At 44.2% G+C, this 57,671-nt stretch carries 55 protein-coding genes (1 of these 55 running past the window's edge); 40 read left to right on the top strand and 15 right to left on the bottom strand.

Annotated features, from left to right (window positions below; all coding sequences use genetic code 11):
- Positions 1–548: the 3' portion of a thiol:disulfide interchange protein DsbA/DsbL gene (locus tag KP803_RS20480; protein ID WP_248010701.1), read on the top strand. It extends 52 nt beyond the left edge of the window; 548 of the gene's 600 nt are visible here — the last part of the coding sequence; the start codon falls outside the window, past its left edge; the stop codon is at positions 546–548.
- Between the two features lie 138 nt (positions 549–686).
- On the top strand, positions 687–1,643 hold the full coding sequence (locus KP803_RS20475; protein ID WP_248010700.1) for a DUF2860 domain-containing protein: 957 nt from the start codon (positions 687–689) through the stop codon (positions 1,641–1,643).
- An 8-nt stretch (positions 1,644–1,651) separates the two neighbouring features.
- Here the strand turns inward: KP803_RS20475 and KP803_RS20470 are convergent, their stop codons facing one another.
- On the bottom strand, positions 1,652–3,175 hold the full coding sequence (locus KP803_RS20470; protein WP_248010699.1) for a YifB family Mg chelatase-like AAA ATPase: 1,524 nt from the start codon (positions 3,173–3,175) through the stop codon (positions 1,652–1,654).
- A 473-nt stretch (positions 3,176–3,648) separates the two neighbouring features.
- Between KP803_RS20470 and ilvG the strand changes: the two genes are divergently transcribed.
- From ilvG to acuI, 6 genes are all read left to right on the top strand, one after another.
- The gene (gene ilvG / locus KP803_RS20465) at positions 3,649–5,295 is read left to right on the top strand and encodes an acetolactate synthase 2 catalytic subunit (RefSeq protein ID WP_248010698.1); all 1,647 of its coding nucleotides are present in this window, start codon (positions 3,649–3,651) and stop codon (positions 5,293–5,295) included.
- 13 nt (positions 5,296–5,308) lie between these two features.
- Entirely contained in the window at positions 5,309–5,593 is a 285-nt protein-coding gene (gene ilvM, locus KP803_RS20460; protein ID WP_248010697.1) for an acetolactate synthase 2 small subunit, read from the top strand.
- 12 nt (positions 5,594–5,605) lie between these two features.
- Entirely contained in the window at positions 5,606–6,559 is a 954-nt protein-coding gene (locus KP803_RS20455) for a branched-chain amino acid transaminase (RefSeq protein WP_248010696.1), read from the top strand.
- A 17-nt stretch (positions 6,560–6,576) separates the two neighbouring features.
- Complete coding sequence (gene ilvD / locus KP803_RS20450; RefSeq protein ID WP_248010695.1) at positions 6,577–8,433, top strand: dihydroxy-acid dehydratase; 1,857 nt, start codon at positions 6,577–6,579, stop codon at positions 8,431–8,433.
- 3 nt (positions 8,434–8,436) lie between these two features.
- Positions 8,437–9,984 (top strand): threonine ammonia-lyase, biosynthetic, encoded by a 1,548-nt coding sequence (ilvA, locus tag KP803_RS20445; RefSeq protein ID WP_248010694.1) that lies wholly within the window; start codon positions 8,437–8,439, stop codon positions 9,982–9,984.
- Between the two features lie 167 nt (positions 9,985–10,151).
- Positions 10,152–11,132 (top strand): acrylyl-CoA reductase (NADPH), encoded by a 981-nt coding sequence (gene acuI / locus KP803_RS20440; protein ID WP_248010693.1) that lies wholly within the window; start codon positions 10,152–10,154, stop codon positions 11,130–11,132.
- A 133-nt stretch (positions 11,133–11,265) separates the two neighbouring features.
- Here the strand turns inward: acuI and KP803_RS20435 are convergent, their stop codons facing one another.
- Both KP803_RS20435 and KP803_RS20430 read right to left on the bottom strand, forming a co-directional pair.
- Positions 11,266–12,210 carry a LysR family transcriptional regulator gene (locus KP803_RS20435; protein ID WP_248010692.1) on the bottom strand — a complete coding sequence of 315 codons (945 nt, stop codon included), beginning with the start codon at positions 12,208–12,210 and terminating at the stop codon, positions 11,266–11,268.
- 165 nt (positions 12,211–12,375) lie between these two features.
- Entirely contained in the window at positions 12,376–12,561 is a 186-nt protein-coding gene (locus KP803_RS20430) for a hypothetical protein (protein ID WP_248010691.1), read from the bottom strand.
- Between the two features lie 152 nt (positions 12,562–12,713).
- On the opposite strand from KP803_RS20430, the gene tusA reads away from it, so the two are divergent.
- Positions 12,714–12,962, top strand: a complete 249-nt coding sequence (gene tusA, locus KP803_RS20425; RefSeq protein WP_248010690.1) for a sulfurtransferase TusA — start codon at positions 12,714–12,716, stop codon at positions 12,960–12,962.
- 106 nt (positions 12,963–13,068) lie between these two features.
- On the opposite strand, the gene KP803_RS20420 is transcribed toward tusA, so the two are convergent.
- Both KP803_RS20420 and KP803_RS20415 read right to left on the bottom strand, forming a co-directional pair.
- Positions 13,069–13,332 (bottom strand): hypothetical protein, encoded by a 264-nt coding sequence (locus KP803_RS20420; RefSeq protein ID WP_248010689.1) that lies wholly within the window; start codon positions 13,330–13,332, stop codon positions 13,069–13,071.
- Positions 13,333–13,496: 164 nt separating this feature from the next.
- Complete coding sequence (locus tag KP803_RS20415; protein ID WP_248010688.1) at positions 13,497–14,051, bottom strand: TMEM165/GDT1 family protein; 555 nt, start codon at positions 14,049–14,051, stop codon at positions 13,497–13,499.
- A 442-nt stretch (positions 14,052–14,493) separates the two neighbouring features.
- Here KP803_RS20415 and glyQ point away from each other — a divergent pair, with 442 nt between their 5' ends.
- The 3 genes from glyQ (at position 14,494) to KP803_RS20400 (ending at position 18,967) form a co-directional block, all read left to right on the top strand.
- On the top strand, positions 14,494–15,423 hold the full coding sequence (glyQ, locus tag KP803_RS20410; protein ID WP_102405545.1) for a glycine--tRNA ligase subunit alpha: 930 nt from the start codon (positions 14,494–14,496) through the stop codon (positions 15,421–15,423).
- A 2-nt stretch (positions 15,424–15,425) separates the two neighbouring features.
- A complete protein-coding gene (gene glyS, locus KP803_RS20405; RefSeq protein WP_248010687.1) occupies positions 15,426–17,492 on the top strand; it encodes a glycine--tRNA ligase subunit beta in 2,067 nt (688 codons plus the stop codon).
- 224 nt (positions 17,493–17,716) lie between these two features.
- Positions 17,717–18,967 carry a valine--pyruvate transaminase gene (locus tag KP803_RS20400; protein ID WP_248010686.1) on the top strand — a complete coding sequence of 417 codons (1,251 nt, stop codon included), beginning with the start codon at positions 17,717–17,719 and terminating at the stop codon, positions 18,965–18,967.
- A 42-nt stretch (positions 18,968–19,009) separates the two neighbouring features.
- On the opposite strand, the gene KP803_RS20395 is transcribed toward KP803_RS20400, so the two are convergent.
- The 6 genes from KP803_RS20395 to dnaA form a co-directional block, all read right to left on the bottom strand.
- Positions 19,010–19,402 (bottom strand): hypothetical protein, encoded by a 393-nt coding sequence (locus tag KP803_RS20395; protein WP_248010685.1) that lies wholly within the window; start codon positions 19,400–19,402, stop codon positions 19,010–19,012.
- 174 nt (positions 19,403–19,576) lie between these two features.
- Entirely contained in the window at positions 19,577–20,011 is a 435-nt protein-coding gene (locus tag KP803_RS20390) for an Hsp20 family protein (protein WP_248010684.1), read from the bottom strand.
- A gap of 470 nt (positions 20,012–20,481) precedes the next feature.
- Positions 20,482–22,899 carry a DNA topoisomerase (ATP-hydrolyzing) subunit B gene (gene gyrB, locus KP803_RS20385; RefSeq protein ID WP_248010683.1) on the bottom strand — a complete coding sequence of 806 codons (2,418 nt, stop codon included), beginning with the start codon at positions 22,897–22,899 and terminating at the stop codon, positions 20,482–20,484.
- An 18-nt stretch (positions 22,900–22,917) separates the two neighbouring features.
- Complete coding sequence (gene recF / locus KP803_RS20380; protein ID WP_248010682.1) at positions 22,918–23,997, bottom strand: DNA replication/repair protein RecF; 1,080 nt, start codon at positions 23,995–23,997, stop codon at positions 22,918–22,920.
- Positions 23,998–24,012: 15 nt separating this feature from the next.
- On the bottom strand, positions 24,013–25,113 hold the full coding sequence (dnaN, locus tag KP803_RS20375; RefSeq protein ID WP_248010681.1) for a DNA polymerase III subunit beta: 1,101 nt from the start codon (positions 25,111–25,113) through the stop codon (positions 24,013–24,015).
- Positions 25,114–25,199: 86 nt separating this feature from the next.
- Entirely contained in the window at positions 25,200–26,606 is a 1,407-nt protein-coding gene (gene dnaA / locus KP803_RS20370) for a chromosomal replication initiator protein DnaA (protein WP_248010680.1), read from the bottom strand.
- A 367-nt stretch (positions 26,607–26,973) separates the two neighbouring features.
- Between dnaA and KP803_RS20365 the strand changes: the two genes are divergently transcribed.
- The 23 genes from KP803_RS20365 to glmU all read left to right on the top strand — a co-directional run bounded on the left by KP803_RS20365 (position 26,974) and on the right by glmU (position 47,160).
- Entirely contained in the window at positions 26,974–27,720 is a 747-nt protein-coding gene (locus KP803_RS20365; protein WP_248010679.1) for an amino acid ABC transporter substrate-binding protein, read from the top strand.
- Positions 27,721–27,845: 125 nt separating this feature from the next.
- Positions 27,846–28,517, top strand: coding sequence for an amino acid ABC transporter permease (locus KP803_RS20360; RefSeq protein ID WP_248010678.1), 672 nt, complete (start codon positions 27,846–27,848; stop codon positions 28,515–28,517).
- On the top strand, positions 28,514–29,251 hold the full coding sequence (locus KP803_RS20355) for an amino acid ABC transporter ATP-binding protein (RefSeq protein WP_248010677.1): 738 nt from the start codon (positions 28,514–28,516) through the stop codon (positions 29,249–29,251). Before KP803_RS20360 ends, KP803_RS20355 begins: the two co-directional genes overlap by 4 nt.
- Positions 29,252–29,479: 228 nt before the next feature.
- Positions 29,480–29,614: a 50S ribosomal protein L34 gene (gene rpmH, locus KP803_RS20350; protein ID WP_004735800.1), complete on the top strand. Its 135-nt coding sequence runs from the start codon at positions 29,480–29,482 to the stop codon at positions 29,612–29,614.
- A 45-nt stretch (positions 29,615–29,659) separates the two neighbouring features.
- Positions 29,660–29,983, top strand: coding sequence for a ribonuclease P protein component (gene rnpA / locus KP803_RS20345; RefSeq protein WP_248010721.1), 324 nt, complete (start codon positions 29,660–29,662; stop codon positions 29,981–29,983).
- Positions 29,950–30,207, top strand: a complete 258-nt coding sequence (gene yidD, locus KP803_RS20340; protein WP_248010676.1) for a membrane protein insertion efficiency factor YidD — start codon at positions 29,950–29,952, stop codon at positions 30,205–30,207. The genes rnpA and yidD overlap by 34 nt, the downstream gene beginning before the upstream one ends.
- A gap of 2 nt (positions 30,208–30,209) precedes the next feature.
- Positions 30,210–31,832 (top strand): membrane protein insertase YidC, encoded by a 1,623-nt coding sequence (gene yidC, locus KP803_RS20335; RefSeq protein ID WP_248010675.1) that lies wholly within the window; start codon positions 30,210–30,212, stop codon positions 31,830–31,832.
- A gap of 157 nt (positions 31,833–31,989) precedes the next feature.
- A complete protein-coding gene (mnmE, locus tag KP803_RS20330) occupies positions 31,990–33,351 on the top strand; it encodes a tRNA uridine-5-carboxymethylaminomethyl(34) synthesis GTPase MnmE (RefSeq protein ID WP_248010674.1) in 1,362 nt (453 codons plus the stop codon).
- A 36-nt stretch (positions 33,352–33,387) separates the two neighbouring features.
- A complete protein-coding gene (mioC, locus tag KP803_RS20325) occupies positions 33,388–33,825 on the top strand; it encodes an FMN-binding protein MioC (protein ID WP_248010673.1) in 438 nt (145 codons plus the stop codon).
- Positions 33,826–34,308: 483 nt separating this feature from the next.
- Positions 34,309–36,204, top strand: coding sequence for a tRNA uridine-5-carboxymethylaminomethyl(34) synthesis enzyme MnmG (gene mnmG / locus KP803_RS20320; RefSeq protein ID WP_248010672.1), 1,896 nt, complete (start codon positions 34,309–34,311; stop codon positions 36,202–36,204).
- Complete coding sequence (gene rsmG / locus KP803_RS20315) at positions 36,204–36,836, top strand: 16S rRNA (guanine(527)-N(7))-methyltransferase RsmG (protein WP_248010671.1); 633 nt, start codon at positions 36,204–36,206, stop codon at positions 36,834–36,836. The genes mnmG and rsmG overlap by 1 nt, the downstream gene beginning before the upstream one ends.
- A gap of 14 nt (positions 36,837–36,850) precedes the next feature.
- Positions 36,851–37,624 carry a ParA family protein gene (locus tag KP803_RS20310; protein WP_248010670.1) on the top strand — a complete coding sequence of 258 codons (774 nt, stop codon included), beginning with the start codon at positions 36,851–36,853 and terminating at the stop codon, positions 37,622–37,624.
- 25 nt (positions 37,625–37,649) lie between these two features.
- Positions 37,650–38,555, top strand: a complete 906-nt coding sequence (locus KP803_RS20305) for a ParB/RepB/Spo0J family partition protein (protein ID WP_248010669.1) — start codon at positions 37,650–37,652, stop codon at positions 38,553–38,555.
- A gap of 149 nt (positions 38,556–38,704) precedes the next feature.
- A complete protein-coding gene (locus KP803_RS20300; RefSeq protein WP_248010668.1) occupies positions 38,705–39,109 on the top strand; it encodes an ATP synthase subunit I in 405 nt (134 codons plus the stop codon).
- Entirely contained in the window at positions 39,102–39,926 is an 825-nt protein-coding gene (atpB, locus tag KP803_RS20295) for a F0F1 ATP synthase subunit A (RefSeq protein WP_248010667.1), read from the top strand. The genes KP803_RS20300 and atpB overlap by 8 nt, the downstream gene beginning before the upstream one ends.
- Positions 39,927–39,995: 69 nt before the next feature.
- Positions 39,996–40,214: a F0F1 ATP synthase subunit C gene (gene atpE / locus KP803_RS20290; RefSeq protein ID WP_017034377.1), complete on the top strand. Its 219-nt coding sequence runs from the start codon at positions 39,996–39,998 to the stop codon at positions 40,212–40,214.
- A 72-nt stretch (positions 40,215–40,286) separates the two neighbouring features.
- Positions 40,287–40,757, top strand: a complete 471-nt coding sequence (gene atpF, locus KP803_RS20285) for a F0F1 ATP synthase subunit B (protein ID WP_248010666.1) — start codon at positions 40,287–40,289, stop codon at positions 40,755–40,757.
- Positions 40,758–40,771: 14 nt separating this feature from the next.
- Positions 40,772–41,302, top strand: coding sequence for a F0F1 ATP synthase subunit delta (locus KP803_RS20280; RefSeq protein WP_248010665.1), 531 nt, complete (start codon positions 40,772–40,774; stop codon positions 41,300–41,302).
- Between the two features lie 17 nt (positions 41,303–41,319).
- Complete coding sequence (gene atpA / locus KP803_RS20275; RefSeq protein ID WP_248010664.1) at positions 41,320–42,861, top strand: F0F1 ATP synthase subunit alpha; 1,542 nt, start codon at positions 41,320–41,322, stop codon at positions 42,859–42,861.
- 35 nt (positions 42,862–42,896) lie between these two features.
- Positions 42,897–43,763, top strand: a complete 867-nt coding sequence (gene atpG / locus KP803_RS20270; protein ID WP_248010663.1) for a F0F1 ATP synthase subunit gamma — start codon at positions 42,897–42,899, stop codon at positions 43,761–43,763.
- Between the two features lie 30 nt (positions 43,764–43,793).
- Entirely contained in the window at positions 43,794–45,197 is a 1,404-nt protein-coding gene (gene atpD / locus KP803_RS20265; RefSeq protein ID WP_248010662.1) for a F0F1 ATP synthase subunit beta, read from the top strand.
- Between the two features lie 21 nt (positions 45,198–45,218).
- The gene (locus tag KP803_RS20260) at positions 45,219–45,650 is read left to right on the top strand and encodes a F0F1 ATP synthase subunit epsilon (RefSeq protein ID WP_248010661.1); all 432 of its coding nucleotides are present in this window, start codon (positions 45,219–45,221) and stop codon (positions 45,648–45,650) included.
- 145 nt (positions 45,651–45,795) lie between these two features.
- Complete coding sequence (glmU, locus tag KP803_RS20255; protein ID WP_248010660.1) at positions 45,796–47,160, top strand: bifunctional UDP-N-acetylglucosamine diphosphorylase/glucosamine-1-phosphate N-acetyltransferase GlmU; 1,365 nt, start codon at positions 45,796–45,798, stop codon at positions 47,158–47,160.
- A gap of 95 nt (positions 47,161–47,255) precedes the next feature.
- On the opposite strand, the gene KP803_RS20250 is transcribed toward glmU, so the two are convergent.
- Positions 47,256–47,999: an amino acid ABC transporter permease gene (locus KP803_RS20250; protein ID WP_248010659.1), complete on the bottom strand. Its 744-nt coding sequence runs from the start codon at positions 47,997–47,999 to the stop codon at positions 47,256–47,258.
- A 93-nt stretch (positions 48,000–48,092) separates the two neighbouring features.
- Here KP803_RS20250 and KP803_RS20245 point away from each other — a divergent pair, with 93 nt between their 5' ends.
- Positions 48,093–48,869 carry a transporter substrate-binding domain-containing protein gene (locus KP803_RS20245; protein ID WP_248010658.1) on the top strand — a complete coding sequence of 259 codons (777 nt, stop codon included), beginning with the start codon at positions 48,093–48,095 and terminating at the stop codon, positions 48,867–48,869.
- 73 nt (positions 48,870–48,942) lie between these two features.
- Here the strand turns inward: KP803_RS20245 and punC are convergent, their stop codons facing one another.
- On the bottom strand, positions 48,943–50,145 hold the full coding sequence (punC, locus tag KP803_RS20240; RefSeq protein ID WP_248010657.1) for a purine nucleoside transporter PunC: 1,203 nt from the start codon (positions 50,143–50,145) through the stop codon (positions 48,943–48,945).
- Between the two features lie 177 nt (positions 50,146–50,322).
- Between punC and punR the strand changes: the two genes are divergently transcribed.
- Entirely contained in the window at positions 50,323–51,225 is a 903-nt protein-coding gene (punR, locus tag KP803_RS20235) for a DNA-binding transcriptional activator PunR (RefSeq protein WP_248010656.1), read from the top strand.
- Between the two features lie 110 nt (positions 51,226–51,335).
- On the opposite strand, the gene fadA is transcribed toward punR, so the two are convergent.
- Both fadA and fadB read right to left on the bottom strand, forming a co-directional pair.
- Complete coding sequence (gene fadA / locus KP803_RS20230) at positions 51,336–52,499, bottom strand: acetyl-CoA C-acyltransferase FadA (protein ID WP_248010655.1); 1,164 nt, start codon at positions 52,497–52,499, stop codon at positions 51,336–51,338.
- A gap of 26 nt (positions 52,500–52,525) precedes the next feature.
- Positions 52,526–54,697 carry a fatty acid oxidation complex subunit alpha FadB gene (fadB, locus tag KP803_RS20225; protein WP_248010654.1) on the bottom strand — a complete coding sequence of 724 codons (2,172 nt, stop codon included), beginning with the start codon at positions 54,695–54,697 and terminating at the stop codon, positions 52,526–52,528.
- Between the two features lie 228 nt (positions 54,698–54,925).
- On the opposite strand from fadB, the gene KP803_RS20220 reads away from it, so the two are divergent.
- Genes KP803_RS20220 through hemG form a run of 3 tightly spaced genes read left to right on the top strand, consistent with a single transcriptional unit; the run spans position 54,926 to position 57,578 of the window.
- The gene (locus KP803_RS20220) at positions 54,926–55,546 is read left to right on the top strand and encodes a YigZ family protein (protein WP_248010653.1); all 621 of its coding nucleotides are present in this window, start codon (positions 54,926–54,928) and stop codon (positions 55,544–55,546) included.
- A gap of 38 nt (positions 55,547–55,584) precedes the next feature.
- Positions 55,585–57,042: a TrkH family potassium uptake protein gene (locus KP803_RS20215; protein ID WP_248010652.1), complete on the top strand. Its 1,458-nt coding sequence runs from the start codon at positions 55,585–55,587 to the stop codon at positions 57,040–57,042.
- Between the two features lie 11 nt (positions 57,043–57,053).
- Positions 57,054–57,578 (top strand): menaquinone-dependent protoporphyrinogen IX dehydrogenase, encoded by a 525-nt coding sequence (hemG, locus tag KP803_RS20210; protein WP_248010651.1) that lies wholly within the window; start codon positions 57,054–57,056, stop codon positions 57,576–57,578.
- Positions 57,579–57,671 lie beyond the last annotated feature (93 nt).

Here is a 57,671-nt window from a genome sequence, read left to right as displayed (position 1 = left end):
ACGCAGCACAATTTGAAGAAGGAAAGCACTATAAGGTTCTAGATTTAGAGCCATCAAAAAAACCTGTTGTGACTGAGTTCTTCTCTTTCTACTGCCCACACTGTAACTCTCTTGAGCCGGTTATTGAACAGCTAAAAGAGCAGCTCCCTGAAGGCGCGAAACTGCAGAAAAGCCACGTCTCTTTCATGGGTGGGTCAATGGGGCTTCCTGTCAGCAAAGCCTACGCAACGATGGTGGCACTAAAAGTAGAAGATAAAATGGTGCCAGTTTTGTTTAATCGCATTCACAACATGGGCCAGCCACCTAAAAATGAAGAAGCATTGCGCCAGATGTTCTTAGATGAAGGTATTGATGCTAAGAAATATGATGCGGCCTACAACGGCTTTGCCGTGGACTCTATGGTTCGCCGCTTTGATAAGCAGTTCCAAGACAGTGGCCTAACTGGCGTACCTGCTGTTGTTGTCAATAATCGTTATCTTGTTCAAGGGCAATCTATTAAAACTACCACTGAATACTTTGCCTTGGTGAACTACTTACTCACCAAATAAAAAACGATTTAAAAACGAATATCAAGGGAACACAACGGTGTTCCCTTTTTCTTATCTCTTTTTTCTTACAATTAGTCTTATTTTTCAATAATTCATACCGTATAGTAATGCCTCATAGTTAAGGAAATGGAGATCCTTATGAAAGCTCGCTATTCGTTACTTATTGCTCTACTTTCATCGACGTCTTGTTACGCAAAGCTTGGGGCTGGCAATGGCTTTAGCGGTGAAATATCTCTCAACAGTGTCTATGTCACCCAAGAATCAAACTTGAGTACCGATGCGGATGCTAATCTAGCCAACTTAGGTCAGCCCTCTCAGACTACAGACTCATTTATTGTGGCTCCGCTAGGGAATATCGCTTATACCTTTGGACAATCGAATCAACAGGTCTATTTTGGTACGACTCGCGATGATATTGCCGTCGGTACGCTGGCGGTTCAGTTGGGCTACAAGTATCAATTTTCTTCAAAAATGACCATTGATATCGCTTACCTTCCTACCGTGATGTCAGGAAGCGTTTGGCAAAATCCATACGATACTGAGAGCACTCGCCAAGAGACCGATGTGGACGGAAACGCCTATCGTTTAAAGCTTTCCAATATCGCTGGCAGCTTATTTTCTGTTGATATGGCTTACGGGGATAAAGAGATAGAACAAGACAGTTTGCAAGGTTCCGATCTCGCTCGTGACGCTGACACTTACTTTATAAAAGGGCAAGTACGCCTACCATTAAGCCGTGCAACGATGCTTGCTCCAGCAATATCCTACACAAAGCAGGAAGCTGAAGGCAGCGCGAGCAGTTTTGAACGCTATCGTGGTGAACTTAGTGTGTTTCAATTTCTAGGTGCACATCAAATCGCATTAACCGCCTCTTATTCACAGACAGATTATGAAGCAGAAAGCACACGATTTAGCGGCCAAACCCGTTCAGACAACGGGCTTTCCTTATTCGCCGCCTACGAATACGTCGACTTTCTTGGGTATAAGAATTGGTCTTTAATCTCATTTCTAGGCTATGACCAGTCAGATGCGAATATCGACTTTTACGATGAATCACAAACTATCGTCTCACTGGGTATTAATTACCAATTCTAATCCTAGCTTTATACCGCTTGTAGCGTGAGCTGCTTTAACAGTCGATCCATAGCCCGATAGCCAAGTGCCTCCGCAATATGAGGTTTGGCTATCTGTTCGGCTCCTTCCAAGTCAGCGATGGTTCGCGCCACTTTAATAATACGGTGGTATGCACGAATAGAGAGTCCTAGTCGATGCAAAGCCGTTTCTAAAAACTGAGCATCCACCTTTTCTAGCGGACAGTATCGTTCTACCTCTCGGCTGCCAAGTAGTGCGTTTACAACACCACTTCTTTGTAGCATGCGATCTCGAGCCACCTCTACACGCTGTTTGACAACACTCGTAGGCTCTCCTCTATCGCCACCTTCCGCCAACACACCTTTCGGAAGAACTGGGATTTCTATCGACATATCAAAGCGGTCCAACAGTGGCCCTGACAGGCGATTCAAATAACGTAGGATAATTTGAGGATTAGTTCGTGTATGGCTGCCTTCGTAGTACCCAGTTGGGCTAGGATTCAGTGCTCCAACTAATTGAAATCGAGCTGGAAAACGGGTTTTACCTTGTGCTCGAGAGATAATAATCTCACCTGACTCTAGTGGCTCTCTTAATGAATCCAATACCTTACGTTCAAATTCAGGCATTTCATCAAGAAACAGTAACCCATTATGAGCTAGGGATATCTCGCCCGGCCTAGGAATAGAACCTCCTCCCACCAACGCTGCCATGGAACTAGAGTGATGTGGTGAACGAAAAGGTCTTAGCTTCCAGTTATCTTCATTGATCTCCTGCTGCGTTAATGAAGCCACCGACGCCGTTTCCATCGCTTCCGTTTCAGTCATTTCTGGTAATAAATCGCATAATCGAGAGGCTAACATGGTCTTTCCGGTTCCAGGCGGACCGAGAAACAGTAAGTTATGATTTCCCGCAGCCGCAATTTCTAACGCTCGTTTTCCTTGCTGTTGGCCAATAATATCTTGAAGATCACGGGTTAACTTACGTTCACTGAATTTTGCCTTGGTTTGAAACAGTGCCAATGGTTGTTGACCACACAGCTCTGCACACACCTCTAACAGGCTCTGTGCTGATTTATGACTCTCTTTACCGACCAAAGCAGCCTGATCACCATTACTATGTGGAACGATTAAGCTTCGATTCGAACAATTCGCTGCTAGCGCGGCGGGAAGAACGCCTTTCACTCTTCGAAGTTCACCTGAAAGAGCCAACTCACCTATAAACTCTCGCTGAGATAATTTATCGATTGGGATTTGATCAGACGCCGCCAATATTCCCAAAGCAATAGGTAAATCAAACCGCCCTCCCTCTTTGGGAAGATCGGCGGGTGCTAGGTTGACGGTAATACGTTTGGCTGGAAATTCGAAACGTGAGTTGATGATCGCACTTCGAACTCTGTCTTTTGCTTCTTTAACGGTGGTTTCAGGTAGGCCAACTAAACTAAACCCCGGTAAACCATTACTGATATGAACCTCGACCGTGACCTCGGGCGCTTCAACTCCAACACTTGCACGACTATTAACAATGGCTAAGCCCATTTTATCTTCCCTGATATCAGCTATTCACAACCATTATTGAATGGCTATTTATTGAGTAAGGATGTTATATAACGTGCCCGTATGCTGAGATAATGTGAAAAAAGAATGAGTTTTTGCTTGTCATTTAACGGAATTGTATGTTACCACTAGGTACGCAAACGAAATTGTTCAATATTTAATAGAATTTAAGACAAAAAGAAAGAAGATGAACTTCAAAGCCCGCATCAACACTCTGGTACTCCTTATTATCGTGGTCATTATTGACACCACGCGGGGGCTAGTGGGCAGCAGATAACCACAAGATTTTAAAAACCCCCGCACTGAAAAGTCCGGGGGTTTTTTTACAACTAATTAGACTGAAGCTCATCCTGATTGACTTAGCTTCAACAAAGAAAAACTAAGCAATCAGATATGACAGGAAGAATGGGAGCGCACATGATGTGCAAAAATGAATACAAAAAGGGAGGCATGTAATGACAGGTGCTGAATTAGTCGTTTCTGCTTTAACCCAGCAAGGAATTAAAACGGTATTTGGTTATCCAGGTGGCGCTATAATGCCAATCTACGATGCCTTATACGATGGTGGTGTTGAGCATATTCTCTGCCGACACGAACAAGGTGCGGCAATGGCTGCCATTGGCATGGCACGTGCTACTCAAGATGTTGCGGTTTGTATGGCAACCTCTGGACCGGGTGCCACCAACCTTGTGACAGGCCTTGCTGACGCCTTCCTCGATTCTATCCCAATGGTCGCTATCACAGGCCAAGTCGCAAGTTCACATATCGGAACCGATGCTTTCCAAGAGATGGATGTGATCGGTATGTCGTTGTCGTGTACGAAACACAGCTACCTTGTTACGGACATCAATGAGCTTGCACCAACGTTGGCAGAAGCTTTTGAAGTTGCAAAAACCGGTCGTCCTGGCCCTGTTATTGTTGATATCGCGAAAGATGTGCAGCTTGCACAAGCACCTGTTTCTGTTCTTCCTCCATTCACACCACCAGCAATCCCTGTTGCAAGCGTTGATGACATCGCTAAGGCGCAAGAGGTTCTATCACAAAGTACAAGACCTGTTCTTTATGTTGGTGGCGGTGTTCAACTGGCACATGCAACAGAAAGCGTGCGTGAATTCTTACGCATCAACCCTATGCCGTCCGTGAGCACACTAAAAGGTTTGGGTTCCGTAGAGCGTCACGACCCGCACTACTTAGGAATGCTGGGTATGCACGGCACAAAAGCGGCGAACCTTGTGGTCCAAGAGTGTGACTTATTATTCGTTGTCGGTGCACGATTTGATGACCGAGTGACGGGCAAGCTAGATACCTTTGCGCCTCATGCGAAAGTTATCCACCTTGATATTGATGCAGCTGAATTCAGCAAATTACGTACTGCTAATGCATCACTGCGCGGTGACATCAATGTGATTTTACCTCAGCTAGAGCTTACTCAAGATATTAACCCATGGGTTCAACACAGTGAGAGCCTACGTAAAGGGTTCAAGTGGCGCTATGATCACCCAGGTGACCTAATTTTCGCTCCATTACTACTAAAACAGCTGTCTGAAATGATGCCAGAAAACAGCATCATCTCGACCGATGTTGGCCAACACCAAATGTGGGCGGCTCAGCATATTCAGCCGCGTTCTCCACAAAACTTCATCACCTCTGCAGGTCTAGGCACCATGGGCTTTGGGCTTCCAGCCGCCATGGGAGCTTCGGTTGGCCGTCCTGACGACCAGTCTATCCTTATTTCGGGTGACGGTTCATTTATGATGAACATACAAGAGCTTGGTACATTAAAGCGTCGCCAGATTCCGGTAAAAATGGTGCTGCTGAACAACTCTCGTTTAGGCATGGTTCGCCAATGGCAATCTCTGTTCTTCGATGGTCGCCACAGTGAAACCATTTTGGATGACAACCCTGATTTCGTCATGCTAGCAAAAGCTTTTGATATTCCGGGTAAAACCATCACTAAAAAAGAAGAAGTTGAGCCTGCACTGAAAGAGATGCTAGAGAGTAAAACAGCTTATCTTCTACATGTACTTATTGATGAAGAAGAAAACGTATGGCCGCTAGTTCCACCTGGTGCGTCGAACAGCGAAATGCTAGAGAACACCTAGGGAGAACACAGCAATGGAAAGATATTTATTAGACATCAAAGCGGACGATAAACCAGTACTTCTTGAACGTGTACTAAGGGTCGTTCGTCACCGTGGCTTTGTGGTAAAACAGGTTGCGGGAACACAGAATCATGAGAGCAAAATTGCGAGTGTAGAGATCATTGTTGACAGTGATCGTCCTATCTCATTTTTGACCAGTCAAATCGAAAAGTTATGGGATGTGCGCACTGTTGATGTCACAGTAATCAGCAATAACGAGCTCCCAAACAACAACTTACAACAAAAGATTAGTGCATAAAGGAAGGCAACAATGACAGCTAAAACAGCAGACTACATTTGGTTTAATGGAGAAATGGTTCCTTGGGCTGATGCCAATGTCCACGTTCTCACTCACGCTATGCACTACGGTACTTCTGTCTTTGAAGGCGTACGCTGCTACAACACACCAAATGGTCCGGTTATCTTCCGTCACCCTGAGCACGCTAAGCGTCTGAAGGACTCTGCAAAAATCTATCGCTTCCCGATTCCTTACACTGAAGAAGAGATCATGGAAGCGACACGCGAAACACTGCGTCAGAACAAACTTAATTCTGCTTACATCCGCCCACTAGGCTTTGTTGGTAACGTTGGCCTTGGTGTATGTCCTCCAGAAAACTCAAAAATGGAATTGATTATTGCTGCATTCCCTTGGGGTTCATACCTTGGTGAAGAAGCGCTAGAAAATGGTGTTGATGCCATGATTTCGAGCTGGAACCGCGCGGCTCCGAATACCATTCCAACGGCAGCTAAGGCTGGCGGTAACTACCTATCTTCCCTACTTGTTGGTGGTGAAGCTCGTCGTAACGGTTACGATGAAGGTATCGCACTCAGTGTTGATGGCTACCTATCTGAAGGTGCGGGTGAAAACATCTTTGTTGTTCGCAATGGCATTCTTTCAACGCCACCAGCAACCAGTGCTATCTTGCCAGGTATTACTCGCGACACCATCATGACTCTAGCGAAAGAGCGTGGTTACGAAGTACGTGAAGAGAACATCGCTCGCGAAGCGCTTTACCTTGCTGATGAAGTATTCATGACAGGAACAGCGGCAGAAATCGTACCGGTTCGTACGGTTGATAAAATTGAAGTAGGCACGGGGAAACGCGGCCCAATCACTAAAGTACTGCAAGCAGATTACTTTGGCCTATTTAATGGCACCACTGAAGACAAGTGGGGTTGGCTAGATTACGTGTACCCAGAAAACAAACCTCAGTCTGCGAAATAATTGAAAAGGAAATTCCAATGTCTACGGCTCCAAAAAACAAATACCGCAGTGCAACGACTACCCATGGACGAAACATGGCAGGCGCACGTGCACTATGGCGCGCAACTGGCGTAAAAGATGAAGACTTCGGTAAGCCGATCATCGCCGTTGTAAACTCATTCACTCAATTCGTTCCAGGCCACGTACATCTTAAAGACATGGGTCAACTGGTTGCAGGCGAGATTGAGAAAGCAGGCGGCATCGCAAAAGAATTCAATACCATCGCAGTCGATGATGGTATTGCCATGGGTCACGGCGGCATGCTGTACTCATTGCCATCACGTGAACTTATCGCAGACTCGGTTGAGTACATGGTTAATGCACACTGTGCAGACGCTATGGTATGTATTTCTAACTGTGACAAAATCACTCCGGGGATGATGATGGCAGCAATGCGCCTGAACATCCCTGTGATCTTCGTTTCAGGTGGTCCAATGGAAGCAGGCAAAACCAAGCTTTCTGACCAAATCATCAAACTTGATCTAGTTGATGCCATGATTCAAGGCGCTGACCCTGAGGTCTCTGATGAGCAGAGTGAGAAAATTGAACGTTCAGCTTGCCCAACGTGTGGCTCATGTTCTGGCATGTTCACGGCAAACTCAATGAACTGCCTAACTGAAGCACTTGGTCTTTCTCAGCCAGGTAACGGTTCAATGCTAGCGACACACGCTGACCGCGAACAGCTATTCATCAACGCAGGTAAACGTGTGGTTGAATTAACAAAGCGTTACTACGAGCTAGGCGATGACGCAGCACTTCCTCGCAATATTGCTAACCGCGCAGCCTTTGAAAACGCAATGGCACTCGATATCGCCATGGGTGGTTCAAGTAACACTGTTCTTCACCTATTGGCCGCTGCTCAAGAAGGTGAGATTGATTTCGACATGGGCGACATTGATGATATGTCTCGTCGTGTTCCACACTTATGTAAAGTTGCTCCTTCAACACCTAAGTACCATATGGAAGATGTTCACCGCGCCGGTGGCGTGATGGCTATCCTAGGTGAGCTGGATCGTGCTGGGCTACTACATGGTGATACTCGCACTGTGCTTGGTTTGTCTATGAAAGAGCAGCTTGCTCAATACGACATCATGCAAACCGAAGATGCAGACGTTCTAAAATTCTTCCGCGCAGGCCCCGCTGGCATTCGTACCACTCAAGCGTTCTCACAAGACTGCCGTTGGGATCGCTTGGACGATGACCGTAAAGACGGGTGTATTCGCACCAAAGAGAATGCATTCAGCCAAGAGGGTGGCCTAGCCGTTCTTTCAGGCAACATTGCGGTTGACGGTTGTATCGTTAAAACCGCTGGCGTTGATGAAGAGAACTTAAAGTTCCAAGGTCCTGCGGTTGTATTTGAAAGCCAAGATACCGCTGTAGAAGGTATCCTAGGCGGAAAAGTAAAAGCGGGTGAAGTGGTTGTTATTCGTTACGAAGGCCCTAAAGGTGGCCCGGGTATGCAAGAGATGCTGTACCCAACGACTTACCTAAAATCGATGGGGTTAGGTAAATCATGTGCACTTCTGACTGATGGCCGCTTCTCTGGTGGTACATCGGGTCTTTCGATTGGTCATGCTTCTCCTGAAGCAGCAAGTGGTGGTGTTATTGGTTTGGTTCAAGATGGCGATATCATCACCATCGATATCCCTAGCCGCTCAATCACGCTTGATGTGGCTGAAGATGAATTAGCAGCACGTCGCACAAAGCAAGATGAGCTAGGTTGGAAACCTGCCAACCGAGAACGTGTTGTTTCACTAGCTCTAAAAGCTTACGCAAGCATGGCGACCAGCGCTGACAAGGGTGCGGTGCGCGATAAGTCTAAGCTCGAGGGCTAATTTATGACTGAGGCTTTTCTAGCAAAAGAAGGTCAACAAACTGGTGCAGATTATCTGCGCCAGATCCTTCGCGCACCCGTTTATGAAGTTGCGACCGTCACCCCATTGCAAGATATGCCTCGCCTTTCTGAGCGCATTGGTAACCAAGTACAAATTAAGCGTGAAGACCGTCAACCTGTTCATTCTTTTAAGCTGCGCGGTGCCTATAATATGGTCGCAAGCTTATCGGAAGCACAGAAATCAGCCGGTGTCATTGCGGCATCAGCGGGTAACCATGCACAAGGTATGGCGCTTTCGGGCACAAAACTGGGTATCAATACCACGATTGTAATGCCGAAGACGACACCCGATATTAAGGTTGAAGCAGTACGTGGCTTTGGCGGTAACGTTGTTCTTCATGGCAGCAACTTTGACGAAGCAAAAGCGGAAGCAGAGCGACTATCAGCTGAACATGGCTATACCTTTGTTCCTCCCTTTGACCATCCGTTGGTGATCGCTGGGCAAGGCACGATTGGCATGGAAATGCTGCAACAAAATGGTCATCTGGAATATATTTTTGTTCCTGTTGGTGGCGGTGGTTTGGCTGCGGGTGTTGCGGTTCTCATTAAACAGCTTATGCCTGAAATTAAGGTGATTGCGGTTGAGCCTGAAGACTCCTCATGCTTGAAAGCAGCACTTGATGCGGGTGAGCCAGTGGTCCTTGACCAAGTCAGCATGTTTGCTGATGGCGTTGCAGTAAAGCGTATTGGTGAAGAGACGTTCCGCTTGTGCCAAAAATACATTGATGGGCATATTGCAGTATCCAGTGACGAAATCTGCTCTGCAGTGAAAGACATCTTCGAAGACACGCGCGCTATCGCGGAACCTTCTGGTGCATTAGCGCTTGCTGGCCTTAAAAAGTATTCTGAGCAGAACCAACTGCAAGGAAAACAACTAGGCACAGTATTATCAGGGGCGAATACCAACTTCCACGGCCTACGTTACGTTTCAGAGCGTTGTGAATTGGGTGAGAAACGTGAGGGCTTACTTGCTGTCACGATTCCTGAGTGTCAAGGCGCCTTCTTTGAGTTCTGTAATATCATTGGTGGCCGAGCAGTCACCGAGTTTAACTACCGTTATAACGATGACAGTCTTGCCAATATCTTTGTCGGTGTTCGTTTACAAGGGGGCCAAGAAGAGCTGCAACACATCATTCAAGATCTGCGTGATGGTGGCTACCCTGTTGTCGACCTATCGGAAGATGAAATGGCGAAACTACACGTTCGCTACATGATTGGTGGTAAGCCTTCTAAACCATTGAAAGAGCGCTTATACAGCTTTGAATTTCCTGAATACCCAGGCGCACTGCTTAAGTTCTTAAGCACGCTTGGTACGCATTGGAATATTAGCCTGTTTAACTACCGTAATCACGGTGCCGACTATGGCCGTGTTTTATGTGGTTTTGAACTCGATGAGAGTGATTTAGCACGGTTCTCAACCCACCTTCGGGAGCTTGGCTATCAGTGCAAAGATGAAACTGATAACCCGTCTTATCAGTTCTTCTTGTCATAACTCATTAAGCCAGTCGTCATCGACTGGCTTTTTATTTTTCGGTTCAATATTTCATATCTATGCACTTAATACATAGATGTAATGCTAAAGTTTCATTTTAATCATAGACAGTTAGCGTCTACACTAACGCTAACTTAATTACTTGCTGTCTTTTAATGGGGACTCACATGTTTAATGCCTTAGTTCTAAACCAAGAAGAAAAACGCACCATCGCTAACGTAGAACAAATCGATGAATCACAACTGCCAGAAGGTGATGTGCTAATCGATGTTGATTACTCCTCGCTCAACTACAAAGACGGTTTAGCGATCACGGGGAAGGGTAAAATAATCCGCAACTTCCCTATGGTTCCGGGCATCGACTTAGCAGGCACTGTAGTGAGTTCTGACGACAGCCGCTATCAAGCAGGTGATAGCGTGGTATTGACTGGCTGGGGCGTGGGTGAAAACCATTGGGGTGGCATGGCTCAACGTGCACGGCTAAAAGCGGACTGGCTTGTACCATTACCAAAAGGCTTAGACAGCAAAAAAGCAATGATGATCGGTACCGCTGGCTTTACGGGAATGCTGTGTGTACAAGCTCTACTCGATGCGGGCATCAAACCTGAAACGGGTGAAATCCTAGTAACTGGCGCAAGCGGTGGTGTGGGCTCTGTTGCGGTTACCTTACTTGCTCAGCTTGGATACAAAGTCGCCGCCGTAACGGGTCGTGTTGAACAAAATGGCCCTCTACTTGAAAAGCTAGGTGCCAGTCGCATCATTGACCGTACTGAATTTGAAGAACCTGCTCGCCCACTAGAAAAACAGATCTGGGCTGGCGCTGTGGATACCGTTGGTAGCAAGGTTCTCGCCAAAGTATTAGCACAGATGGATTACAATAGTGCGGTTGCAGCTTGTGGCCTAGCGGGTGGATTTGATTTACCTACAACCGTTATGCCATTCATTCTACGTAACGTTCGTCTGCAAGGTATCGATTCTGTTTCTTGCCCGACAGAAAAACGTATTGCTGCTTGGAATAAACTCGTAGAGCTTCTACCTGACAGCTACTTCGAGCAAGCTTGTACAGAAGTCGCATTAGCAGAAGCGCCGAAGTACGCAGAAGACATCACTAACGGCCAAGTGACGGGTCGCGTCGTTATTAAATTATAAATTAATGATGAAGCTATAAGTCTATTTTTCATCGTTCAAAGCGACTTATGTACAGCTTAAATAGCAAAAAGCTTTAGGGAGACCTAAAGCTTTTTTTGATCCAAAACTGACCCTATTTATTGATTACCCGCAGCTAACCATCCAATCCCATATCCTCTACTCGCTTGGCAATTAAGCGTCCGCACTCCTCTTTGACGATACTTCTCAACCACTCTTGAGCAGAGGAGTGCTCACATCGAGGGTGCCAAATCATAGAGTAATCAAAAGGGGTGAATTGAAATGGCAAAGGTTTCACCGCTAAGTCGTATCGCTCAGCAACGAGATACGCGAGATCGGCAGGGACAGTAATAATGATCGGCATGGTATCAACAATCGCTAAGGCGGCTTCCAAATGATAAGCACGCAGAACCATCTTAGGGGCAGGGTTTCCTACCAGTGATTGATCAAGCAGCGCTTTTACCCCATCGCTAATCGCGATCATGGCGTGTGGGTAGTGCAGATAATCTTGTAAATCCATCTCTTTATCCGCCAATGGATGTTGTTTTGACAACAAACAAAGTACCCCTACGCGACCTAACACCTCACTTCTCAACGGTTCAACAGGCCCTGTTGGTCTGCAAATCGCTAAATCTGCGCCTTCATACGTTAATTGATCTGAAAGCCTATCATGCTGCAGTGGCAGAAAATCAAACGACACATTCGGCGCTTCTTGATAAATACGTGGAAGTGCAAAGGGAAGAATGGTCTGCATAGCGTAATCGGTCGTCGCTATGGTAAAGGTTTGATCACAGCTTTGAGGCTCAAACTCTAATGGAGAAAGAAGTTGGCGAAGAGATTCAAGCGGATCGCCAAGTGAGCGATCAATCTCTAGCGCCTTTTCTGTTGGAATCAGATGCTGCCCTTGGCGAGTAAAAAGCGGATCATTCAATAATTGGCGTAATCGTCCTAGGACTCGACTCATCGCAGATTGGCTAAGGTTTAAACGAGCAGCGGCTTTGCTGACGCTACTTTCTTCAATTAATACTCTTAAGGCAATGAGTAAATTGAGATCTTTACGGTAAACCTCTTCTAATTCCACGGCTTGGCTCCACTATAGTGACTCTCTTTAGTGTAACCTTTGGGCAAAAAAAATCCCGCTTTTCAGCGGGGAAGCCCAAGAAAACTGGGGTAGTGTCGGAATGTATTCGTGTGTAGTCTTACAAGTGCGCAGTTATTACCTAAATGAGACTAAGCAGAAACTGCATTAATTTTTTTGCTCTTCAGATGTGCCCGTCCAACGACGCATCTCAAGCCAAATCCCTAAAATCGTTGCACTTAAGCCAAATAATGGCATTAAAGACGAGTCAGCTGGTGTACGCAGTACCAAAGCGCAAAAAGAGATAAAACAAAGAACCGAGTAGATGGTCAATCTATCTAATGCTGTTAACATAGTGGGCTCCTTGCCTGTTCTGCTGAAATGGTATTTGTTACCAACTTGTTAACTAAATTAAAACAAATTGATCCGATTGCCAAGAGATTATTGAATATTTTTTCTTCATTAGTATTATCTACCGATCTAACGCAGTAATTGAGATATTAACCATGACTTTTGACCCAACATTGGCGACCCATACATTAGAAGCAGAAGGGCTACGATGCCCAGAACCTGTCATGATGGTGAGAAAGACAATTCGAGGAATGAAAGACGGTGAAGTACTGCTGGTAAAAGCAGATGATCCCTCTACAACTCGTGATATTCCAAGCTTTTGCCGATTTATGGACCACGAGCTTGTCGCATCAAAAATAGAAGAATTGCCTTATCTTTATCTGATTAAAAAAGGTGTGGTATAAGGTTGATACGACCGTTAAATAGTACGTTGAATAAATAGAGAAAAGGGGCATAGCGTCAATCGCTATGCCCCTTTTTAATGTTCTGTGCTGTTTTTATTTGATGACGTTACTCTGTTTCTTGCTGATGCTGATAGAGCTTCGATTGCAAATCGGCTAGCTGTTTTTTCATATCACGCATCTCTCGATGCAACGGAATAATGTGAGCCACACGAATCCACGACTCGACCATTAAACCCGTCATCAAAATTGCACCGACTACCATAGGTAGCCACATCTCAGTAAGTACCACTCCGAGAAGTGTGATTGCTAGACCAAAAGTAAAAAGATAGCTCTGACTTTGCGGTGTCATACCCATATAACGTGTAAGCATAATAGTGCCCTCTCGCTGCTATGAATTGTTTACTTTTACACCACTAAATTAGCACACTCTATATGACATTTATGTGTCAACGAGAGCGATATTGAGCAAGATCGATTCACTTATTGATCCAGTTCAATATCGCCTGCTAGTAGCCACTACCCACACATTGATCGTTAAAATAGAGCCGCGGCGATGGCTAATGCAACAAACAGGGTTGCGGTTATTTTTCGGATCAGAGCCAGTGGCATTTTGTCAGCAGATAACTTACCGATGATCACCACTGGAACGTTAGCCAGTAGCATTCCTATCGTGGTTCCTAAGATAACCCACACTAAAGCATCGGCATATTGCGCCCCAAGGATAGAAGTGGCTATCTGAGTTTTATCCCCGATTTCCGCAATAAAAAATGCAATAAAGCTCGCTACGAAAGGGCCTCGGTTTGATATTTTCTCATCGTCATCGAGTTTATCAGGAATAAGAATCCAACCCGCCATGGCAATAAAGCTCACCACCAGCACCCATTTTAAGACATCAGGTGACAGGTAATCAGCCACAACAACGCCGAGCCATGCAGCTAAGGCATGATTGGCAATCGTTGCGAAAAAGATCGCGGCTATGATTGGGATTGGTTTTCGGTATCGACTTGCTAAGAGTAACGACAGCAGTTGGGTCTTATCGCCAATTTCTGCTAATGCTACGGTGGTTATAGATATTGCTAAAACGCTCACGACATGCTCATTTGGGGTGAGGATTATTATAGTAACCAAAGACAAGCCTCGCGCCCCACCCCGGTTCACGATACTTGTCTATGGTCTTGCTAAACCAGCTATCGAAGTTTTCGATATCTCGTCTCGAACGCCATGATGATTTTGCATCAATTATGTTGACGAACGAACTCATCCTATTTGATGGATTGGGTTCCATCTGGATAAGCAAGCTACTCCCCAAAGACGGTGTGGATTCTATATCGCTTCTGAATAAATTCAAGCAAACTCGGCACTAAACTGTTTCATTTAATGAATTTACCCGCACACTCGACAACAAAAATTCATTAAAGGACATTTTAGAGCACTAATTAACCATGATTACCCCTACTCGCAAGCCCAATATGTCGCTATACTTGATGGTTATTTTTATTAAATCATTTAGAAGAATCGCGCGAACTTGACTATGCAAAAATACGATATCAAAACCTTCCAGGGAATGATCCTCGCGCTGCAGGATTATTGGGCTCAAAACGGTTGTACCATTGTTCAACCTTTGGACATGGAAGTAGGTGCTGGCACCTCTCACCCAATGACATGTCTACGTGCACTTGGCCCAGAGCCAATGTCTACGGCATACGTTCAACCTTCTCGTCGTCCGACCGATGGTCGTTACGGTGAAAACCCGAACCGTCTGCAGCACTACTATCAATTCCAAGTAGCTCTAAAACCATCTCCAGACAACATTCAGGAGTTGTACTTAGGCTCGCTTGAAGTACTTGGTGTCGATCCATTAGTTCACGATATTCGATTCGTCGAAGACAACTGGGAAAACCCAACGCTAGGCGCTTGGGGTCTTGGTTGGGAAGTATGGCTAAACGGCATGGAAGTGACTCAATTCACTTACTTCCAACAAGTTGGCGGCCTTGAGTGTAAGCCAGTTACTGGTGAGATCACTTACGGTATCGAACGTCTAGCAATGTACATCCAAGAAGTTGATTCTGTTTACGACCTTGTATGGAACGTAGCACCAGACGGTTCTAACGTAACTTATGGTGATATCTTCCACCAAAACGAAGTTGAGCAATCAACGTACAACTTCGAACACGCAGACGTCGATTTCCTATTCACTTTCTTCGACCAGTGCGAAAAAGAATGTAAAGAGCTACTTGAGCTAGAGAAGCCACTTCCGCTTCCAGCTTACGAGCGCATTCTAAAAGCAGGTCACGCATTCAACATCCTTGATGCGCGCAAAGCTATCTCTGTAACAGAGCGTCAACGTTACATCCTTCGTATCCGCAACCTGACTAAATCCGTTGCTGAGGCGTACTACGCGTCACGTGAAGCGCTTGGCTTCCCAATGTGCCGATCTGTAGAAGAAAAGGAAGGTAAATAATCATGGCGAAGAATTTTCTAATTGAACTGGGTACGGAAGAGCTTCCACCAACAGCACTACGTTCTCTAGCAGAAGCGTTTGCTTCTAACTTTGAAGCAGGCCTAAAAGGCGCTGAACTGTCTCACGAAGGCGTGAAATGGTACGCAGCTCCACGTCGTCTAGCACTTAAAGTGACAGCACTGGCTGAAGGCCAAGCAGACAAAGTTGTTGAGAAACGCGGCCCTGCAATCTCTGTAGCCTTCGATGCTGAAGGCAACGCAACTAAAGCTGCGCAAGGTTGGGCTCGTGGTAACGGTATTACTGTTGAGCAAGCTGAGCGTCTGAAAACAGACAAAGGCGAGTGGCTTCTTTTCAAACAAGAAGTAGCTGGCAAACCAGTTCAAGAATTGGTGATGGACATCGCTGCGAAAGCACTAGCTGGCCTACCAATTCCTAAAGCAATGCGCTGGGGTAACTCAGACATTCAATTTATCCGTCCAGTGAAAACACTGACAGTACTACTAGGTGATGAGCTTGTTGAAGGCGAGATCCTAGGCGTAGCTTCTGCTCGTACTATCCGTGGCCACCGTTTCATGGGCGAACAAGAGTTCACCATCGACTCTGCTGACCAATACCCTGCGATCTTAGAAGAGCGTGGTAAAGTAATGGCAGATTACGATGCGCGTAAAGCTATCATCCTAGCTGATGCTAAAAAAGCAGCTGAGGCAGTTGGCGGTATTGCTGATCTAGAAGACGACTTAGTTGAAGAAGTAACTTCACTAGTTGAATGGCCAGTGGTGCTTACTGCTAAGTTTGAGCAAGAGTTCCTAAAAGTGCCTTCTGAAGCTTTGGTTTACACCATGAAAGGCGACCAGAAGTACTTCCCAGTGTATGACGCTGATAAGAACCTTCTGCCAAACTTCATCTTCGTTTCGAACATCGAGTCTAAAGAGCCTCGTCACGTGATCGAAGGTAATGAGAAAGTGGTACGTCCGCGTCTTGCTGATGCTGAGTTTTTCTTCAACACCGACCGTAAACGTCCGCTGATCGACCGTCTTCCTGAACTAGACCAAGCTATCTTCCAGAAACAGCTTGGTACTATCAAAGACAAAACAGACCGCATCACAGAGCTTGCTGGCTACATCGCTGAGCAAATCGATGCTGACGTTGAAAAGTCTAAGCGTGCTGGCCTACTGGCTAAATGTGACCTAATGACTTCTATGGTATTCGAATTTACGGATACTCAAGGTGTTATGGGTATGCACTACGCGACTCACGATGGTGAAGACGAGCAAGTTGCACTAGCACTTTACGAGCAATACATGCCTCGTTTCGCGGGTGACACGCTACCAAGCACAGGTATCTCTTCTGCCGTTGCAATGGCAGATAAGCTAGACACTATCGTAGGTATCTTCGGTATTGGCCAAGCACCAAAAGGTTCTGACCCATTTGCTCTACGTCGTGCATCACTAGGTGTGCTACGTATCATCGTTGAAAACGGCTACAACCTAGACCTAACCGCTCTAATCGGTAAAGCGAAAGAGCTACTAGGCGATAAGCTAACTAACGACAACGTTGAAGCTGACGTTATCGACTTCATGCTAGGTCGTTTCCGCGCATGGTACCAAGATGCTGGTTTCAGCGTTGATATCATCCAAGCGGTACTTGCACGTCGTCCGACTAAACCTGCTGATTTTGACCAACGTGTTAAAGCGGTTTCTCACTTCCGTGAACTGGAAGCAGCAGAAGCACTCGCAGCAGCGAATAAGCGTGTAGGTAACATCCTTGCGAAATTCGATGGCGAACTGCCAGCAGAGATTGACCTAACTCTTCTTCAAGAAGATGCAGAAAAAGCACTGGCTGAAAACGTTGAAGTCATGACCGAAGCACTAGAACCAGCATTCGCGACAGGCAACTACCAAGAAGCCCTAAGCAAGCTTGCTGATCTACGTGAACCCGTTGATGCATTCTTCGATAACGTGATGGTTATGGCTGATGACGAAGCGCTTAAGAAAAACCGTCTAACGCTGCTAAACAACCTACGTAATCTATTCCTGCAGATTGCCGACATCTCTTTACTGCAAAAGTAAGCTTTGTCGCAAAAATAGGCTTTACAAAAAACGTAGTCACATCGTTTTAAAGCATACTTTCAAGCCCAACTCCTCGGAGTTGGGCTTTCTTTTTCCTATAGATAAAGAATGTGCTTTGCCTCGTATGATGCTTAAGGTATGTTCAAGGATTACTTTGTCGTCAACCCTTCGCCGACAAAGACTACAATTAAAAAGCACTCGCAATGAATTAGGTACAGCACGTAATGCAATTTTCTAAGTTTGGTGAAAAGTTTAATCAGTACTCCGGTATTACCCAGTTAATGGACGACTTAAATGATGGTCTTCGCACGCCTGGTGCCATCATGCTCGGAGGTGGCAACCCCGCCGCCATTCCAGCCATGCTCGACTACTTTCACCAAGCCAGTGAAGAGATGCTCGCCAGTGGAGAGCTCATTGCCTCAATGACCAATTACGATGGCCCACAAGGCAAAGATGTATTCGTCAAAGGGCTCGCTAAACTATTCAAAGAGACTTACGGATGGGACATCTCTGAAAAGAACATCAGTCTTACCAATGGCAGCCAAAGTGGTTTTTTCTATCTGTTTAATCTATTGGCCGGTCAGCAAACTGATGGTTCCCATAAGAAAATTTTACTGCCATTAGCGCCAGAATACATTGGCTATGGGGATGCCGGTATTGATGAAGATATCTTTGTCTCTTACCACCCTGAAATTGAGATGCTCGATAATGGCTTATTCAAATATCATGTCGATTTTGAGCAGCTTAAAGTCGATAACTCTGTCGCTGCAATCTGTGCATCACGTCCAACTAATCCAACCGGTAATGTTCTCACTGACGAAGAGATCCAAAAGCTTGATAAGTTAGCGCGTGAGAATAACATTCCACTGATCATCGATAATGCCTATGGTCTACCTTTCCCTAATATCATTTTTGAAGATGTAAAACCGTTTTGGAATGAGAACACTATCTTGTGTATGAGCCTCTCTAAGCTAGGCTTACCCGGTGTTCGCTGCGGGATTGTGATTGCCAATGAAGAAGTGACCCAAGCATTAACCAATATGAATGGCATCATTAGCTTAGCTCCGGGCAGCATCGGGCCTGCAATTGCTAGCCATATAATTGAGAAGAATGATCTTCTGAAACTCAGCAGCAACGTCATTAAGCCTTTCTACCAACACAAATCCCAACGCGCAGTAGAGTTATTGCAAACAACAATCACTGATCCTCGCTTTAGGATACACAAGCCTGAAGGCGCTATCTTCCTTTGGCTGTGGTTTGATGAACTGCCTATCACCACCATGGAGCTGTATAAACGCCTAAAAGCGCGCGGTGTCCTGATTGTACCTGGTGAATACTTCTTTATTGGTCAAGAGGATGACTGGGAACACGCTCATCAATGTGTGCGTATGAATTATGTACAGAGTGATGAAATGATGCAGAAAGGCATTGCCATTATTGCAGAGGAAGTTGAAAAGGCGTATCAAGCTAGCTAAAAGACTATTAAGCCCAAAGCTATCAAACTTTGGGCTTACTTTTTAAAGTTCTGGTACTGTCTCACAATGGAAGAATGTCGCTTCTACTGTTGAAGAGCGTTCATATACTCCCCCAAACGTTGAGGAACCAGCAAATCCTCTGTTTACATAGTTTGCGCCAGCTGCCGCTGCCTCATCACCAAAAGTGCTATTGATAAGTTTATCTGTTTCCATGTCATCTGGTCCAAGAGATACGACACCCAGTACGCTCTGTGAGTTTGGGTTAAAAGCAGAGTGACCTTTCACTATGCAATTTGAAGTCTTTTCAGGATTCGCATACGCAATACGAACAATATCGCCTGTCGATGCCGTGTAATCACTTGCAAGTGGAGCAACAACGCTTGAACAGCCCGTTAACCCTACCAATCCCAATACAGCCAATAGCTTCATTTTCATTTATACGCACTCAGTAATTCATTCGGCGCATAATATAGAGATATAGATTCACTTTATCAATATCAATTATGAGACTATTTAGATAATCAACAAAAACTAAAAAGAGCGCCTCTTTACTAAGAGTACGCTCTTTCTCTACCTCATTTATCCAAGCTTAAAAAATAGCTTCAATAATTAGCTTTCGATAATGCTTTTACCATTAATCGCTATTTTACGCGGCTGCATTGCATCTGGAATTTCACGCTCTAGTTCAACATGAAGTAGGCCGTTCTCCATTGTTGCGCCTATGACTTTTACGTAATCTGCTAGTTGGAATTTACGCTCAAAATCACGCTCAGCAATGCCTTGATAAACATAGTTTTTGCCCTCTTCGGCTTTACGTTCACCACGAACAATCAGCATGTTCTCTTTTTGAGTAATATCGATCTGATCTTCAGCAAAACCCGCTACTGCCATGGTAATGCGGTAGTTATTTTCATCTTGCTGTTCGATATTGTAAGGAGGGTAACCGCCTTGGGTATTCTTAGCGTTACTCGCTTCCATCAGGTTAAATAGACGGTCGAAGCCAATTGCATTGCGGTATAAAGGTGAGAAATCTACATTGCGCATAATACTATCCTCTTAAATTAAGCAATAGTCTCAGTCATTTAGCAAAAGGCTGAAATGTACTGAGCGATTCAAACATCATTCCTCTGGCTCTATAGCTCTGGGACATGAAATGAACCTTAAATCAAATTGTGTACTGCTTAAGTCTTCCTCTCTTGAGCGAAGCTAAGTCAGTGGTTTCCAAGGCCCTATGTCTTTTCATTTAATGAACAAGCAAGGCATCCTCTTCACAAATAGATATGTGGACAGACAAAAATATTTTCAAGGGATTGTTTTAAAATAATTTTGGTAACTGTTATTTTTCAATACATTAGAAATAAAAAAGCACCATCCAAATGGACAGTGCTTTCAAAATTTTAGATTTTTGAGACGATGCAATTTCGTTTCAGTTCAAGGAAGAGGCGCGGAGCATACGAATGTATGTGAGCACCTCTGACACAAAAATGGAGCGAAAGAGCGAAGTATCAAACACTCTAAACGTCTAGGTTTGCTACTTTAAGCGCATTCTCTTCAATGAAGTTACGGCGCGGCTCAACTTGATCACCCATTAGCGTTGTAAACAACAGGTCAGCACCCACAGCATCTTCAATCGTTACTTGCATCATACGACGCGTTTCAGGATCCATTGTGGTTTCCCAAAGCTGATCTGGGTTCATCTCACCTAGACCTTTGTAACGCTGTAGACTTAGACCACGACGAGACTCTTTGATTAACCATTCAAGTGCTTCAGAGAAGCTGTCGATTGGCAGCGTACGCTCACCACGCTTAATGTAAGCACCCTCTTCAATCAAACCATAAAGCGCTTCAGACAACGACGCTAACTTTCCATACTCCTTCGAGTTAATCAGATCGATACTAAGAACATGCTCATGGGTCACACCATGAGTACGCACAACAATCTTAGGCAGATTTAGACCTAGTTCTGCGTGCTGCTCAACTTCAAGGCTGTACTGGCTAGCACCCACCTCTTTTGCGTTAAGCTGTTCAACTAGCTGATTACCCCACGCCTCTACGGCTGCAGCATCATGACACTGCTCTGCTGTTAAACGTGGCGTGTAGATAAACTCATGAATCAGAGAGCGTGGGTAACGGCGGCTCATGCGATCCACTAGCTTAATACCAGAGTTGTACTGCTGAACCAGTTTTTCTAGTGCTTCACCAGAGAAAGCCGGTGCTTCAGAGTTCACGTGCAGTGAGGCATTATCAAGTGCCAAAGACACTTGATATTGGCTCATTGCATCTTCATCTTTGATGTACTGCTCTTGCTTGCCTTTTTTCACTTTGTAAAGTGGTGGCTGAGCAATGTAGATGTAACCACGTTCAATCAGTTCTGGCATTTGACGATAGAAGAACGTCAGAAGCAATGTACGGATGTGAGAACCATCGACATCGGCATCGGTCATGATGATGATGTTGTGGTAACGCAGTTTATCTGGGTTGTATTCGTCACGGCCAATACCACAGCCTAGTGCAGTAATTAGCGTCGCAACTTCTTGAGAAGACAACATTTTATCAAAACGTGCTTTCTCAACGTTTAGGATTTTACCTTTTAGTGGCAAGATCGCTTGGTTCTTACGGTTACGCCCCTGCTTGGCTGAGCCGCCAGCAGAGTCTCCTTCCACAATATACAGTTCAGATTGTGCCGGATCTTTTTCCTGACAGTCAGCAAGTTTACCTGGAAGACCCGCTAAATCTAACGCGCCTTTACGACGAGTCATTTCACGCGCTTTACGCGCTGCATCACGAGCACGTGCTGCATCAATGATCTTGGTACAAACAATCTTAGCTTCACCTGGGTTCTCAATTAGGAACTCAGACAGTTTCTCACCCATTGTTGATTCAACGGCTGATTTTACTTCAGATGAAACCAACTTATCTTTGGTTTGGCTTGAGAACTTAGGATCCGGCACCTTCACCGATACGATGGCAGTCAAGCCTTCACGTGCATCATCACCTGATGTTGACGTTTTCGCTTTCTTAGAGAAGCCTTCCTTATCCATAAAGCTGTTTAGCGTACGAGTTAGCGCACCACGGAAACCGGCTAAGTGAGCACCACCATCACGCTGAGGGATGTTGTTGGTAAAACAGTAGATGTTCTCTTGGTAACCATCATTCCACTGCATTGCAACTTCAACGGTAATACCGTCCTCACGCTCATGATCGAAGTGGAAGATTTTCTGGATAATCGGCGTTTTATTGGTGTTTAGATGCTCAACAAACGCTTGGATACCGCCTTCGTATTCGAAGTGATCCATTTTGTCTTCTTCACGCTCATCAATCAGCTTGATAGATACACCAGAATTTAGGAACGAAAGTTCACGCAGACGTTTTGCTAAAATATCGTAATGGAATTCAATATTCGTGAAGGTCTCTTCACTTGGCCAGAAACGGATTTCAGTACCGGTTTTATCGGTATTGCCTGTCACAGCGAGTGGTGCTTGAGGCTCACCGTGGCTATATGTTTGCTCGTGAACTTCTCCACCACGGTGGATAGTTAGAGTCACTTGCTTAGACAGTGCGTTTACAACTGAAACACCTACACCGTGAAGACCGCCAGATACTTTGTATGAGTTGTCATCAAACTTACCACCAGCGTGAAGAACCGTCATGATAACTTCTGCAGCAGAGACTTTCTCTTCTGGGTGCATTTCCGTTGGGATACCACGGCCGTCATCGCGTACGGATACAGAGTTGTCCTCATGAATAGTCACAATGATGTCATTACAGTGACCTGCTAACGCTTCATCAATTGAGTTATCCACCACCTCGAAAACCATGTGGTGTAGACCGGTGCCATCATCTGTGTCGCCGATGTACATACCCGGACGCTTACGTACCGCATCCAGACCCTTTAGTACCTTAATACTCGATGAATCGTAATTTTCAGACATGAATTACTCTCTCGCTATTTATCCTTGCTCTATTGTGCCATGTTCCACATGAAACATCTTGCCGTTATTGTCATGCATATCGGCAATTTGGCTTTCAGTAATAGAGCTTACAAAAACTTGAGCCTTGGTCTCTTTTAAGCAGTCAGCTAGACGCTTACGACGTTGGCCATCTAATTCAGAGGCAAAGTCATCAATTAAGTAGATGCATTGCTTACCGGTCTTTTGTGTTAAATGCTGACCCTGTGCAACTCTAAGCGCACAAACCATCAGTTTTAACTGACCTCGCGACAGAACATCCTCAACAGGGGTTCCGTTCACTTTTATCTTTAAATCGGCTTTGTTTGGCCCACTAAAGGTGTAACCAAGTGCCTGATCACGGACAAAGTTATCTTCCAGAATGCTCTGGTACGGTGTGGATTTCTCCCAACCACGATAGTAATTGACCTTGATATCGAACTCGGGCAGAAAAGCTTGGCAAATCTGCTCGGCATGATTTTTTAGCTCATCGACATACTGCTGTCGCCAAGCGTTAATATTTTCAGCTAAACGTGCCATCTCTTGATCCCAGTAACTGAGTTCTCGATAGGAAGTTGCTGTTTTTAACAGTGCATTGCGCTGCTTATTGAGCCGCTTAAAACGACCCCATGCATCATAAAATGCAGGCTCGGTGTGGAACACACCCCAATCAATAAATGAGCGGCGATGTTTAGGCCCATCAGTGAGCAGTTCAAACCCTTCAGTATGAATTAACTGCAGGGGTAAAATCTGTGCCAGCTGTGCTAGTTTTTGCCCAGATTGACCGCTTATTTTAACCTCTGTTGTGCCATCACGCTGCTTATTAATGCCAATTGGTAGCTCAAATTGATCCGAGTTCAAAAAACGACCGTGAACAAACAGTTCATCGCACTCATTTGTGATGATGCGACCGGTTAAGGAGCTTTTGAACGAGCGACCATGACCAAGCAGATAAATCGCTTCTAGGACGCTGGTTTTGCCACTTCCGTTAGGCCCAATAAGAAAGTTAAAGCCTGTTGATAGTTCAATATCACAGGCTTCAATATTTCTAAATTGTTTTATGATGAGACGATTTAATGGCATTTAGCGCGCTTTCATCTATAGACGAATCGGCATAACCACGTACATGGCACTGTCATCTTCAGCATTTTCAATCAATGCACTGGCGTTACCATCTGACATTGAGATCAACACTTTTTCACAGCGCAACGTATTAAGTACATCCAATACATAACTTACGTTAAAGCCAATTTCTAAATCTTCACCCTGAAAATCCACATCGAGTGTCTCTTCTGCTTCTTCTTGCTCAGGGTTATTAGCGGTAATGCGCATCTCGTTATTAGCGAGATTAACGCGAACACCACGGAATTTTTCATTCGACAGAATCGCAGCACGTGAGAATGCCTGACGTAACTCGTCACACTCAGTCGTGAGCGTTTTATTGGTGTTTTGTGGTAATACACGACGATAATCAGGGAAACGACCATCAACAAGCTTAGAGGTGAAGACAAAGTTGTTCACTTCTGCACGTAAGTTAGAGCTTCCAATTTGCAGAACGACAGGTTGTTCTGGTGCATCGAGTAACTTAGACAGCTCTTGAACGCCTTTACGAGGAACAATGATCTGCTGAGTTTCAAACTCACCCGTTAATGTCACTTGAGAAACCGCCATACGGTGGCCGTCAGTAGCAACCGAACGAATCGTATTACCATCAATCTCAAACAACATACCGTTTAGGTAATAACGAACATCTTGGTTCGCCATTGAAAATTGGGTCTTCTCAATCAAGCCTTTTAATTCAGCTTGGGTCAGTGAGACTTCAACATCACTTTGCCAATCTTCGATATTTGGGAAATCGTTCGCTGGCAATGTCGCTAATGAGAAACGGCTTCGACCAGAGCGAACTTGCACTCGATCAGCTTCTAGCACAACGGTGATTACCGAGCTATCAGGTAGGCCGCGACAAATATCAAGAAATTTACGTGAAGGTACAGTAATACTGCCCGCTTCAAAGTCACCTTCTAATGTCACACGACTGATTAGCTCAACTTCTAAATCCGTTGCCGTCATCGATAAGACGTTATCTTCAACTTTTAGTAGTAAGTTACCTAAAATAGGCAGTGTTGGACGTCCACCTAGTGCACCAGACACTTGCTGAAGTGGCTTAATCAGATGGCTACGTTCAATGGTAAATTTCATATCTAGCTCTTAACGGTAGTTTGACTCTTCTATTACCCGCTATATTAGCAGGCGATCACAACAAATGAAGTCAGCAATGCGTTCAATTACGAAGAAAGCGTACGAATTAGGTTCGAGTAGTCTTCTTTTATATCATGACTCTCTTCACGTAGCTGAGCAATCTTACGACAAGCGTGCAGCACGGTCGTATGGTCTCGACCACCAAAGGCATCACCAATCTCTGGCAAGCTGTGGTTGGTTAGCTCTTTCGCTAATGCCATCGCCAGTTGACGTGGACGCGCAACAGAACGTGAGCGACGTTTTGATAACAGATCGGCCACTTTAATTTTGTAGTATTCCGCAACGGTCTTTTGAATATTATCAATCGTCACCAGTTTTTCTTGCAGAGCAAGCAGGTCACGCAACGCTTCACGAACAAAATCAATGGTAATTGGACGACCAGTAAAGTTCGCATTCGCAATAACACGGTTTAGTGCGCCTTCCAATTCACGAACATTAGAACGCAAACGCTTAGCAATAAAGAACGCCACTTCATCAGCAAGATGAATTTGATGGTCTTCCGCTTTTTTCATCAAGATCGCAACGCGCGTTTCAAGCTCGGGCGGCTCGATCGCAACCGTTAGACCCCAACCAAAACGAGATTTAAGACGATCTTCTACCCCGTTGATCTCTTTTGGATAACGGTCAGAAGTCAAAATGATCTGTTGGTTACCTTCTAGCAACGCATTGAAGGTATGGAAGAACTCTTCTTGAGAGCGCTCTTTATTAGCAAAGAATTGAATATCATCGATTAATAACGCGTCCACACTTCGGTAGTAACGTTTGAACTCTTCAATCGCATTGTTTTGCAAAGCCTTAACCATGTCTTGTACAAAGCGTTCCGAGTGCATGTAAACCACTTTAGCGTCTGGTTTATTATCCACAATGGCATTACCTACCGCATGCAGTAAGTGAGTTTTACCTAAACCCGTACCGCCGTATAAGAATAGAGGGTTATACGCAGAACCTGGATTATCAGATACCTGACGAGCGGCCGCTAAACCCAATTGGTTCGATTTACCCTCAACAAAGTTATTAAACTTATGTTTCACATTGACGTTTGAGCGATGGTTAATATCAACCAAGGTGCTTGGTTCATCATCCCAGGTTTTATGCACGGGTTTACGAGCTTGCATTCGAGCGGGTGCTGAAGACATGGCTGCCACATCGGCGGGTGTACGTGTCGGCGCAGGTTTTGGCGCAGCAACAGGTAGGCTACCCACTTCAAAACGAAGATTGGGGATATCATTACCACAGTACTCTTGCAATAAACGATTAATACTGTTGATGTATTTATCGCGTACCCAATCAAGTACAAACCGGTTCGGGGCGAACAAAGTCAGCGTATTATCATTGAGCTCCGCTTGTAACGGACGAACCCACATGCTGAATTCTGTAGATGGTAGCTCTTCTTGAAGCTGTTGCAGACATTGCAACCAAAGCGAAGATGACACGGTGCCCCCACTCGAGAGATATTAATCGGAAAAGACTGACAATTTTACCTGTTGATAACCAAGATCACCAGCGATTGATCGACGATCCAGTGAATAAGATCGAAGTTATTCACAATTTTTACGCTCAAAACCGCTAGATCAACACATCTTGCCCTTTAATTACCCACATTTTGATCCACATTGTGGATGAATTAATGAGATCCACTTGTTGGTGATAACTCTGTGAATTAAATTCTCAGTGGATGATCATTCTACGGATACAATCACTAACTTATTCCACTTTACTCTAGTTTATCGCACTTAGTTATTTCTCTAACTGATAGCGTTACCAGTAGTATCTCCTCCTACATAAATATGGAGTTGTATTATGAAAAACTGGATTAAGGCTGCTATTGCCGTTATTGCACTATCAACAAGCACTGTTCAAGCAGCAACTGACGTAAAAGTTGGTATGTCTGGACGCTATTTCCCATTCACTTTTGTTCAACAAGATAAGCTTCAAGGCTTTGAAGTGGATCTTTGGGATGAGATTGGTAAGCGTAATGACTACAACGTTGAATACGTAACAGCAAACTTTTCTGGTTTATTCGGTCTTTTAGAAACAGGTCGCATCGATACGATCTCTAACCAAATTACGATGACCGATGCACGTAAAGCAAAATACCTCTTCGCTGACCCATATGTAGTTGATGGTGCACAAATTACCGTTCGTAAAGGCAATGATGCCATTCAAAGCATCGACGATCTTGAAGGCAAGACGGTTGCCGTTAACCTAGGCTCTAACTTTGAGCAGCTACTGCGCAATTACGATACTGACAACAAAATCACCATCAAAACTTACGATACAGGCATCGAACACGATGTGGCTCTAGGTCGTGCTGACGCATTTGTTATGGATCGTCTTTCTGCTCTAGAACTGATTAAGAAAACAGGTCTACCTCTGCAACTTGCAGGTGAACCGTTTGAAACAATTCAAAATGCGTGGCCATTTGTGGATAACGCTCAAGGACAAAAACTTCAAGCTGAAGTAAACAAAGCTCTACTGTCCATGAGAGAAGACGGCACATTAGCAACAATTTCTCAAAAATGGTTTGGCGCTGATATCACTAAATAACGCTTAACTGTTTACTCTTTATAAAGGTGGAACATCGCGTTCCGCCTTTTCTTGTCTCTGTAACATCATAAATGTGATTTACATGAGCTCTGTTTTTATCACTACCGTCTATATAAGGTGACTTCATGGGTTTTGATTTTCATTACATGCTTGAGCTTATTCCAATACTGCTCAAGTATTTGGGTACAACAATGGAAATGGCCGTATGGGGGTTAGTTTTCTCGTTGGCTCTCGCAGTTGTATTGGCCAATATTCGCGTCTTTAAGGTGCCAGTGCTCGATCAACTCAGCCAGCTCTATATAAGCTTCTTCCGTGGTACACCTCTTTTAGTTCAGCTGTTTCTTCTTTACTACGGGCTGCCACAGATTTTTCCTATTTTCATAGGGCTTGATGCATTTAGCGCTGCTGTGATTGGACTAACGCTGCATTTTGCCGCTTATATGGCAGAAAGTATTCGTGCAGCCATTATCGGTATTGACCGTAGCCAAATGGAAGCAAGCTTGTCGGTTGGAATGACATCGACACAAGCGATGCGCCGAATTATTCTTCCTCAAGCGACACGCATCGCGTTGCCATCACTGATGAACTATTTCATCGATATGATCAAATCAACGTCTCTTGCTTTCACTTTAGGCGTGGCGGAAATCATGGCCAGGGCACAGATGGAGGCATCATCTAGTTTTCGCTTCTTTGAAGCCTTCCTCGCGGTTGCACTTATCTACTGGGGCGTTGTATTAATACTCACTCGAATTCAAATTTTGGCAGAGGCCAAGCTTAATAAGGCTTACCAACGATGATTAAATTACACAATATCCATAAACACTTTGGTGACACAGAAGTGCTAAAAGGGATTGATATCGATATCCAACAAGGTGAGATTATCGTGATCATCGGCTCAAGCGGTACGGGTAAATCCACGCTGCTTCGATGTGTAAACTTTCTAGAGCATGCGGATCAAGGCCAAATCACCATCGATGACGTCTCTGTAGACACTCAGTCACACACGAAAGCTGAAGTTTTAGCACTGAGAAGAAAAACAGGGTTTGTATTTCAAAATTATGCTCTGTTTTCTCATATGACAGCGAGACAAAATATTGCTGAAGGGTTAATCACCGTTCGTGGTTGGAAAAAAGATCAGGCTCTAGCTAAGGCTCAGCAAATTTTAGATGACATCGGTCTTGGTGATAAAGGCGATAGTTATCCAGCGGCGCTCTCTGGCGGGCAACAGCAGCGTGTGGGCATTGGTCGAGCCATGGCTCTACAGCCAGAACTGCTGCTCTTTGATGAGCCAACATCAGCGCTAGACCCTGAATGGGTGGGTGAAGTTCTTAATCTAATGAAGAAGTTAGCGACTCAACATCAGACGATGTTAGTGGTGACACATGAAATGCAGTTTGCTAAAGAAGTCGCCGACAGAGTGATCTTTATGGCAGACGGACATATTGTTGAGCAAGGTTCTCCACAGGATATCTTTGATAATCCACAAGATCCTCAACTCAAAAAGTTCCTTAATCAAGTTGGTCTTGATTAAAGATCTACACTAGTGATCTAAAGATCCTTGAGATTTTATTTACACTACGTATAATCGCCCGACCGGAATTTAGCTAAACCCAATCATTGACTCTTTTTGTGACAGTGATTACAATTCCGCCTCTTTGTTGAGAGGCGTCGGTCGTTCTTTCTACTTATAGAGAGATACATTGTGCCCACGCCGGGTTAACTAAGAACCTAAAACTACTGATCAGTAAAGGTATTTAAAATGAAACGCACTTTTCAACCTACAGTTCTAAAGCGCAAGCGTACTCACGGCTTCCGTGCACGCATGGCGACTAAGAACGGTCGTGCTACAATCAATGCACGTCGTGCTAAAGGCCGTAAGCGTCTTTCTAAGTAATCTTTGATTATTTTGAATAAGCTAGCCTTCTGTCGGGAGTTACGTTTGTTAACTCCCGAACACTACCAAAAAGTCTTCCAGCAAGCTCATCGTGCTGGTTCGCCTCATTTTACCATCATCGCTCGTAATAACTCTCTCTCCCATCCTCGTCTTGGTTTAGCTGTACCTAAAAAACAAATCAAAACTGCGGTTGGAAGAAATCGTTTTAAGCGTCTCGCTCGTGAAAGCTTTCGTAACAGTCAACACCAACTTCCTAACAAAGATTTTGTTGTTATTGCTAAGAAAAGCGCGCAAGATTTGAGCAATGATGAAATTTTCAAATTATTTGATAAATTATGGCTTCGCCTGTCTCGCCCTTCGCGTGGTTAACTATTGGTCTCGTCTATCTGTATAGATGGATTATCAGTCCAATGATTGGTCCCCGCTGCCGATTTACTCCAACCTGTTCGCTGTATGCGATAGAAGCGTTGAAAGCTCACGGTTTTGTAAAAGGGTCTTGGTTATCAGGCAAACGTCTATTAAAATGCCACCCTTTGAACGAAGGGGGTTTTGACCCCGTTCCACCAGTCCAAAAACAAGACAGAGATAAATAACGATGGATTCTCAACGTAATATCCTGCTAATTGCTTTGGCTTTGGTCTCTTTCCTACTTTACCAGCAATGGAATGTAGCAAAGAATCCAGCTCCTCAAGCAATTGAACAGGCACAATCTAGTGGCTCACTGCCAGCACCATCTTTTGCTGATGATCTCGATCCTGCTCCAGGTCAATCGTCTGCGTCCGCGCAAACAATCACAGTGACTACTGACGTCCTAACTCTGACAATTGACACTGTTGGTGGTGATGTTCTTACTGCAGATTTAAATCAGTACGATGAAGAGTTCGGCTCTGACGAATCATTCGTTCTGCTTCAAAATACTCAAGCGCATCAATTTATCGCTCAAAGTGGTCTAGTTGGTCCTCAAGGTATCGACTTAAGCAGCACTAATCGTCCAACTTACCAGGTTTCAGCAGACAGCTTCACGCTTGAAGATGGCCAAGACGAACTGCGCATTCCAATGACATTCCAAGCGAATGGCATTGATTACGTAAAAACATTCATTCTTAAGCGCGATAGCTATGCAATCGACGTAACGTTCGATATTGCTAACAACTCTGGCAATAACGCGACAGTTGGTATGTATGCTCACCTACGCCAAACGGTACTTGATAAAGGGGGCAGCTTAACTATGCCAACTTACCGTGGCGGTGCTTACTCAACAGAAGATACTCGCTACAAGAAGTACAGCTTCGGTGATATGCAAGATCGTAATTTGTCAATCAACCTTCCAAATGGTCAAGGTTGGGCAGCGATGATCCAGCACTACTTTGCGACAGCTTGGATTCCACGCAACGAACCAGGTACTAGCCTGTATACTCGTGTTATTGGCAACCTAGCTGATATTGGCGTTCGTATGCCAAACAAAACCATCGCAACCGGCGAGTCGACTCAATTTGAGAGCACGCTTTGGGTTGGTCCTAAACTACAAACAGAGATGGCTGAAACAGCGCCAAGTCTTGACCTTGTAGTGGATTACGGTTGGTTATGGTTTATTGCTAAACCACTGCACACGCTTCTTTCGTTCATTCAAGGTTTTGTTGTGAACTGGGGTCTAGCCATCATCGTTCTGACGTTTATTGTTCGTGGTGCAATGTACCCGCTAACAAAAGCACAATACACCTCAATGGCGAAAATGCGCATGCTTCAGCCTAAGCTGACAGCAATGCGTGAGCGCATCGGTGATGACCGCCAGCGTATGAGCCAAGAAATGATGGAACTGTATAAGAAAGAGAAAGTAAACCCACTCGGTGGCTGTTTACCAATCTTCCTACAGATGCCTATCTTCATTGCTCTTTACTGGACACTGATGGAATCGGTTGAGCTTCGTCACTCACCGTTCTTCCTTTGGATCAATGACCTTTCAGCGCAAGACCCATACTACATCTTGCCACTGCTGATGGGTGCATCAATGTTCCTAATTCAGAAGATGAGCCCAACGACTGTAACGGATCCAATGCAGCAGAAGATCATGACCTTTATGCCGGTTATGTTTACCTTCTTCTTCCTGTTCTTCCCATCAGGTTTGGTTCTTTACTGGCTTGTATCAAACATCGTAACGCTGATTCAGCAAACGTTGATTTATCGAGCACTAGAAAAGAAAGGCTTACACTCTAAGTAAGACTGAATAAATAAAGTAAGAAAGGCGGCCAAAAGGTCGCCTTTTTGTTTTTCGCTGATTACAATTGCGTTAATAACGAATCGCACCAATGATTATTATGGTGCAAATCCACTATCTTAAAATCAATGGTGTTAACCACTATTGAAATGGCAAAACTATGACTACAGATACGATTGTCGCCCAAGCAACAGCCCCAGGACGTGGTGGTGTTGGTATTATTCGAGTGTCGGGCCCACTAGCAACACAAGTTGCTCTGGAAGTAACAGGTAAGGTGCTAAAGCCTCGCTATGCAGAGTATCTCGCATTCAAAGCTGAAAATGGCGTAGAACTCGATCAAGGTATTGCTCTGTTTTTCCCAAACCCTCACTCCTTCACTGGTGAGGATGTTCTAGAGCTACAAGGGCATGGCGGTCCTGTCGTTATGGACATGCTGATTAAACGTATTCTTACCATTACTGGTGTACGTGCAGCACAGCCTGGTGAGTTTTCAGAGCGAGCCTTCTTGAATGACAAGATGGACCTAACTCAAGCTGAAGCCATTGCTGACCTTATTGATGCAAGTTCAGAAGAAGCGGCAAAGTCAGCACTTCAATCTTTGCAAGGCGAGTTTTCCAATCGAATTCATACTCTCGTCGATTCACTCATTCACTTAAGAATCTATGTCGAAGCCGCGATTGATTTCCCTGAAGAGGAAATCGATTTTTTAGCCGATGGTAAAGTAGCGAACGCACTACAGGTCATTATCGATAATCTGGCCGCAGTGCGTAAAGAAGCGAATCAAGGCGCAATCATGCGTGAAGGCATGAAAGTCGTTATAGCAGGACGACCAAACGCCGGGAAATCGAGTCTACTAAATGCCTTATCTGGAAAAGAGTCAGCCATTGTGACTGATATTGCGGGCACAACTCGCGATGTTTTACGCGAACATATCCATATAGAAGGCATGCCACTGCATATTATTGATACAGCAGGTCTTCGTGATGCATCAGATGAAGTAGAGAAAATTGGTATTGAACGCGCTTGGGAAGAGATCGAACAAGCTGATCGTGTACTCTTTATGGTCGATGGCACCACAACAGATGCGACCGATCCGAAGGAAATTTGGCCCGATTTTGTTGATCGTTTACCCAATAATATCGGCATGACCGTGATAAGAAATAAAGCCGATCAAACCAGTGAAGATCTTGGTATTTGCCACGTGAACTCGCCGACCTTGATCCGCCTTTCCGCAAAAACAGGTCAAGGTGTCGATGCATTACGCACACACCTAAAAGAGTGCATGGGCTTTACTGGCGGTCATGAAGGCGGCTTTATGGCTCGTAGACGCCATTTAGATGCCCTTGATCGTGCCGCTCAGCATCTTGATATCGGCCAGCAACAATTAGAAGGGTATATGGCAGGAGAAATCTTAGCAGAAGAGCTCCGTATTACTCAGCAGCACCTCAATGAGATCACAGGCGAGTTCAGTTCAGACGATTTGCTTGGGCAAATTTTCTCATCATTTTGTATTGGTAAATAGCGGATAACTTAACGAGTTAAACAAGGAATAGAGTTTATGATTCATATCATCACTGGCAGTACGCTAGGTGGTACAGAGTATGTGGGTGACCATATTTTCGAACAGCTTAGCGATGCTGGTATCGAAGCGATGGTGCATAACCAACCTAATATTGACGAAATCCCAGCTTCTGGAACATGGTTAGTCGTCACTTCAACTCATGGTGCAGGTGATTACCCAGATAACATAGTGCCTTTTATCCAAGCCATTCAATCGACCCCGCCAAGAATGAGTGAGGTCAAGTTTGCGGTTATTGCGATCGGAGATTCGAGTTACGATACATTTTGCGCTGCCGGTAAACATGCCGATAATCTGTTAGCCGATATTGGTGGAGCACGTGTTTGTGATTGTCTATTTATCGACGTAATCAATACCCCTGTTCCTGAAGATGAGGTCGATATTTGGCTATCTAAACACCAAAGTCTCCTCTCTTAATAGAACAGAATTGATATGAAAGTGGCCTTTATGGCCACTTTTTTTTGCTTTTTATCTCGCAGTGAATAACTTTAGCTAAAATAAATATACTGTTTGAACAAAAAATCAGCAGTTAGCCTGTGGGTAAACTAGTAGATATTCAGTGTTGATCCTATAGTTATCCAAGGTATAACTTTAGGTCCACCCTCCCCCTGTGTATAAGTGTCCATTTTGATCCCAGCTAATCCTCTGCTTGATCCAAGCTAGATCACAGCAAATGATCTAATAAAAACACATGATCTTGTTGATCATTTTCCACTTATCCACAGAAAATGGCTTCCTTAATAATAGATCTAATAAAAGATCTCTAAATAGATCTTATATATATTAAGGGATCGATGAAATTTGAAAGATCAATAATTTCATTTTCTCAAGCTATGAAAAAAGGTAGAATGTCGCTCTTTTATCTATCCATAATTTCGTTTGATCACTTAAGGTTTAATCATGCTTTATCACGAAAAATTTGATGTCATCGTTGTTGGTGGTGGTCACGCTGGAACAGAAGCCGCTCTCGCCGCTGCACGTACTGGCCAAAATACACTATTACTGACACATAACATTGATACCTTAGGCGCAATGTCTTGCAACCCCGCGATTGGTGGGATCGGCAAAGGTCATCTGGTTAAAGAAGTTGATGCTATGGGTGGATTAATGGCTCAAGCAATTGATCATTCAGGTATTCAATTTAGAACACTGAATGCATCTAAAGGCCCAGCAGTTCGAGCAACACGTGCTCAAGCTGATCGATTGCTTTACAAAGGCTACGTTCGCCAAGCATTGGAAAACACACCCAATTTAACGTTGTTTCAGCAATCTGTAGATGATCTTATCGTTGAAAATGATCAAGCGATTGGGGTTGTGACTCAAATGGGGCTTAAATTCCATGCTAAATCCGTTGTGCTAACGGTTGGTACCTTTCTTGGTGGAAAGCTTCACATAGGAATGGAAAGCTTCTCAGGAGGCCGTGCAGGCGATCCTCCATCGATAGCACTAGCAGAGCGCCTAAGAGCGCTTCCATTACGTGTCGATCGTCTGAAAACGGGCACGCCACCAAGAATTGATGCTCGTAGTATCGATTTCTCAGCACTTGAAGCACAACACGGTGATAATCCAACCCCTGTTTTTTCATTCATGGGAAACCGTAGTCAACAGCCAACTCAGATTCCGTGTTATATCACTCATACCAATGAAAAAACACACGATATTATTCGAGCTAACCTCGATCGAAGCCCATTGTACTCTGGTGTGATTGAAGGTGTTGGACCCCGTTACTGTCCTTCCATCGAAGATAAAGTGATGCGCTTTGCCGACAAAGATAGTCACCAAATATTTATTGAGCCAGAAGGGTTAACCACCCACGAACTTTATCCAAATGGTATTTCCACCAGCTTACCATTTGATGTGCAAATTCAGATCGCCCGATCAATGAAAGGATTTGAAAATGCTCATATTATTCGTCCAGGCTACGCGATTGAATACGATTTCTTTGACCCTAGAGATCTAAAACAAACTTACGAAAACAAGTTTATTTCAGGCTTGTTCTTTGCTGGACAAATTAACGGCACAACAGGTTATGAAGAAGCGGCGGCTCAAGGCTTAATGGCCGGATTGAATGCCAGTCTTTACAGTCAAGACAAAGAAGGCTGGAGCCCTCGTCGTGATCAAGCCTACATGGGTGTATTAATCGATGATCTCTCAACCATGGGGACAAGTGAACCTTATCGTATGTTCACTTCTCGTGCGGAATATCGCTTATTGCTTCGTGAAGACAACGCAGACCTACGCCTAACTGAAAAAGCGCGTGAGTTTGGTTTGGTTGATGATGAGCGTTGGTCTCGATTTAATCAGAAAGTAGAAAATATTGAGAAAGAACGTCAACGCTTAAAAGATCAATGGGTCAACCCTAAGTCTGAAGGTGTAGACGCTCTGAACGAGTTATTGAAGAGTCCGATTTCAAGAGAAGCAAGTGGTGAAGATCTACTGCGTCGACCTGAGATCACTTATACACAGTTAACTCAATTGGATCATTTCTCCCCTGCGCTTGATGATCAACAAGCGGCGGAGCAAGTGGAGATCCAAGTGAAGTACGAAGGCTACATCCAGCGCCAACAAGATGAGATCGAAAAATCACTTCGCCATGAGCACACTAAAATTCCAGCCGATTTTGATTACAGTGAAATTTCAGGCTTATCTAATGAAGTCATACTGAAGCTTTCAAATGCAAAGCCTGAAACGTTAGGTATTGCTTCTCGTATTTCAGGTATTACACCTGCTGCGATCTCTATTTTATTGGTATACCTAAAGAAAAAAGGTTTATTGAAGAAAGGCACTGAATCTTAATGAGCGATTTAAAACAACAGCTGGACTTACTGGTTAATCAAACTGATATACAAGTTTCTGCAACTCAGGCTGATCAATTGGTCGGTTATGTTGAAATGCTGCACAAATGGAACAAGGCCTACAATTTAACGTCGGTTCGTCATCCTTCTGAAATGATCGTCAAGCATATACTTGATAGCATCGTTGTCAGTGAACACTTAGAAGGAGCGAGATTTATAGACGTGGGGACTGGTCCTGGTTTGCCGGGTGTTCCACTTGCGATCATGAATCCTGAAAAAGAGTTTTACTTACTTGATAGCTTAGGTAAGCGAATTCGATTTATTAAGCAGGCTTTGCATGAGCTTGGGATTAAAAATGTGACAGCGATCCAAAGTCGAGTTGAAGAGTTCCAGCCAGAAGAAAAATTTGATGGTGTTCTTAGCCGTGCATTTGCTTCAATGTCCGATATGGTAGAGTGGTGTCATCATTTACCAAAATCAGATACTGGCGTTTTCTTAGCACTTAAGGGCCAATTACAGAAAGATGAAGTTGAGCAGTTACCAGAATGGTGTTCTGTGAACTGTGTCAAATCTTTGAACGTTCCTGAATTAGAAGGTGAGCGTCATCTTGTAATCTTATCCCGCAAGGGATAACAGCGAGGCAGATCGTGGGTAAAATTGTAGCAATAGCCAACCAAAAGGGTGGCGTAGGAAAAACAACAACGTGCATTAACTTAGCAGCGTCTATGGCCGCCACTAAGCGAAAAGTGCTCGTTATCGATCTTGATCCTCAAGGTAATGCTACGATGGCAAGTGGAGTGGACAAGTATCAGGTCGATGCCACAGCTTATGAATTATTAGTCGAAGATGTTCCTTTTGATGAAGTCGTCTGTAAAAAAACATCTGGGCACTATGACTTGATTGCTGCAAATGGTGATGTCACCGCCGCTGAAATTAAGCTCATGGAAGTGTTTGCACGCGAAGTTCGCTTGAAAAATGCACTGGCTTCGGTTCGTGATAACTATGATTTCATCTTTATCGATTGCCCACCATCCCTAAACCTTCTTACAATCAACGCTATGGCAGCAGCAGATTCTGTGCTTGTTCCTATGCAGTGTGAGTATTTTGCTCTGGAAGGGCTGACTGCACTGATGGATACCATTAGTAAGCTTGCAGCGGTAGTGAATGAGAACCTTAAGATCGAAGGGTTGCTGCGAACCATGTACGATCCAAGAAATCGACTTTCAAATGAAGTGTCAGATCAATTAAAAAAACATTTTGGCACGAAAGTCTATCGTACGGTTATCCCTCGAAATGTTCGTTTGGCTGAAGCGCCAAGTCACGGCAAGCCTGCAATGTACTACGACAAGTATTCTGCCGGAGCGAAAGCGTATTTAGCGCTCGCGGGTGAGATGCTTCGTCGAGATGAAGTCCCAGCATAAAAATATTTAAAAGGAATCTGCTGTTATGTCTAAACGTGGTTTAGGAAAAGGGCTGGATGCACTGCTTGCAACCAGTTCGTTAGCGCGAGAAAAACAGCATGTAGCTTCTCACAGCCAAGCTCTCTCTGCTGATGGTGAGCTTATAGAGCTCAATATAAATCAACTTAGACCGGGTGTTTATCAACCACGTAAAGACATGGCACCTGAGGCACTAGAAGAGCTAGCGGCGTCTATTCAGTCACAAGGCATTATTCAACCTATTGTGGTTCGCCAAGTTGATAGTGAACATTTTGAAATCATCGCAGGTGAAAGACGCTGGCGTGCGGCTCGACAAGCCGGATTAAAACGTGTTCCATGTTTGAATAAGAAAGTTGAAGATCGCGCGGCAATCGCGATGGCGTTAATTGAAAACATTCAACGTGAAGACCTTAACGCGATAGAAGAGGCGGAAGCACTAGAGCGTCTGCAAGATGAGTTTACTTTAACGCACCAACAGGTCGCTGAGGTTATCGGTAAGTCACGTACGACGGTCAGTAATCTACTGCGCCTCAATCAGCTTGAAACGGACGTGAAAAACTTAGTGGCAAGTAAAGAGCTAGAAATGGGACATGCACGTGCGCTTCTGGTTCTTGAAGGTGAAGAACAAGCGAGTGTTGCTTCCGAAGTGGCTAAGAAAAGGCTTACAGTGCGTCAGACTGAAGCGTTAGTTAAGAAGCTGCAGTCTAAGTCAGATGAAAGCTCTGTAGAGCCAGTAATGGCCTTGTCAGGCGAAGCGGAATCGCAACTAGAAACACTTTCACAACAGTTTGAATCGAAGGTGAATGTTGCGCTGGGTAAGTCGGGAAAAGGCAAGGTTCAGATCGATTTTGAGAGCCAAGACCACTTACACAAAATCTTACATTTGTTAACTAAAGGTCAGAGCACCTCCTAGTTCACAGAATAGAATTCAAGTTTATGGAGATAAGGGGATAACAGTTGTGTTTTACTCCTGTCTCTATATACTTTTGAAGCTTTTTTTTACTGAGATAGAGACGTTTCTTTGTTCTCGATCAGTAAATAATACTAAAACAGGTGCTTTTGATGTTTATTTCAAATTTAAGCGAAAAAGGGAAAGTAGCTTTTAAAGTAGTCCACTTTCAGCTTTTGTTTGTGATGATTGTCGGGGGCTTAACATATGTGCAGTGTGGAGACGAGGCAGCTCGCTTTATTCTTAAAGGCGGAATGATCGCGGTTCTAGGTAACTACATATATGCTCTGTTTGCCTTCATCCCTAATGATGATGCTGATGGTTCTGTACTACTTGGTTTTATTTTTATCGGATGGGCATTAAAACTGGTGGTAACCATCATTTTGTTTATTTTAGTTTTTTCCGTAACGGAGTTTCTACGTCCAGGAGCTTTCTTTACCGGATATAAACTGACTCTACTGATGTTTTGGCTTGCCCCTATTTTATTTTTTTCAAAAAATGGGATTAACCATGGCTGATACTCCGCAGGAATACATTCAGCACCACCTCACTAACGCTAAAGTTTGTGTTGTTGATGGCAGCATTGCCACAAACTATGGCTGTGCTGAAGCTGGATTCTGGACCCTACACTGGGACTCTCTATTGGTCTCTGCACTTCTGGGTTCGCTATTTTTGTGGTTGTTCTATCGGGTTGGAAAAAACGCAACCACAGGCACCCCTGGAAAATTACAATGCTTCGTCGAAATGGTCGTTGAACAGGTCGATGAAATTGTAAAAGGTGCTTTTCATGGACGTGATAAGTTAGTCGCACCATTAGCTTTAACTCTTTTCTGTTGGATTCTTTTAATGAATACAATGGACTTGATACCGGTCGACTTTATCCCTCAACTAATGCACTTAGCTGGATTTGAATACTTCAAGGTTGTACCTACGGTAGACTTGAATACCACTTTAGCGATGGCAATAGGCGTTCTTATACTTACCGTGGCATACATGATTAAGTACAAGGGCTTTAAGGGATTTGTGAAGGAATTTACGCTGCACCCGATTAATAATAAAGCGTTAATACCTTTTAACTTGGTCCTGGAAACTGTCTCATTATTTGCAAAACCAGTCTCATTATCACTACGTTTGTACGGCAACATGTACTCAGGTGAACTTATCTTTATCCTGATCGCAGTTACCTATACTGCAGGCGCGGTTCTTGGCGGACTTGGTGTTATTGCACATATTATTTGGGCCATTTTCCACATTTTAGTTATCGTGCTACAAGCCTTTATCTTTACGATGCTGACGATCGTTTATCTCAGCATGGCAAGTAACGATTCACACTAAAACAAAAAATTTACTTATTTATAAATGATAGGTTATAGCCTATCTCAATATTTCATTTCGGAGATTATTATGGAAATTTATTTCGTTGTAGCTTTACTACTAGGTATGTGTGCAATCGCGACTGGCTTCGGCTTCGCAATTCTAGGCGGTAAGTTCCTTGAGTCTGTTGCTCGTCAACCAGAAATGGCTCCAGTGCTACAAACAAATATGTTCATTCTAGCGGGTCTACTTGATGCTGTTCCAATGATCGGTGTTGGTATCTCTATGTACATGCTGTTCGCATTGTAAGAAACCCTTTTTCTTATTTACTCTACGTCGTTTCGCATTAGCGAAACATTAAAAGAATAAAGGAGGGTCATTGTGAATATCAATGCAACTCTGCTAGGTCAAGCAATAGCATTTACATTGTTTGTTTGGTTCTGCATGAAGTACGTGTGGCCACCATTGATCGCAGCAATTGAAGAGCGCCAGAAGAAAATCTCTGAAGGTTTAGAGTCTGCTGAACGTGCTGACAAAGCGTTACAGCTAGCACAACACAGTGCAGCAGATCAGTTAAAGGATGCTAAGCAAGAAGCGCTTGGAATTATTGAGCTTGCAAATAAACGCAAAACTCAAATTCTGGACGAAGCTCGTCAAGAAGCGATGCAAGAGCGTGAACATGTACTTGCTCAAGGTAAAGCTGAGTTAGAAGCTGAAACTTTACGTGCTCGTAACGAACTACAAAAAGATGTTGCTTCTCTAGCTATTCTTGGTGCTGAGAAAATCATCGAGCGTTCGATTGATCCAGCTGCTCATCAAGACATACTTGATAGTATTTCTGCGAAGCTATAAGGGAGGGCGTCAGTATGTCTGGTTTGACAACTATTGCTCGTCCTTATGCTAAGGCTGCGTTTGGCTACGCAAGTGATAATAGTGCGGTTGACCAATGGTCAAGTATGCTTGAACTTGCGAAAACCCTTTCTCTAGCTCCTGAGTTAGAGAAAGCGGCGTTACGCCTTCAGCCTGAACAATTGATGCAATTGTATTTCGATGTAGCGGGTGAGTACTTCGATGAGCCTTTACAGAACTTCTTAAAGGTTATTATCGAAAATCGTCGTACTTCAGCGTTAAGTGATATCTATCAGCAGTTTCAACTGCTTTCCGCAGAAGCGTTAAATGTGAAAGAAGTAACAGTAACGACTTCATTTGAATTAAGTGAAGCACAGCTAGCAGAGCTAGTTAAGTCGCTTGAAAAACACTTTGATTGCAGCGTGAAAATGAACTGTTTAGTCGACAGTGAGTTGATAGGTGGTGCGGTGATTAGATCTGGCGATACTGTGCTAGATAACTCACTCGTTAGTCGTATTAATCGTCTTAAAGACGTTATTAAGTCATAACTTAGGGAATTTGAGCAATGCAACTTAATTCCACGGAAATTAGCGCGCTGATCAGACAACGTATTGAACAATTCAATGTTGTATCTGAAGCGCGCAATGAAGGTACTATCGTATCTGTAAGCGATGGTATTCTTAGCATCCACGGTCTTGAAGACGTGATGCAAGGTGAAATGATTGAACTTCCAGGCGGTCGTTACGCTCTAGCTCTTAACTTGAATCGTGATTCAGTTGGTGCTGTTGTAATGGGTCCTTATACCGGTCTTCGTGAAGGTATGAAAGTAACGGGTACTGGTCGTATCCTAGAAGTTCCAGTAGGTCCTGAATTACTTGGTCGTGTTGTAAATACACTGGGTGAGCCAATTGATGGTAAAGGTCCTATTCCAGCTAAAATGACTTCACCGATCGAAGTGATTGCACCTGGTGTAATCGATCGTAAGTCAGTTGATCAGCCTGTTCAAACTGGTTACAAATCAGTTGATGCGATGATCCCAATCGGCCGTGGCCAGCGTGAGCTAGTTATCGGTGACCGTCAGACTGGTAAAACAGCAATGGCGATCGATGCGATCATCAACCAGAAAGACTCTGGTATTTTCTCTGTTTACGTTGCTATTGGTCAGAAAGCTTCAACCATCGCTAACGTGGTTCGTAAGCTTGAAGAGCACGGTGCACTTGCAAACACAATCATTGTTGTTGCATCTGCTTCTGAATCAGCAGCACTGCAATACCTAGCGCCTTACGCTGGTTGTGCAATGGGTGAATACTTCCGTGACCGCGGCGAAGATGCTTTGATCGTTTATGATGATCTTACTAAGCAAGCGGTAGCGTATCGTCAAATTTCACTACTGCTAAAACGTCCACCAGGCCGTGAAGCATTCCCTGGTGATGTTTTCTACCTCCACTCTCGTCTACTAGAGCGTGCTGCTCGTGTTAGCGAAGCGTACGTAGAAAAGTTCACTAACGGTGAAGTAAAAGGTAAGACCGGTTCTCTAACGGCTCTACCTATTATCGAAACACAAGCTGGTGACGTATCTGCATTCGTACCGACTAACGTAATTTCGATTACTGATGGTCAGATTTTCCTACAATCAGAACTATTTAACGCTGGTGTTCGCCCGGCGGTAGACCCAGGTATCTCGGTATCTCGTGTTGGTGGTTCTGCACAAACGAAAATCATTAAAAAGCTTTCTGGTGGTATTCGTACCGCACTTGCACAATATCGTGAACTTGCAGCCTTCGCTCAGTTCTCATCAGATCTTGATGAAGCAACGAAGAAGCAGCTAGACCACGGTCAGAAAGTTACCGAATTGATGAAGCAGAAACAGTACGCTCCTATGTCTGTATTTGATCAGTCTCTATCTATTTATGCTGCTGAACGTGGCTATTTAGAAGATGTAGAGCTGAACAAGATTCTAGATTTTGAAGCTGCTCTACTATCGTATGCTCACGCTCAGTATTCAGATTTTGTTACTGAGATCAACAAGACGGGTGCTTACAACAAAGACATCGAAGCTCAACTTAAAAAGTTAGCTGATGACTTCAAAGCAACCCAAACTTGGTAATTACAACCTAGTTTTGTAGTTAACGGAGAGTAACGATGGCCAATTCAAAAGAAATTCGTAGCAAGATTGGTAGTGTTAAAAGCACTCAGAAAATCACTAAAGCTATGGAAATGGTTGCCGCTTCTAAAATGCGTCGTACTCAAGACGCAATGGAAGGCCCACGCCCATATGCTGAAATTATACGTAAGGTCATTGGTCATTTAGCCCACGGTACTTTGGAATATAAGCATCCATATTTACTGGAACGTGAGGCTAAGCGTGTTGGGTATGTTGTTATCTCTACTGATCGTGGTTTGTGTGGCGGCTTGAACATTAACTTGTTCAAGCAGGCAGTCACCGAAATGAACGATTGGTCTGAGAAAGGTGTTGATGTTGAACTATCTGTAATTGGTTCGAAAGCAACATCTTATTTCAATAGCATTGGTGCAAACATCGTCGCACAGACATCAGGACTTGGGGATTCTCCTTCTCTTGATGATCTGATCGGCTCTATCAACGTCATGTTACAGAAGTATCAAGACGGAGAAATTGACCGTTTGTACCTGGTGTTCAATGAGTTTGTTAACTCAATGACCCAGCAACCAAAAATTGATCAATTAATACCTTTGCCTAAATCACTTTGTGAAGATGAACAGTTTACTCACGCATGGAGTTACATGTTTGAGTCTGATCAGAAGGTTCTACTAAACACGTTGATGGCTCGCTACGTTGAGTCTCAAGTATACCAAGGTGTTGTAGAGAACTTAGCATGTGAAATGGCTGCTCGTATGGTTGCTATGAAAGCAGCATCAGACAATGCCGGCGATTTGATCGAAGAGCTAGAGCTTGTGTACAACAAAGCCCGTCAAACGGCGATTACCCAAGAGCTATCTGAAATCGTATCAGGTGCATCAGCAGTTTAATTTAGGTAAAACAAATTTAGAGGATTAACGATGGCTACAGGTAAGATCGTACAGATCATCGGAGCAGTAGTCGACGTAGAGTTCCCACAGAGTGACGTTCCAAACGTTTACGACGCTCTGAATGTAACTGAATCGAAAGAGCGTTTGGTTCTTGAAGTTCAGCAACAACTTGGCGGTGGCGTTATTCGCGCAATCGTAATGGGTAGCTCAGATGGTTTACGTCGTGGCGTAACAGTAGAAAATACTGGTGCTCCAATCTCAGTACCAGTAGGTACTAAGACCCTAGGTCGAATCATGAACGTTCTTGGCGACGCTATTGACGAGTGTGGTGAAATCGGTGCGGAAGAGAATTACTCTATCCACCGTGCAGCACCAAGCTACGAAGAGTTGTCGAACGCTTCTGAACTATTAGAAACAGGCGTGAAAGTAATCGACCTAATTTGTCCATTCGCTAAGGGTGGTAAAATCGGTCTATTCGGTGGTGCTGGTGTAGGTAAGACCGTTAACATGATGGAACTTATCAACAACATCGCACTACAGCACTCAGGTCTGTCAGTATTTGCGGGCGTTGGTGAGCGTACTCGTGAAGGTAACGATTTCTACTACGAGATGCAGGAAGCCGGTGTTGTAAACATCGAGAACCCTGAAGAATCAAAAGTAGCAATGGTTTACGGTCAAATGAACGAGCCACCAGGAAACCGTCTACGTGTTGCCCTGACTGGTCTAACAATGGCAGAGCGTTTCCGTGACGAAGGTCGTGATGTACTTCTGTTTATTGATAACATTTACCGTTATACACTTGCAGGTACAGAGGTTTCGGCTCTCCTAGGTCGTATGCCATCTGCGGTAGGTTACCAGCCAACACTTGCTGAAGAAATGGGTGTTCTACAAGAACGTATCACGTCAACTAAATCTGGCTCTATCACGTCTGTACAGGCGGTATACGTACCAGCGGATGACTTGACTGACCCTTCTCCAGCAACAACGTTTGCTCACTTGGATGCAACAGTTGTACTTAACCGTAATATCGCAGCTATGGGTCTTTACCCTGCGATTGACCCGTTAGATTCAACGTCTCGTCAACTTGATCCACTTGTTGTTGGTCAAGAGCACTACGACATTGCACAAAACGTTCAGCAAACACTTCAGCGTTATAAAGAGCTGAAAGACATCATTGCAATTCTAGGTATGGACGAGCTTTCTGAAGCAGATAAGCAAGTTGTATCTCGTGCACGTAAGATTGAGCGTTTCTTAACTCAGCCTTACCACGTTGCTGAAGTCTTTACTGGCGACCCTGGCGTATACGTATCTCTTAGCGAGACACTACGTGGCTTCAAAGGTCTTCTAGCTGGCGAATACGATGATATTCCAGAGCAAGCGTTCATGTACTGCGGTACGATTGACGATGCACTAGAGAACGCGAAGAAGCTATAATAGAGTCTTACAGGAGGCGTTATGACAGCATTAACATCAGTAAGCTTCCATTTGGATGTGGTGAGTGCGGAAGACCGAATTTATTCGGGACAAGCTCGTAGCATTCAAATTTCAGGTGAGAAAGGTGATCTTGGTGTTTTAGCGGGACATACTCCGCTACTTACTACGATTCGCCCTGGTATGGTTCGCATTGTGTCTAAGAAAGGTGATGAAGAGATTATTTATCTTTCTGGCGGTATTTTAGAAGTACAAGCCCACGATGTAACTATTTTGGCAGACACTGCAGTTCGTGGTCAGGATCTTGACCAAGCGAAAGCAGAAGAAGCGAAACGCCGCGCCGAAGAGCTAGTTAACCAACCTTCGGGTGACGTTGACTTTGCTAAGGCATCAGCAGAGCTGGCGAAAGCTGTTGCTCAGTTGAAAGTCATTGAACTGGTGAACAGACGTCGCTAATCATTAGCTTCGTTTAGTATAAAAGGCAGCCTAACCGCTGCCTTTTTTGTTGCTTTTTTTATAAAGTTGACATTGCTATTTAACTATTCAGCGAGAAATAGCTAGAATAATCACTTAAATAAAAAATATTACAGTAGGTTAGGGAATGAAATTTAGTGCGGTAATTCTTGCTGCGGGTAAAGGAACCCGTATGTATTCAAAGATGCCCAAGGTATTGCACACATTGGCAGGTAAGCCGATGGTGAAGCATGTGATTGATACATGTAACAGTCTAGGTGCTCAAAATATTCATTTGGTTTATGGCCACGGTGGCGAGCAGATGCAATCGGCTCTTAAGGAAGAATCTGTTAGCTGGGTGCTGCAAGCGGATCAACTTGGTACCGGTCATGCGGTTGATCAAGCCTCTCCTCAATTTGATGACAATGAAAAAGTATTGGTACTATACGGAGATGTGCCCCTAATCTCTGAAGAAACGGTTGAAAGCTTGCTTGATGCGCAGCCTAATGGTGGTATTGCACTATTAACGGTCGTACTTGACAACCCGATGGGATATGGCCGTATCGTGCGCCGTAATGGTCCTGTTATTGCGATCGTTGAGCAAAAAGATGCAACCGATGAGCAGAAACTTATTAAAGAGATCAACACCGGTGTGATGGTTGCAACAGGTGGTGATTTGAAGCGCTGGCTTTCGGGTTTGAATAACCAGAATGCGCAAGGCGAATATTACTTAACAGATGTGATTGCTGCGGCTCATAGTGAAGGTCGTGCGGTAGAAGCCGTTCATCCAGTAAACCCAATTGAAGTCGAAGGGGTTAACGACCGCTCCCAACTTGCTCGACTAGAGCGTGCTTACCAATCAATGCAGGCTCAAAAGCTACTTGAGCAGGGCGTGATGTTACGCGATCCGTCCCGTTTTGATTTACGTGGTGAATTGCAGTGCGGAATGGACGTAGAAATTGATACGAACGTTATTATTGAAGGTAATGTTTCTATCGGTGATAACGTCGTTATTGGTACAGGCTGTGTACTGAAAGATTGTGAAATCGATGATAATTCGATTGTCCGACCTTACAGTGTGATTGAAGGTGCGACGGTAGGTGAAGAGTGTACTGTCGGCCCGTTTACTCGTCTACGCCCTGGCGCAGAGCTTAAAAATGATGCTCATGTTGGTAACTTCGTTGAAGTGAAAAATACGTCTATTGGCGAGGGTTCTAAAGCGAACCACCTAACGTATTTAGGTGATGCTCAAATTGGCCAGCGTGTGAATGTCGGCGCAGGTGTGATTACATGTAATTACGACGGTGCAAATAAATTCAAGACCACCATTGGTGACGATGTTTTTGTTGGTTCTGATTGCCAGTTGATTGCTCCAGTGATGATTTCAGATGGTGCAACAGTTGGGGCGGGAACGACACTAACGAAAGATGTCGCTCAAGGTGAACTTGTTATTACTCGTGCGAAAGAACGTAAAGTTTCTGATTGGCAGCGTCCGGCTAAAATCAAAAAATAGTTTTATATAATCTATAAAAGGGTTGGTTCAATGCCAACCCTTTTATTTTTTGGAATATTCATACCTAGAATGTTAAGACTTAGGAGATTAGAGGGTCAATTCTGTGGAATTGCGATGCGTCTTTCTAACCAACGCACTGCTTGAGACACGCAGAGTATCAATACTAGATATTCCAACACGAGAAAAGTGTAGATCTCTAGAGGTAAGTACTCATTAACCACTAACTCGTTAGCTCTTCGAGTTAAGTCACTCAAACCAATCACACTGACTAATGACGACATTTTAAGAATATAAACGAATTGATTTCCAAGTGGTGGCAATATCAGACGAAATGCTTGGGGGAAAATGACCAATTGCATTTTTTGCCAATAGTTGAGCCCTAATGCTTCCGCTGCTTCATGTTGTCCTTTATTGATGGATTGAATCCCACCTCGAAACACCTCCGCCATGAAGGCACTTTCAGCGATGGTTAATGCAATGACACCTGCCCAGAAATGATTAAGAGAGATATCAAGTAACGTTGGCATGCCGTAGTAGACCCATAAAAGTAGGACCAATACAGGAATAGAACGAATGGATTCAACATACACTCTATTGAAAGCCCGTAGGTAAATGTTACTAGACAATGCAGGGAGCGCAACAATTAGCCCAATGAGCATAGCAAAAACCATGCTCAACAGTGATACGTTGATCGTGTCATAAAATCCAGCAGTTAAGAACTTTAGGTTGGTCTGCCCTTGGGTTGTCGTTGGATCTAAGATGTACCAACCCCACTGGTAATCAGTGCACCCGGTGAGTAGCAAAGCTATCAATAGTGCCGCAAGTGTACGAAGGTTCACACAATTCTCCATATTGGCTAAATAAATCCTTTTGTTACTGCTATGTTATCAATGATGTAGCATAAAACGTAAACAATTTTAAGGATAATGAAAATGAAGAAGATCGCGTTGCTGTTTGGGATGTGTTTACTGTCTTTAAATGTTGCAGCTGCTGATATTAGTCGGTTGCAGGATATTTTGAATACGGGGGTGTTAAAGGTAGGTACGACTGGTGATTGGAATCCAATGACGATGAAGGATCCTGCCACCAACAGTTACCGCGGGTTTGATATTGATGTGACGACAGAGCTAGCAAAAGACCTTGGTGTGAAAGTGGAATATGTAGCAACCGATTGGAAGACATTGGTCAATGGTATTACAGCCGGAAAGTATGACATTACAGGTAGTGCTTCACTGAATATGTCTCGCGCTAAAGTCGCTGGATATAGCCAACCCTATTTTTACCTTGCCTTTGTTCCGGTCGTGCAGAAGAAAGATTTAGGGAAATTCTCTGATTGGGCTGATTTTGATAACGTTGATATTAAAGTGGCGGCAACGCTAGGTACTGTCCAAGAAAAAATGGTGAAAGAGTTTTTTCCTTCAGCCCAGCATGTGGTGATTGAAGCACCTGCTCGAGATTTTCAAGAGCTACTAGCAAAGCGAGCAGACGTCTCAGTGACCTCGAATGTTGAAGCAGCAACCTTGGTGGAGAAATTTCAGCAGTTAGCCATTGTTCCCGTTAAAGAACCTCGAAAACCAACTCCTATCGCTATGCTGTTACCACAAAATGATCAGGTTTGGATTAACTACATTAACCATTGGGTTGAGCTCAAAAAGACCCAAGGCTTCTTCCATAAGACGGCACAAAAGTGGGGCTTAACGAGTCTATAGTAGCGTAATGTAACGCTTATCTATTCTCTCTTATTTGCAATAAAAAGCGCCGCAATTGTGCGGCGTTCTCGTGTTATTTATCTCTCACAACTCTTGCATTATCTGGCGCTCTAAAATGCTTAGAGAGCTGCTTGTTTGAAATGATATAACCCACCCATAAACCTAAAGTACAGATAATGATAGCAATACCCGTCGCCGATTGAGCTTGGCTCGCCATCGCGGCAACCAGTGCACTCGCTGCGCTACTGACGCTGATTTGAATGCTGTTTTGTAATCCGGCAGCCGTCGCTGGGCTTTTCTTTGCACTGGATAGTGCTCTGTTGACTACGATTGGATAAAGGGCGCCATTGGCAACGGCAATCAAACAAAATGGCGTCAAGATTGGCCAGATTGAACTGAGCTGCCACTGTGATGCAATGAACACGAGGAGAGTTGCGATGCTAAATAGTCCAATTAACTGCTTAAGTACTCTTTCGTCACCGTGTTTTTTCACTAGGGCTTTGCCTAGATAGCCACCAATCATAAAGGCAAGGGTCTGAGGGACGAAGCTCAAGCCGATGTCTTTAGCTGAATAGCCAAGTTGGGACATGATCTCTGGCATACCCGTCAGGTAAGCAAAAAAGGCGGCAGAAGCTGTTGCAAACATGATGACGTTACCAAGGTAGGTCTTTGAGCTAAAAAGCGCTTTGATGTCACTGCCCATTGACGAGGGCTTCATCTCTTTTTCCTGTTTTGGCTGCCCTAGCGTAACAGCGACTAACATTGCTCCCATTAACGTTAAAGCGATGAAGATACTATGCCAGCCAAAGTGATTGGCAAGCACGACTCCCAACTGTGGTGCTAGTGCTGGTGAGAGTGCCACTAACGGCATTATGGTCGCAAATATCTGCTGGCTGGTTTTAGAAGGGTACTGTTTTATCACCATTGCTTGCCAAATAACGGCAGGAGCGCAAACACCAAAAGCCTGAACAAAGCGGAGTGTCAGTAATTGCCAAACTTGATCACTAAAAGCGAGACCAAAAGAAGCCATAGTAAATAGAGCAAGACCCGCAGCAAGCGTGGTTCTATGGCCGAATTTATCACTTGCTAGCCCCCAAAGTAGCTGACCGACCGCCATACCGACTAAAAATATAGTCAGAGAGAGAGCGATTTGTTCAGGACCCGTAGCAAAGTCGGATTCCATGATTTTAAAGGCTGGCAGGTACATATCGGTTGCAATAAAGCCAAGCGTTGAAAGAGCAGCCAAATAAATTAGCTGAAATTTAGAAACGTTCATAGTTTTCCTATAAGAATGGTTTACCATTCAAAAAATTTAATCGATTACTTATATCATCTGATGGGCAGGTGTTTCGTCTTAACGTTACCTACCTATTTGGTGGGTATTCTATTTTTGGCATTAAAGAAAATAAAACGCTAAAATTGTTAGTTATGAATCAAAAAATTTGATAGATAAATGTTCTCTAAATCTTCCCTCGAAATGATCGATACCGTTGCACGCCTTGGTAGCTTTACCGCTGCGGCAGAACTACTGCACAAAGTCCCTTCTGCGATAAGCTATGGCGTACGTCAGGTTGAGCAGGATTTGGACGTACTATTATTTAGGCGCTTGCCAAGGAAAGTTGAACTGACACCTGCGGGTGAGTTATTTGTTGCAGAAGCACGAGTGATGTTGCGTCAGATGGAAGAGATCAAGTTACAGACCAAGCGAGCGGCCCATGGCTGGAAAACAACGCTTAAGCTCACGCTGGATAACGTCGTCAGGCTAGATCAAATGAAACCGTTGATAGAAGACTTTTATTCCACCTTTGAGTTTGCTGAGTTGCAAATCAATATGGAGGTTTTTAATGGTTCGTGGGAAGCGATTTCTCAGGGGAGAGCCGATATCGTCATTGGTGCAACTTCTGCCATTCCTGTTGGTGGAGAATTTGGCGTCAAAGACATGGGCATTCTTGATTGGGCGTTTGTCATGTCGCCTAGTCATCCATGCGTAAAAGAGCAGACATTAACGGAAGAGTTTGTTAGCCAATATCCAGCTATTTGTTTAGATGATACTTCTAGTGTTTTACCTAAGCGACATACGGTCCATTACCCTAAGCAGAGGCGGTTATTGTTACCCAACTGGTACAGTGCCATAGAGTGCATTAAGAGTGGGGTGGGTGTTGGCTACATGCCACGTCATATTGCACAACCTTTGATTATTGAAGGGCTATTGGTAGAAAAAACGTTAGATGAAGAGAAACCTTTAAGCCAGTGCTGCTTGGTTTGGCGTAAAGATGATAATCATCGCTTAATCAAGTGGATGGTGGATTACTTGGGGTCGAGTGAAAAACTTCATCGGGAGTGGCTGAAAGCTTAAACATTCTTACTTTACGTATATCGCTGTAAATAGAAAAAATGCCAGTATGGGGAGCACTGGCATTTTTATTTGGCTATTTTTCAGCAGCACCTTAATACTGATGAAGGGCGCTAAGGGCGTTCAAAAACGGTTGCAATACCTTGCCCTAAACCAATACACATGGTGGCTAGACCATACTTAGCCTCTTTCGCTTCCATTAGGTTAATAAGCGTTGTTGAAATGCGAGAGCCTGAGCAACCAAGAGGGTGGCCTAACGCAATCGCGCCACCATTTAAGTTAACCTTCTCCTCAACGACATCAAGAAGGCCAAGATCTTTCGCACATGGAAGAGATTGCGCTGCAAATGCTTCGTTTAGCTCTACCACTCCCATATCTTCAATACTTAACCCAGCACGTTTCAGTGCTTTTTGCGTAGCGGGTACCGGCCCGTAGCCCATGATAGAAGGGTCGCAGCCGGCAATTGCCATTGATTTTATTCGAGCACGAATTTTTAGGCCGAGAGCATTGGCTTTCTCTTCACTCATGATCAGCATGGCAGAAGCACCATCAGACAGGGCAGAAGAAGTCCCCGCGGTTACCGTGCCATTGGCAGGGTCAAAGACAGGGCGAAGCTTTGATAAGCCTTCAACAGTCGTCTCTGGGCGAATGACTTCATCGTAGTCGAGTGTGAATAGAGACCCATCTTCCGCGTGAGCTTCAGTTGGCAGGATCTCATTCTTGAATCGACCTTCCACAGTTGCAGCTTGAGCGAGTCTGTGAGAGCGAGCAGCAAAGGCATCTTGGTCTTCACGGCTAATTCCATGTATCTTGCCTAGCATTTCAGCGGTCAGCCCCATCATACCGGCGGCTTTTGCGACTGTTTTAGACATACCCGGGTGGAAATCGACACCGTGTGTCATCGGCACATGGCCCATATGTTCAACACCGCCAATTAGGCAAATCTCAGAATCGCCGACCATAATTGAACGTGCGGCATCATGCAGAGCTTGCATCGATGAACCACATAAACGGTTTACTGTTACGGCTCCAATTTCTATTGGCAGACCCGCGAGAAGCGCGGCGTTACGCGCGACGTTAAAGCCTTGTTCAAGTGTTTGTTGTACACAACCCCAGTAGATATCTTCAATTTCTGAAGGGTTAACTTCAGGGTTGCGCTCTAAAATGCCTTTCATCAAATGCGCAGAGAGATCCTCAGCACGAGTGTGACGGAAAGCTCCACCTTTGGAGCGTCCCATTGGGGTACGAAGGCAATCAACAATAACTACATTATTCATTTTGCTATTCCTTTTCCAAATGTGGGTTATAACGAACTAACTTGTTGTGCACCGTAAAAGCTTTCGCCTTTCGCTGCCATATCAAGTAGTAGTTGAGGAACTTGGTACATAGCACCAAGATCTTGATAGCCTTTTGCTATTTCGACAAAACGGCTAATGCCCACACTGTCTAAGTAACGGAATACGCCGCCTCTAAATGGAGGGAAGCCTAAACCGTAAACCAGTGCCATGTCGGCTTCTTGTGGTGAAGCGATAATGCCTTCTTCCAAACAAAGTACGACTTCATTGATCATTGGAATCATCACACGTTGGATAATGGTTTGATCATCAAACTCTTGTGGTACGCTGCATACATCCGCTAATACAGGCACAATCTCTTCAGAGAATGTTTTCTTCGGGCGACCACGCTTATCAACGCTGTAACTATAGAAGCCGCTACCATTTTTCTGACCGTATTTATTCGCATCAAACAGAGCATCAATAGCATCTCGACCTTCTTTTCCCATTCGCTCAGGAAAACCTTGCGCCATGACTGCTTGTGCGTGATGAGCGGTATCTATACCAACCACATCCAGCAAATAGGCCGGTCCCATTGGCCAGCCGAATTGACGTTCCATTACCTTGTCGATTTTAGTGAAATCCGCACCATCACGAAGAAGCATGCTGAAGCCACCAAAATATGGGAATAGAACACGGTTAACAAAGAAGCCAGGGCAATCATTGACGACAATCGGGGATTTACCCATCTTTGCAGCGTAGGCAACGACGCGATTAATGGTTTCATCGGAGGTGTGTTCACCGCGAATGATTTCTACTAGGGGCATACGATGCACAGGGTTAAAGAAGTGCATGCCACAGAAGTTTTCTGGACGTTTGAGTGATTTAGCTAATAAATTGATTGGAATTGTAGACGTGTTTGATGTGATTACTGCATTATCACCAACGTGTGTTTCTACTTCACTCAGCACCGCTGCTTTTATTTTTGGGTTTTCTACCACAGCTTCAACAATAACATCAGACTGTTCAATACCCGCATAGTGAAGGCTTGGTGTAATGGAGGCTAAAATGCCTGCCATCTTGAAGCCATCGAGTCGTCCACGAGATAAACGTTTATTAAGCAGTTTTGATGCTTCAGTCATACCTAAATCTAGTGAAGGTTGGGCGATGTCCTTCATTAAGACAGGAACGCCTTTCAATGCTGATTGGTAAGCGATACCGCCACCCATGATCCCGGCACCTAATACTGCTGCGCGCTTGGTCTCTTTATTCGCTGACTTTTCAGCCTTTTTAGCTAGGCCTTTAATGTACTGATCATTAAGAAACAGGCCAACGAGTGATTTTGCTTCTTCAGACTTCGCGAGTTTCACAAACAGTTGGCGTTCAATGTCTAGCGCATCATCGCGATTGCTGCGTGCAGCTTTTTCAATCGCAATAACCGCGGTCATTGGTGCAGGGTAGTGTGGCCCCGCTTTTTGAGCAACCAAACCTTTTGCCATGGTGAAACTCATCATCGCTTCTAGCTTGCTTAGTGAAAGCGCAGAGGCTTTTTGTTGACGGCGCTGTTTCCAGTCTAGCTCTTCGTTAGCAGCTAATAAGACGGTATTCATGGCGGACTGAGTTAACTGCTCAGACTCTACGATGGCATCAAGTAGCCCAATCTTGAGAGCTTCATCGGCACGACATGCTTTACCTTGAGTGATGATCTCCATTGCGCTATCTGCACCAATTACACGGGGTAGTCGCACACAGCCACCAAAGCCAGGCATGATGCCTAGTTTTGTTTCTGGGAGACCTATGCTGGTGGTTTTGTCGCCTATACGGAAATCAGTAGCAAGTACACACTCACATCCGCCACCAAGAGTATGGCCTTTTAGAGCGGAGAGTGTAGGGAATGGTAGATCTTCTAGTTTGCTAAATATGTCGTTAGCAAAACGTAGCCACTGATCCAGTTCTTGATCGGTTTTTGCAAACAGGCCTAGAAATTCGGTGATGTCGGCACCAACGATAAAAGTGTCTTTATCAGAGGTTAGGATCAACCCTTTAACATCTGATTGTACTTTCAAGGCGTCAAGCGCTTCATTAAGCGACTCTAATGTTGCTAAATCTAATTTATTGACAGAATTGGGAGCACAGAAGCTGAGCTCAGCGATTCCATTCTCATGTTTCTTTACCTGTAGGGTGTTGGCTTGGTAAATCATTGTCTATCTCCGTGACATGCAATCTAAGACGGCGTGTGAGAGTTATTGTTTTAATTTGTATGATTGTGAATCTGGTTTGACCAGTTTTTTTAGTTTGTACCCTAGATTGAATATTTTCAATACATTTTTCAAACAAGTGTTTAACATTGTGTATCTGTGCAGATCGTTGCCACCTTTAAAAGGCGCTCGTGGTACACTAGATAGCTGCCTTCTATACAATACAAGCCTATGAATGACTTACCTTATTTAATCCCTGAAAGCTCTGTTGAGTTTCAAGAAGAGATAAAGAAGAGTGTTTTTATTACTCAGCTTGCTCATACACCCAGTATAGAAGCAGCCAAAGCCTTTATAGAGTCAGTCAAAAAGCAGCATTCAAGTGCTAGGCATAACTGCTGGGGTTTTGTCGCGGGTAGGCCTGAAGATTCGATGAAGTGGGGCTTTAGTGACGATGGTGAACCTTCTGGTACTGCGGGGAAACCAATATTGGCACAGCTCTCTGGATCGGGTGTTGGCGAAATGTCAGCAGTTGTAACTCGATACTCTGGCGGGATTAAGTTGGGTACGGGCGGTTTAGTTAAAGCGTATGGTGGCGGAGTGCAACAAGCACTAAAGCAGCTTCAAACTATCGAGAAAAAAATAACCATAAATTTGCAGCTAGAGTTAGACTATGCTTTCTTGCCGATTGCGCAGTCTTTATTCGCGCAGTATCAGGCTATAGAGATTGATGCTAAATACAGTGATCATATCGTCTTGATGATTGAGATAGAGCAACGGGTCGTGAATGACTTTACTCAGAATGTCATTAATAAAAGTGGTGCAAAGGCAATTGTCACACCATTATCTAGATAATTAGGAAGTCAGAAGCTTAGCTTCATCTATATATAACCATGCAATTTCGATCGATTATCCGAATAGTCGGATTACTGCTCGCTCTCTTTAGCGTCTCTATGTTAGCACCAGCACTTGTCGCGTTACTGTATCGAGATGGTGCTGGTGTTCCGTTTGTTACCACTTTTTTTGTACTGCTTTTCTGCGGTACCGCTTGCTGGTTTCCTAATAGACACCATAAACAAGAGCTGAAAGCTCGCGATGGCTTTTTGATTGTTGTTCTATTTTGGACGGTAATTGGCAGTGCTGGCTCTATTCCATTTCTTATTGCTGACAATCCCAATGTTTCGGTTACCGATGCTTTTTTTGAATCCTTCTCTGCGTTAACCACGACAGGGGCAACGGTTATTGTTGGTCTTGATGATCTACCTAAAGCGATTTTGTTCTATCGCCAAATACTGCAATGGTTTGGTGGTATGGGGATCATCGTTTTAGCAGTTGCTATCTTACCGGTACTCGGTATCGGTGGAATGCAACTCTACCGCGCAGAAATCCCGGGGCCAGTAAAAGACAGCAAAATGACACCAAGGATTGCAGAGACAGCAAAAGCGCTCTGGTATATCTATTTAAGCTTAACGATAGCGTGTGCAACCGCGTACTGGTTTGCCGGTATGACTCCTTTCGATGCGATAAGTCATAGTTTCTCAACGATTGCTATTGGTGGTTTCTCTACTCACGATGCGAGCATAGGCTATTTTGATAGCCATGCGATCAATATGATTACTGTTGTTTTTCTTTTGATATCGGCATGTAACTACTCACTTCACTTTGCGGCCTTTGCTTCTGGTGGTGTTCACCCAAAATACTATTGGAAAGATCCTGAATTTCGCGCATTTATCGGTATTCAGTCTCTGTTATTCTTCGTCTGTTTCTTGATTTTGCTGAATCATCATACTTACGACTCTATATATGATGCGTTTGACCAAGCACTCTTCCAAACAGTATCAATTTCGACCACTGCGGGCTTTACCACGACCGGATTCTCAGAATGGCCGCTCTTTTTACCCGTGTTGCTGCTGTTCTCTTCTTTTATTGGAGGATGTGCGGGGTCGACAGGTGGCGGAATGAAAGTCATTCGAATACTGCTATTAACCCTTCAAGGTGCGCGTGAAATGAAACGTTTAGTGCACCCAAGAGCGGTATATACCATTAAAGTTGGTGGAACTGCTCTATCTCAACGGGTCGTTGATGCTGTGTGGGGATTCTTCTCTGCCTATGCGTTGGTTTTTGTCGTTTGTATGTTGGCATTAATCGCTACTGGAATGGATGAACTAAGTGCGTTCTCTGCGGTAGCGGCAACGTTAAATAACTTAGGCCCAGGGTTGGGTGAGGTCTCTGTTCACTTTGGTGACGTAAATGATAACGCCAAGTGGGTACTGATTGTGTCAATGCTATTCGGCCGTTTGGAAATTTTCACTCTTCTTATATTACTCACTCCGACATTTTGGCGTAGTTAAGGACAAATTAAATGAAAGCTCTATTTTTACATTCAAGCCAAGATGGTCAAACCAAGAAAATACTGCATTATATTGAACAAGAGCTGTCGCTAGACGAGTGTGATACGAAAGATATCCACCAATTGGGCATTATCGACTTTACACAATACGACCGCATTCTTATTGGTGCTTCTATTCGATATGGTCACCTCAATAAAAAACTTTATCAGTTTATTGAGAAGAACAAATCTGCGTTGGATGAATCAAAAGTCGCTTTCTTTTGTGTCAACTTGACAGCGAGAAAAGAAGATCAAGGCAAAGACACACCAGAAGGGAGTGCCTATATAAAGACGTTTCTAAAGAAATCACCTTGGACTCCTTCACTTATAGGTGTATTTGCGGGTGCTCTTTATTACCCGCGCTATAAATGGTTCGACCGAGTGATGATTCGTTTTATTATGAAAATTACTGGTGGAGAAACAGATACGACAAAAGAAGTTGAGTATACAAACTGGAAAAAAGTCTCTTTGTTTGCAGATAAATTCAAAAATATGTAGATAAAATAGGCTTTTTTGACGGTTTTGCTTTGTTTTTAATCGAATGACCTGTTTTTTTAAGAAAAGTATTAAAAAACACTTGCGCTATGATCG

Source organism: Vibrio amylolyticus (assembly GCF_023145695.1).
Lineage (GTDB): Bacteria > Pseudomonadota > Gammaproteobacteria > Enterobacterales > Vibrionaceae > Vibrio > Vibrio amylolyticus.
The sequence above is the reverse complement of the archived record's forward strand: the minus strand, read 5'-3'. Positions and strand labels throughout refer to the sequence as shown.

What these genes read in the sequence shown, in the direction of transcription:
- KP803_RS20475 (WP_248010700.1), top strand. Translation starts at nt 687, where the DNA reads ATGAAAGCTCGCTATTCGTTACTTATTGCTCTACTTTCATCGACGTCT.
- KP803_RS20470 (WP_248010699.1), bottom strand. Translation starts at nt 3,175, where the DNA reads ATGGGCTTAGCCATTGTTAATAGTCGTGCAAGTGTTGGAGTTGAAGCG.
- ilvG (WP_248010698.1), top strand. Translation starts at nt 3,649, where the DNA reads ATGACAGGTGCTGAATTAGTCGTTTCTGCTTTAACCCAGCAAGGAATT.
- ilvM (WP_248010697.1), top strand. Translation starts at nt 5,309, where the DNA reads ATGGAAAGATATTTATTAGACATCAAAGCGGACGATAAACCAGTACTT.
- KP803_RS20455 (WP_248010696.1), top strand. Translation starts at nt 5,606, where the DNA reads ATGACAGCTAAAACAGCAGACTACATTTGGTTTAATGGAGAAATGGTT.
- ilvD (WP_248010695.1), top strand. Translation starts at nt 6,577, where the DNA reads ATGTCTACGGCTCCAAAAAACAAATACCGCAGTGCAACGACTACCCAT.
- ilvA (WP_248010694.1), top strand. Translation starts at nt 8,437, where the DNA reads ATGACTGAGGCTTTTCTAGCAAAAGAAGGTCAACAAACTGGTGCAGAT.
- acuI (WP_248010693.1), top strand. Translation starts at nt 10,152, where the DNA reads ATGTTTAATGCCTTAGTTCTAAACCAAGAAGAAAAACGCACCATCGCT.
- KP803_RS20430 (WP_248010691.1), bottom strand. Translation starts at nt 12,561, where the DNA reads ATGTTAACAGCATTAGATAGATTGACCATCTACTCGGTTCTTTGTTTT.
- tusA (WP_248010690.1), top strand. Translation starts at nt 12,714, where the DNA reads ATGACTTTTGACCCAACATTGGCGACCCATACATTAGAAGCAGAAGGG.
- KP803_RS20420 (WP_248010689.1), bottom strand. Translation starts at nt 13,332, where the DNA reads ATGCTTACACGTTATATGGGTATGACACCGCAAAGTCAGAGCTATCTT.
- glyQ (WP_102405545.1), top strand. Translation starts at nt 14,494, where the DNA reads ATGCAAAAATACGATATCAAAACCTTCCAGGGAATGATCCTCGCGCTG.
- glyS (WP_248010687.1), top strand. Translation starts at nt 15,426, where the DNA reads ATGGCGAAGAATTTTCTAATTGAACTGGGTACGGAAGAGCTTCCACCA.
- KP803_RS20400 (WP_248010686.1), top strand. Translation starts at nt 17,717, where the DNA reads ATGCAATTTTCTAAGTTTGGTGAAAAGTTTAATCAGTACTCCGGTATT.
- KP803_RS20395 (WP_248010685.1), bottom strand. Translation starts at nt 19,402, where the DNA reads ATGAAAATGAAGCTATTGGCTGTATTGGGATTGGTAGGGTTAACGGGC.
- KP803_RS20390 (WP_248010684.1), bottom strand. Translation starts at nt 20,011, where the DNA reads ATGCGCAATGTAGATTTCTCACCTTTATACCGCAATGCAATTGGCTTC.
- gyrB (WP_248010683.1), bottom strand. Translation starts at nt 22,899, where the DNA reads ATGTCTGAAAATTACGATTCATCGAGTATTAAGGTACTAAAGGGTCTG.
- recF (WP_248010682.1), bottom strand. Translation starts at nt 23,997, where the DNA reads ATGCCATTAAATCGTCTCATCATAAAACAATTTAGAAATATTGAAGCC.
- dnaN (WP_248010681.1), bottom strand. Translation starts at nt 25,113, where the DNA reads ATGAAATTTACCATTGAACGTAGCCATCTGATTAAGCCACTTCAGCAA.
- KP803_RS20365 (WP_248010679.1), top strand. Translation starts at nt 26,974, where the DNA reads ATGAAAAACTGGATTAAGGCTGCTATTGCCGTTATTGCACTATCAACA.
- KP803_RS20360 (WP_248010678.1), top strand. Translation starts at nt 27,846, where the DNA reads ATGGGTTTTGATTTTCATTACATGCTTGAGCTTATTCCAATACTGCTC.
- KP803_RS20355 (WP_248010677.1), top strand. Translation starts at nt 28,514, where the DNA reads ATGATTAAATTACACAATATCCATAAACACTTTGGTGACACAGAAGTG.
- rpmH (WP_004735800.1), top strand. Translation starts at nt 29,480, where the DNA reads ATGAAACGCACTTTTCAACCTACAGTTCTAAAGCGCAAGCGTACTCAC.
- yidD (WP_248010676.1), top strand. Translation starts at nt 29,950, where the DNA reads ATGGCTTCGCCTGTCTCGCCCTTCGCGTGGTTAACTATTGGTCTCGTC.
- yidC (WP_248010675.1), top strand. Translation starts at nt 30,210, where the DNA reads ATGGATTCTCAACGTAATATCCTGCTAATTGCTTTGGCTTTGGTCTCT.
- mnmE (WP_248010674.1), top strand. Translation starts at nt 31,990, where the DNA reads ATGACTACAGATACGATTGTCGCCCAAGCAACAGCCCCAGGACGTGGT.
- mioC (WP_248010673.1), top strand. Translation starts at nt 33,388, where the DNA reads ATGATTCATATCATCACTGGCAGTACGCTAGGTGGTACAGAGTATGTG.
- mnmG (WP_248010672.1), top strand. Translation starts at nt 34,309, where the DNA reads ATGCTTTATCACGAAAAATTTGATGTCATCGTTGTTGGTGGTGGTCAC.
- rsmG (WP_248010671.1), top strand. Translation starts at nt 36,204, where the DNA reads ATGAGCGATTTAAAACAACAGCTGGACTTACTGGTTAATCAAACTGAT.
- KP803_RS20305 (WP_248010669.1), top strand. Translation starts at nt 37,650, where the DNA reads ATGTCTAAACGTGGTTTAGGAAAAGGGCTGGATGCACTGCTTGCAACC.
- KP803_RS20300 (WP_248010668.1), top strand. Translation starts at nt 38,705, where the DNA reads ATGTTTATTTCAAATTTAAGCGAAAAAGGGAAAGTAGCTTTTAAAGTA.
- atpB (WP_248010667.1), top strand. Translation starts at nt 39,102, where the DNA reads ATGGCTGATACTCCGCAGGAATACATTCAGCACCACCTCACTAACGCT.
- atpE (WP_017034377.1), top strand. Translation starts at nt 39,996, where the DNA reads ATGGAAATTTATTTCGTTGTAGCTTTACTACTAGGTATGTGTGCAATC.
- KP803_RS20280 (WP_248010665.1), top strand. Translation starts at nt 40,772, where the DNA reads ATGTCTGGTTTGACAACTATTGCTCGTCCTTATGCTAAGGCTGCGTTT.
- atpA (WP_248010664.1), top strand. Translation starts at nt 41,320, where the DNA reads ATGCAACTTAATTCCACGGAAATTAGCGCGCTGATCAGACAACGTATT.
- atpG (WP_248010663.1), top strand. Translation starts at nt 42,897, where the DNA reads ATGGCCAATTCAAAAGAAATTCGTAGCAAGATTGGTAGTGTTAAAAGC.
- atpD (WP_248010662.1), top strand. Translation starts at nt 43,794, where the DNA reads ATGGCTACAGGTAAGATCGTACAGATCATCGGAGCAGTAGTCGACGTA.
- KP803_RS20260 (WP_248010661.1), top strand. Translation starts at nt 45,219, where the DNA reads ATGACAGCATTAACATCAGTAAGCTTCCATTTGGATGTGGTGAGTGCG.
- glmU (WP_248010660.1), top strand. Translation starts at nt 45,796, where the DNA reads ATGAAATTTAGTGCGGTAATTCTTGCTGCGGGTAAAGGAACCCGTATG.
- KP803_RS20245 (WP_248010658.1), top strand. Translation starts at nt 48,093, where the DNA reads ATGAAGAAGATCGCGTTGCTGTTTGGGATGTGTTTACTGTCTTTAAAT.
- punC (WP_248010657.1), bottom strand. Translation starts at nt 50,145, where the DNA reads ATGAACGTTTCTAAATTTCAGCTAATTTATTTGGCTGCTCTTTCAACG.
- punR (WP_248010656.1), top strand. Translation starts at nt 50,323, where the DNA reads ATGTTCTCTAAATCTTCCCTCGAAATGATCGATACCGTTGCACGCCTT.
- fadA (WP_248010655.1), bottom strand. Translation starts at nt 52,499, where the DNA reads ATGAATAATGTAGTTATTGTTGATTGCCTTCGTACCCCAATGGGACGC.
- fadB (WP_248010654.1), bottom strand. Translation starts at nt 54,697, where the DNA reads ATGATTTACCAAGCCAACACCCTACAGGTAAAGAAACATGAGAATGGA.
- KP803_RS20220 (WP_248010653.1), top strand. Translation starts at nt 54,926, where the DNA reads ATGAATGACTTACCTTATTTAATCCCTGAAAGCTCTGTTGAGTTTCAA.
- KP803_RS20215 (WP_248010652.1), top strand. Translation starts at nt 55,585, where the DNA reads ATGCAATTTCGATCGATTATCCGAATAGTCGGATTACTGCTCGCTCTC.
- hemG (WP_248010651.1), top strand. Translation starts at nt 57,054, where the DNA reads ATGAAAGCTCTATTTTTACATTCAAGCCAAGATGGTCAAACCAAGAAA.